We start from the raw sequence: 48,634 nt of genomic DNA, 5'->3' as shown, positions 1-48,634 counted from the left end.
GCGCCCACGATCACGTCGATCTTGGCCAGCTTGTAAGTGCGCGTGGTTACACCTTTCTCCACCACCGAGGCCTGCAGGTAGAACTGCATCCAGGGAGCGATGGTGGCCCCGATCATGGCGGTGACCATGTAGAGGTATCCGGCATCCATGAAGGGCATGCGCGTGGGGCGGGGCACGGTGCTGAACAGCGCCTCCAGCCAATGCGGACGCGAGAGCACCGCGGCTCCGATGTAAGCAATATAGAAAAAGGACGCAATCAGGAAAATCTTCTCCACGCTCTTGTACGTGCCCTTGACGACCAGCAACCACACCAGCACGGCGGCGATGGGGACGGAGACGAACTTGGGGATGTTAAACAGCTCAAGACTGGAAGCGACGCCGGCGAACTCGGCCACGATGTTGCCGAAATTCGTAACCACCAGGGCCAACATCATCAGGAAGGTGATGCGCAGCCCGAACTCCTCGCGAATGAGGTCGCTCAAACCCTTGCCGGTGACCGCGCCCATGCGGGCGGCCATCTCCTGCACCACCACCAGCGCGATGATCATGGGGACGATGGTCCACAGCAGCAGGTAGCCGTAGCGCGCGCCGGCGAACGAGTAGGTGTAGATGCCGCCGGCATCGTTGTCCACGTTGGCGGTGATGAAACCCGGCCCCACCACGGCGAAGAAGAGCAGGATCCGGATCTTCCAGAGTCTGAGCCATCGCATTGGAGCTTCCGTTACTCAAGAGAAGTCACAGAATAAACGCGGCGGGGAGAAGAGGCCACAAGAAAGCGCGCTAAAGTTTGGCGCGCATGAGAGTGATGACGTCGTCGGCGGTGATGACGCCGGTAAGGCTGCCGCTCTTATCCACGACCGGCAGGCTGAGCAGGTTGTACTTGTCGAACAGCTCGAAGATCTCCTTTTCCTTGGCGCCCGCCGGGCACGCGACCGGTTCCACCATCAACTGGCCGAGCTGGGCGTTGGGTGGGGCCAGCACCATGCGCGCCAGGGGGACGACGCCCAGCAGCTTCCTCGCCTGTCCCACCACGTAGATGCCGCTCAGCGTCTCGATGCCGCCCTCATAGTGGCGCAGGAGCTCGATGGCGTCATAGACGCGGGCGGTGCGCGGCATGGCCACGAATTCGGTGGTCATGTGGCCGGCCGCCGTGTCTTCCTCGAACTGCAGGAGCTCGGAGACGTCCTGGCGCTCATAGGGCGCCATCTCCTCGAGGATCACTTCGCTGGTCTCTTCGGGCAGGTCTTTCAGCAGGTTGGCGGCGGCGTCCGGATCCATCTCCTCCACGATGTCGGCGGCCCGGTCGGAGTCCAGCGACTCGACGATGGAAACCTGGAGTTTGGGGTGCACCTCCTCGAGCGCCTCGGCGGCGACTTCCTCGTCCAGGGTCTCGAAGACGGCTTCGCGCTCGGCGGGAGAGAGCTCTTCGACGATATCGGCGATGTCGGCGGGGTGGAGCCGGCCCAGGCGGTCGTGGGAGATCTTCAGCTTCACGCGCCGGGCGGGATCGGTCTCGATCAGATCCACAAAGTCCCAGGGGATGATGCGGGGCGGGATGCGCGCCACCAGTCGCTCCACCAGAAGCGACGGCACCACGCCTCGCAGCAGACGGCGCACCGCCCCACGGGCGCCCACGTCCACTTCCGAGATGCGCAGTACGAGCCCGCCGTTCGAGGGCTTCTGTTCCAGGTCCACGTCATTCACGCGCACCACCTTGCGTCCATGCACGTCGATGATCTGCTGGTCGAGCAGGTCGCGGTCGAGCAGCAGCATGCCTTCGCTCTCAGCGAACGCCGGCCACTGGGCGGAAGGAAGGGCCGCGCGCACGCGTCGGGGCGTGACCGCCGCGATGCCTTCACGCGGCAACAAACGGTCGCCTTCGGAGGTGCGCACCACCAGGCCGTGGATGCGCGCCCGGTCCTCCTGCGGGCAGATGGTCACTTCGCGCACACGTCCGTGCAGGGTGCCGGCGGGTTCTTCCACCGGCACGCCGAGAATCTCCGAAAGCGCCAGAGGTGCCATCGGGCACGATGTTACATGAAATGTAACGGGCCGCAGAGCCTCCGGAACGGGAGGAGCCGAAAAAGGCACGGGCCCGATTCCCGCAACGGCGGCTCATCCATTCGTTGACAACTTCCCGTTCCGAAGGGCAAACTAGCGGATTCCTGTGCAAGCCCTGGGTACGGGTGAGCGGTAGGCTGGAGCGCCTATGGGCGGTTGCGGGCGCCAGACAAGGCAGGTGCGGCAATTCTGGAGAAGACCGACGAGCGCGTCACCTACACGCTAGACTCGACCCTCGACAGCGTGAACACGGCGGAGTTGGCGGCGGCCAGGATAGCCGCCAAGGCCGGGTTCGACGGCGAGAGTTGCGACCGCATCGCCATGGCGGTGCGGGAAGCCACGGTCAACGCGGTGTTGCACGGCAACGCGTACGACCCCAAGAAGAAGGTCACGGTGTCTTATGAGAATACCCGCGGCCGCCTGACCATCCGGGTGGCCGACCAGGGCAAAGGATTGGATGCCAGCAACATCCCCGACCCCCTAAAGCCGGAGAACCTGCTGAAGACGTCGGGCCGGGGGATTTTTTTGATGCGCGCATTCATGGATGAAGTGAATTTCCGGGACTTGAGCCCCGGGACCGAGATCACGCTGGTCAAACAGGTTAGCCCGGGGGAAGGCAAGGAGGAATCCAAGTGAGCATGAAAGCCAGCACGCGGCAGTTGGACGGCATCACGGTGGTGGACTTCAGCGGTCGCATCACGCTGGGCGAAGGCAGCGTGGTGTTGCGCGATACCATCCGCGACCTGCTCAGCAAGGGCAGCAAGAAGATCCTGCTGAACCTAGGCGACGTCACTTATATCGACAGCTCGGGTATCGGCGAGCTGGTCAGCGCCTACACCACGGTGCGCAATGGAGGGGGCGAGCTCAAGCTGCTCAACCTCACCAAGAAGGTCCACGATCTGCTGCAGATCACCAAGCTGTACACCGTCTTTGATATCAAGGACGACGAAGCGACGGCGATCGCCTCCTTCACCAAGTAATCGCTTGCGCGCAGCCGGCCGGCGGATGCCGCCAGCTGCGCGCGGCGCACTCCCACGCTCTGCTCGTCTTCCGCAGGTTCCCTCCGTTCCTCCGCGTTTTCTGCACGCCGGAGCCGGCAAACTCGGCTACACTCTTCCTGGGTCCCCTCGTCTTGACCAGGAGCCGCCGTGCGCTTCGCCCTCCAATTGGTTCTCGCCGTCACCTTCCTGGCGGCTCCGGCCCTTGGCGCGTGCGTTCCCATCGAGCAAGCGCCGGACAAGATCGGCAACGAAACTTGCGTGCAGGGCACCGTAGTCCAGGTGAACCAGGGCAAGAGCGGCACCTGGTTCCTCAACTTTTGTGAGGACTACAGCAAGTGTCCGTTCACGGTGGTGGTGTTTCCCCGCGACCTGCGCAAGGTGGGAGACGTGCGCCAACTCCAGGGCAAGAAGGTAGAGGTCTTCGGGAGGATCAAGAGCTACAAGGGCCGGGCGGAGATCATCCTGAAGGACTCGCGGCAGCTTCGCGGCGAGGCCGCCAAACTTCCTCCGCCGCCCTCCACCTACGACGCCTCGCGCCACGGGCGCTACCGCGCCGGACAGTTCCGCAGCACCCAGCCCCGGCAGACCAAAAGCAAGTCTCAGCGGACCAGCACGGAACTCACCCCTGACAAGCCGCCCGCGGGCGAGGGCGATGCGCAAGCCAGCGACCGCCCGCAATAGAGAAGCCGCTACACCAACCCGCGGCGCAACTCGTCCAGCGAATACTTCGTGTCGCGCCAGATGACGCCGCCGTGCCGCCAGGCGTGAAAGGCAGAGCGCAGCAGGGTGTAAGCAAACAGCAGCCCGGCAACGGGATGCAGCAGGAAGTAGAGCGGGTTGACGCCCAGCGGCGGCGCCATACGGGCGTAGAGCGCGGCAATGGCAGCCACCGCCACCACGTAACCCAGGCGGCTCCAGCCCGTGGCCAAGGGCACTCCCGCGAAAGGACCGATGTTCAGCAGCAGCAGCAGGAAAGCGGCGCCCAGCGTCCGCGGCCATCGGAACAGCATCAAGGCGAACATGTTCTTGGTCAGGTTACGCACCACGCCCATGGCCCCATGCGCCCAGCGAAGCGAGATCAGGCCGGGGCCGATGACATTCCGCTGCGCGAATCCACCCTGTTTGATGAGCTTGCCCAGCTTCATGTCGTCGATCACTTCCAGGCGCAGCGCTTCGTGCGTCCCGATGGCGTCATACGTGCTCCGGCGCACCAGGTTGAAGGCGCCCACGCCCATGTGGTCACGCGTCCTGGGATCGGCCACCTTCCACGGCCGGTGTCCGAAGATGAACAGCGACATGAAGAATGCCGTCATCATGCGTTCCCCCACTGTGTGCAGGTGCACCTCCGGGAAGACGACCAGGTGATCCGCCTTCTCCGCGAGGGAGTAGGCCATGGCGCGACGGAGGGCATCCGGGCGAAAGACCACGTCGGCGTCGGTGAACAGGAGCCAGTCACCCGTGGCCATGGCGGCGGCCTTCCACATGGCATGGTTCTTACCCAGCCATCCGGGGGGCAGCGCGGTGATGTGCAGCGTGCGCAGCCTGCCCGCGGACGCAGTCGCGAGACGATCCAGGATTACGCCGGTGGCGTCGGTCGAGCGGTCATTGACGGCGATCACCTCGTAGTTCTCGTACTCCAGCTCGAGTAGAGATCCCAGAGCCGTCTCCACGTGCTCTTCCTCGTTGCGCGCGGGCACGATGATGGTCACGCGCGGCGCCGGCTCCGGCCGTCGGTCCCACTCCGGCCGGGCGATGTCGGCCACCTGGCGCATGCCCAGACCGATGTCGAGCAGCCGGTGCAGCCACACCAGCCCCAGCAGCCAGCCCAGGACCAAGTGGAAGGTCGCCATCAGAAAGCTCCCTCCAGCCGCGCCCGCCGGGCTTCCGTCTCGTTCACAAAATGCAGCAGTACCAGGCCCACCAGGAAGAAGAAAATGAGCGACAGGATGGCCAGGCGCGAAGATCCCAGCCACTGCTTCACCACCGCGAAGGCCAGCGGTCCCCAGATCGAGGAAAACTTGGAGAAAACGGTGTAAAACCCGAAGAATTCGGCGCTTGCCGATTCCGGAACCATCGAGGCGTAGAACGACCGGCTGAGCGCCTGCGAACCTCCGAGCACGATACCCACGATCATTCCCAGGATGAAGAACTCGGTGGCGGTGGTGATGAAGTAGGCGTAGACCACGACCCCGGTCCAGAGCACGAGTGTGGTCATGATGGTGTGGCGCGTGCCGATGCGTCCGGCCAGGCGGCTGAATACCAGCGCGCCCACCGTGGCCACCCCCTGGATGATCAGCAGCGTGAGCATCAACTTCCACGCCGGAAGTTTCAGCTCCACGGTGCCGTACGTCGTCGCCAGGTTGATCACGGTCTGAATGCCGTCGTTGTAAAGCATGAACGCGACCAGGAAGAGAACCAGGTGCTTGAAGCGGCGCACCTTCATGGTGGTTTTCCAGGTGCGCGAAATGCCCAGAGCAGGATAGGCGACGACTGCGGGCCAGTTCCGGAATCGCTCCGGCAACCGAGCGGTGGCGGGGGCTTCGCGCAGCAGCCGGGCGGTGAACGCCGTGAATCCTGCCCACCACAATCCCGCGGTCACAAACCCGATGCGCACCGCAGTCTCCTGCGAGAGGCCGAGTTTCTCGTGCCCGGCGACCAGCGCCAGTGCGATCCCGAACTGCAAACCGCCGCCCACATAGCCAAAGGCATAACCTTTGCCCGAGACCCAGTCCTGCTTCGCGTCACTCGCGATCTGCGGCAGGAATGCGTCATAGACCACGTTGGCGTTGACGAATCCGATCTGGGCGACAAAGAAGAAGAACATGGTGCGATAGACATCGCCGGTGTGCGTGAAGTACAGCAGCACGGTGAACAGCGCGCCCAGATAGGCAAAGAACAGCAGGAAGCGCTTCTTGGCGGCGGAGAAATCGGCAATCGAGCCCAGCACCGGCGCGCACAGGAAGGCGACGAAGTCGGTCGCTCCCACCAGCAGGCCCCAAAGCGCATCCGCCTCATAGCGCGTGCCGCGAAAGGTGAGGCCGTCCGGTCCCACCACGACACTGGCGAAGTAGATGGGGAGCAGGCCGATGGCGGTCGTGATGTAGGCGCTGTTGGCCCAGTCGTACATGCACCATCCAAAGATGGTGCGGGGGTCATCCTTGCGCGGCGCGGGAGTCGCAGCTTCCGAAGCCATGCGAAGTCAGTGACTATAACACGCGCGTTCGAGAGTCAGCCCCGGTGGCGGCCGCGCGGCCAGCGTGCTTCCACCACCGTGCCGATGCCGCCACGCGGCCGGAATTCGCCGCGCACCACGGCCCACTTGGGCCGCGCCGCTCGGACTACATCCTCCAGCACGCGGTTCACGATGTTCTCCTGGAAGATGCCCAGGTTGCGGTAGGAGAGCAGGTACTCCTTGAGCGATTTCAGCTCCAGGCAGCGGCGGTCGGGAACGTACCGGATGGTGAGCACGCCGAAGTCCGGCAAGCCGGTCTTGGGACAGACGGAGGTGAACTCCGGAATGTCGACCACAATCTCGTAGGACGGGAACTGGTTGGGCCAGGTCTCGATCTCCGGCATGCGGACATCGAGGCCGGCCTTGGCGTGCTCGGCAGTGTAGCGGGGTGTCTTCGGCATGGCTATTTCCCCCACGCCATGCCGTCGGGTTCGTTGCCGGTACTGAAGGTCTGGAGCACTTTGCGCCCGGCGACGTCAATCACCGAAACCAGGTTGGCGTTGGTGTTGGCCACGAAGGCGCGGCGGCCGTCGGGCGTGATAAGAATCCCGACCGGCACGGCGCCTACCAGGACCTCACCGACGCGCTCCCGCGCTTTGGCGTCGAAGACGGCAATGCGGTTCGAGCGCGCATTCGACACCCAGACTTCGCGGCCATCGGGGGTGAACTTCACACGGATGGGCAAGTCGCCGCCGCTGGAGAAGGTGGCGACCACACGGTCGGTGGCCACGTCGATGATGGCGATGTTCCCGGCGCCACGATTGGCCACCCAGACCTCGCGGCCATCGGGAGACACGTCGATGCCTTCAGCGCCCGCGGCAGTGGGTACGGTGGCGACCTTGTCGGAAGCGCGATCGATCACGGTGACGCTGCCCGAGCCAATGTTGGCTACGTACAGCTTCCGTTCGTCGGGCGTGGGCACCACCATATGGCTGACCTGTTGGTTGGTCTTCCATGACTTGAGGATCTTCCCGGTCGAGGCCTCCAGTTCGAGCACAGCCTGGGCGCCTTCACAAGTCACCCACAGGCGGGATCCGTCGCGGCTCACCCAGATGCCGTGCGGTTGGCGGTTTTCGCCCAGATCGTAGGTGGCCTTGACCTTGCGCTCGGTGAGATCGAGCACCGTGATGCTGTTGCCGGGCTCGTTGCGCGGTGGCTCGCCCTGGCGGAATACGCCGAAGCTCCCGTAGTTGGATACATAGAGGTAGCGGCCGTCGGGCGAGGCGGCGGCTTCGTGGGGCCCGCGGCCGGTGGGCAGCTTGGCAAGCACGACGTAGCTCGAGGGATTCACCAGCGCGGCCTCGTGGTCGCTCTTGTTCAGCACGATGAGGACGCTCTCCGCCGCGGCGGGAGGCACCAGGAGCAGCAGGCTGGCCAGCGCCGCTGCCATCTTGCGTAATGTCATCGGTCGGCTCCTTGCGAGTGGAAAGCACACAGCCTACCAGCTTTCGGTTCCAGGCGGCACGCCGGTGAGAATCTGGCGGGCACGCGCGACTGCGGAGGGCATCCAAAGCGCCGAGGGACGGTCACAGACGGCACTGCCCTGATTGGCTATACTGATTGGTAAGACAACTTTCCGCTGGGCATAGCGCTCGGGAGCGTTTTGATTGCACGGTAAACGAATTCAGGTGATGGTGGGCGCAGGCGTGGCCGTGGTCCTGCTCGCGGCCTTCATCTCCTTGCGGCAGACGCGGGTGCCGATCCGCGCCCAGACTCCCGTCCGCAAGGACATCACCAGCACCATCTCCACCAACGGCAAGATCGAGCCGGTGGAGCACTTCGAGGCGCACGCTCCCGCCTCCACTACGGTCAAGCGGGTGCTGGTGCACGAGGGGGACGCGGTCCGGCGCGGACGCTTGCTGCTCGAGCTCGACGACGCCGAGACCCGCGCGGAAGTGGCCCGCACCCTGGCGCAACTGCGCAGCGCCGAAGCCGACCTGGCGGCCATCCGCAAGGGCGGCACGCGCGAGGAAGTGCTGACCAACGAATCCGAACTGGTCAAAGCGCGCGCCGAACTCGATGACGCGCAACGGAACCTGGAAGCGATGCGCAAGCTGCTGGAGCGCCAGGCCGCGTCGCCGGCAGAGGTGGAAGCGGCGGAGAACCGCGCCAAGCGCGCCCAGGCCCAAGTGACGCTGGTCGAACAGAAGCTGGGTAGCCGCTTCTCGCAACCGGAAGTCGCCCGCACCCAGGCCCGCGCGAACGAAGCGCGGGCCGCGTACCAGGCGGCGCTGAATGTCCTGCGCCAGGTCAACGTGGTGGCGCCGCGTGACGGCACCGTCTACTACCTGCCGGTCCGGCCCGGCCAATATGTGAACTCCGGCGACCTGCTGGTGCAGGTGGGCGACCTGCGCCGGGTGCAGGTGCGGGCCTTCGTAGACGAGCCCGAGATCGGGCGGCTGGCCCGTGGCCACAAGGTGATGCTGACCTGGGACGCGTTACCCGGCCGCAACTGGCAGGGGACGGTGACCCGTGTGCCTTCCACGGTCGTGGTGCGGGGCACGCGCACGGTGGGTGAGGTGGTGTGCGAAGTGGACAATCAGGACCTCACGCTCTTACCCAATGTGAACGTCAACGTCACGGTAATCACGGCGCAGCACGGGGGCGTACTCACCGTGCCCCGTGAGGCCGTTCACGTGGAAGATGGCAAGCGTTTTGTGTTCGAGGTGGCAGGCGGACAACTGAAACGGCGCGAAGTCGAGGTGGGCATCTCCAGCCTCACCGACGCTGAAATCATACGCGGCCTCGACGAGAAAACGATGGTAGCGCTGGGCGCCGCCGATTCCGCCGTGCTGCGCGATGGCCAGCCGGTGCGCGTCGAGCCCTAGCCCTGAATCACTTCTCCTGACCGTACTTGCCAGCGAGACGTGTAAGCTGCGCGGCTACGGCCTCCGCGACCGTACTGGGCGCCCGATCGAGGATGATATCCAAGGCGGCATGAAGTTGCTCCGCCGCCTCATCCGTAGTCCGACCGCCGACGCGGGATGACTTCCGCACCGGTCCGGCGTACCACGAAGCGGCACCCTGCCGCCTGCCCACACCGGCCCCCACTGGCACGCTTTCGAAGAGACTCTTCAGCACCTCCTGGCTCAACCCGGCCTGCTCCAGGAAATACCAGCAATCCTCCACTCGGCCGTGTTCCGCGGCGAGTATCCCCAAGGCTATCCACGCCTCAGCCGGTGGAGGATGGCGCCCGCGCTCCCAGCGCGAGATCGCCATCTGGGAAACGCCCAGATAGCGGCCGAAGCGGGTGCCGCTCCACCCGACGTGCTCCCGCAGGCTCCGGATCCTTTGCCCCCACCCGGTTTCAGACAATCGCGTGATTCCCGCCGATGCTCTTGACATTATAACTATAGAGACTAAACTCTAACGTTATGCAGTCCGCTCGCTGTCGCGCCACCATAACACGGCGCTCGACCGATACGCGCCCCGCGCAATCTGTTGTTTCGTGTCGAGCATTGCACGAGACCGGGCGACCTGCACGAAACCATCGAGAGTGCATATCGTGATTCTCCTGGGACCGTCCGATGCGGTCGAACTGCTCTCACGGCGGGTACGCTACCAAGCCGTACTCCTGAGAGACGGCTCCTGGTTCTGCGTTGCGGACCTGGTCGAGGACAATCTTCGGCTGCAGATCGAAGAAGTTCCAGGTGTTGAGATCCTCCCTCATCCGGGCCGCGGTCATGCCGTTCCGGCCGAGATTTTGACCCGGCTCCTGAATGCCGGGGTCGACGTGGAGCCCGGTGACGAGGCCGGTGACCTCTGCGAGAAAGTCGCGCGCGCATATGGCATGCCTAGTCTGCTGGCGCCGCTGGACTAGGGCCTGGCGCCTGCTGCTGCGCAACGCGTCAACCGCTCAAAGGCAGGCCTCGTCGTCACGGTTTCCTCCGGTGTCCGCGGGTGTCGTTTACAATCCATCCCTGTCCACGAAATCCTGCAGATTCCAAGGTGATCTATGCGAGAGCTGAAACGATTTGGCCTGATCCTCTGGCTGGCGTTCTTCGCGAATCCTGCTTTGGCCGAGCCGGTTCCCTTTCGGCGAGCGCTGGAGTTGGCGGTGCGCAACAGCGGCACCATGGCCATCGCCAACGCCGATCAGGTCCGCGCCGAACACGAGTACCTGGCCACGCGCAACGTCTACCTGCCCCAGCTGGTGGTGGGCTCGGGGCTGGCAGCGACCTCCGGCTTTCCCCTGAGCGTCGAAGGGTCCGCGCCTTCCATTCTCCGGGTGGTTTCCTCCCAGTTTCTCTACAACGCCGCCCAAAGAGAATTCGTGCGCGCCGCCAAGAGCGAGTGGTCCGCGGCCAGCCGCAAGAACGAGGACCGCAAGAACGAGGTGCTGTTGGAGACAGCCCTGGTCTACCTGGAACTGGACAAGCTGAGCAGCGAACTGGCTACGCTGCGGCAGCAGGAAAAAGCGGCCGAGCGCATCGAGCAGATCACCGGGGAACGTGTCGCCGTGGGCGTGGATAGCGAAGTGGAACGCACGCGGGCGAAGCTGGCCACCGCGCGCGTGCGCATGCGCCTGGCTGAAGCGCAGGGAGCCATCGATGTGCTCCGTTTGCGCTTGAGCCAACTCACCGGGCTGCCCCCGGATGCTCTGGAGACCGACGCCGAATCCGTCCCCAATCTTCCGGAAGTGCACCAGGAAGAAAACCTGACCGGGCGAGCACTGGAAAACAATCCGCTGGTGAAGATCGCGGACGAACAGGCCGCGGCCCAGCAATTCCGCGCCAGGGGGGAACGCCGGGCGCTGTATCCCAGCTTCAACCTGGTGGCCCAGTACGCCATGCTGGCACGCTTCAACAATTACGACGACTTCTTCAACCGATTTCAGCGGCACAACGGCACCTTCGGCGTCTCCATCCGCTTCCCTTTCCTCGATTTCACGCAGCGGGCGAGGGCCGAGGCGGCGGATTCAGAATCGGTGATGGCGCAAAAGCGGGCCGAGGGCGTGCGCCAGCAGGTGTCGAGCGAGGCTCTGCGCCTGCAGCGCGCGGTCCGCGAAGCGGCTGCGGCCCAGGAAGTGGCGCGGCTGGAGTACCAGTTGGCGCGCTCCGAAGTGGACGCCGTACAGGGACGCATCGAGGCCGGCACCGCTTCCCTGCGCGACGAGCAGAATGCCCGGCTCAGCGAGGCTGAACGCTACCGCGCCTTCCTCGACGCCAGCTTCGCGCTGGAGAAGGCACAGCTTGAGTTGCTCAAGACCACGGGCCAGTTGGAGGCCTGGGCGACCAAGTAGGTCTAGCCGAACAGTCGCATGAAGCCCGTCGGCGGAAGGTCGGGCACCAAGAGGCGCGCTGGCTGCCCGGCTGCGCGCGCGACTTCTTCCGCGGCGCGGTAGCCGCTGCGCACTGCGCCTTCCATGGTGGCGGGCCAGCCGGTGGCGGTCCAGTCGCCGGCCAGGAAGACGCGCGGCCACACGGTCGCCGCTCCAGGGCGATAGTCGTCCGAACCGGGCAGCGCGGAGTACGTCGCATGCACTTCCTTGATGACCGTGGACTTCACGAGGCGCGCCTCCGCGGCTTTGGGAAAAAACTCCTTCAGCTCAGCGAGGGCCAGTTCCAGGATCTCGTTGCGCGGCTTTTCCACCAGCGACTTCGATGAGCTGACGACCAGTTCCAGGTAGCTACCGTTCCCTTCCCCGGCGCGGCGCTCGAGGATGCGCGACTTGTGGAACATCCACTGGATGGTGCGATCGAGCAGCACGGCGTGGTCGAGGTCGGTGACCTCGCGGTCGAACCAAAGGTGGATGCCGGTGATGGGCGAGGTCTCAAAGCGCCCGAGCTGCGCGCGCAGGGGCTCGGCCTCAGGCTGCGCCGGCAGCAGGCGCGCCGCCACGTCGAAGGGCACTGCCAGCACGGCGAAATCGGTGCGCAAGTCGCCCACCGAAGACCGCAGCAAAACGCTATCGGCCTGCGGCTCGAATGACTCCGCGGTCGAGCGCAGGCGCACCTGCCCGCCTCGCGCCTCCAGATACGCGATTCCGGCCGCGTAGAGTTCGGTCAGTGGCGCGGTGGGCACACCCATCTGTCCCGCCGCCGCCGACTTGAGGAACGACTCGCGAAACACCTGCGCCGCGTAAGGGACGCACATGCGGTCCAGGTCTTCGTTGAGCGCGCTGACCAGGACGACCTTCCAGAAGCGGTCGATGGCGCGCTGTGTCTGTCCATGGCGCCGCAGCCAGCCGAGAAAGGGCTCGCCGGAATCAGGGGGAACCGAGGACAGGAAGTGCAACATGGCGCGGCCGATGGCCAGCTTGTCTGCCAGGCCGAGCGAGGCGGCGCTCAGAAACGACGGCACCGCGTGCAAGGGAGCCGGCAGCCACGAAGGCCCGAGCACGGTTTGGCGTCCGCCGGGCTCCAGGAAAGTGAGCCGGTCGTACCAGCGAATCTTCTGCTCGACGCCGGTGCGTCGGTAGAAATCGAGGAGGTTGGTACAGCAGGCGAGCACCACGTGCTGGCAGTTATCCACTACTTCGCCGGTGCCCGGATGCTCGTAGGAAGAGGCGCGGCCGCCGAGATACGGACGGCGCTCGAGGAGGCTGACGCGGAACCCGACGTCAGCCAGGGCACAGGCGGCGGAGAGGCCCGCGAGGCCGCCCCCGACTACGGCCACAGTCCTGGCGGAAGTGGTCATCCGGTGAGGCGACGCAGGAATCCCCGCGTGAGCACACCCAATTTTTCGGCAAACGAGAGCCCCACCCGCTGGCGGAAGACATCGAAGTTACGCTGCGCCATCTTCTCCAGCAGGCGGCGATAGATGCTGACCAAGACCCAGAGCGCGGGCTGACTGTCCTCGTCGATCAGCGGAAGCAGTTCGTCGGCGGCGGCATAAAGCTCGCGAGCGCGGCCGGCCTCGAATTCGAGCACAGGTTTGAGGCGCGCCGGATCGAAGCCGTTGTTGACCCCTGCGGCCAGCTCTTCGGGCGAACAGCCGAAGCGGGCCAGGTCCTCCACCGGCAGGTAGATGCGGCCCAGGGCGGCGTCCTCGCGCACGTCGCGCAGGATGTTGGTGAGCTGGAAGGCCATGCCGGTGCGCACCGCGAGCGGTTCGGCAGCCGGATCGCGGTACCCGAAAATGCGGATGGTGACCAGGCCCACGACCGAAGCGACGTGGTAGCAGTAGCGGGAGAGATCGTCGAAGGACTGATAGCGGATAGTGGGTGCTCCGGCAGCCGGGGTCGCTTCCCCAATATCCATCTCGGTGCCGGTGATGAGCTGGTCGAGCAGCTCCACCGGGATCTGAAAGCGCAGCTGAGCGTCGCCCAGGGCGAACAGCACGGGGTCGTCGGTGGAGTGGCCCTCGGCCACGTGGTGCATGTGCTCACGCCATTCCTCCAGGCGGGCGCGCTTCTCTGCCGGAGAAAGTGCCGGGTGGTCGGCGATATCGTCGGCGCGACGCATGAAAGCGTAGACGGCGGCGAGCGCGTCCCGCTTCTCGCGTGGCAGTACCAGGAACGCGAAATAGAAATTGCGCGCGGCCGAACGGGTGATGCCGCGGCACACGGCGTAGGCGTGCACGAGTTGGCCGCTCATCGCAGCTTCCTCACCGCCGCCTGCATCAGGAGCTTGAGCTTGCGTGGACGGGAGATCACGGGGCGGGCGCTCAGCACGTCGTAACCCCGGCGCTTGATGGCATCCAGGATCTCCTGGCCGCCGCGGGTAAAGAGCTCGACGTCGAGCGCGAGATCGCGGTCCACCGTCCCGGCCAAAGGCAGGCCCCGCGCGAACCACTGGCGGGCCCGCTCCACTTGGAAGCGCATCAGGTCCAGGAAGGCAGGCGTGGGGCGATGAAGGCAGAGGTCCCCCTCGCTCACGCCGAAGCGAACCATGTCCTCGCCGGGCAGGTAGATGCGCCCCTTGGCGTAGTCCACGGTTACGTCCTGCCAGAAGTTGGCAAGCTGCAGGGCGGTGCAGGTGAAATCGGAAAGCTGCTGGCGCTCCGGGTCGCGGTAGCCGCAGACGAACAACACCAGGCGGCCTACGGGATTCGCCGAATAGCGGCAATAACCCAGCAGTTCCTCGAAGGTGGCATAGCGCGCCACCGTCTGGTCCTGACGAAAAGCCTTGAGCAGGTCGGCGAAGGGCTGGCGAGGAATGTCGCAGGCCCGCACCGTTTCCGCCAGGGCCACGAACACAGGATGGCGGGGCGCGCCGGCGTAGCAGGCGTCGAGCTCGGCCTCCCACTCGTCGAGTAGCTGGAGCGCGGCCTCGGGGTCACCGACCTCATCACCCAAGTCGTCGGAGATGCGGCAGTAGGCGTAGACGCTATAGAAATGTGGCCGCAGGCGCTCCGGCAGGAACCAGGTAGCGACGTGAAAGTTCTCGTAGTGGGAGCGGGCCAGACGCCGACAGTAGGCACGGGCTTCGTCGAGCGAGGGGGTATGCTGCGGGATCGCGTACTCTGCCGGCAACGCAGCCCAGCCGCGTGCGGAGGCGGGAAGGACCCCCGCCACCCGGCCGGGACTGGAACTGGCGGTGGAGGACATCGATTTAGTCTCCGCAAGCAGCCGGCGGCCCGCTAGTGTCCGGGGATGATCGCGGTCTTGATATCACCGTTGCGGTTGAGCATGTGCCGCAACACCTGATGCAGACGCGAGAGCGGCGCTTCGCTGGTGACGTAGTCGCTGCTCTTGATCTTCTTCTCGGTGATGAGAGCGAAAGCGCGGCGCACGGCCTCGGGCGTGTGATGGAACGTGGCCTTGAGCGTGACTTCGGCATAGTGCAGCCGGTTGGTGTCGAGCTGCACCTTGGTGCCGGAAGCGCAGCCACCGAAGAAATTCACGGTGCCGCCCTTCCGTACCATGTCCACAGCCCACTCCCACGCCTGCGGACGTCCCACGGCCTCGATGACCACGTCCGCGCCACGGCGATCCGGGCTGAGGGCGCGCACCGCTTCCACCGGATCGGCCACGGAAGTGACCTGAATGGTCTCATCGGCGCCAAAACGTTTGGCTGCCTGCACCTGGGAATCGCGCTTCACGACGGCGATGACGTTGCAACCGGTGAGCTTGGCCACCTGCACGAACATCAGGCCAATAGGACCGCCCCCGATGACGGCCACGGTGTCGCCGATTTCGACCCCGGTCTCATGCAACCCGCGCAACACACAGGCCAGAGGCTCGACCATCGCCGCTTCCACGAAACTGACATTGGGCGGGATGGTGAGCGTGTTGGACTCCACAATGCGGCGAGGAATCTTGATGTACTCCGCGTACGCGCCGTTGTTGAACAGCAGGTTCTCGCAGAGGTTCTCCTGGTGCTTGGAGCAATAGAAGCACATCTGGCAGGGGGCGGAGTTGAGCGCGACCACCCGCATGCCCTTGCAGAAGTGCTTCACGCCCCCACCGACCTCTTCCACCACGCCCGCCAGCTCATGCCCGAACAATGCCGGAGGCACGATCATGCGCGCATGATAGCCGCGTTGATACACCTTCAGGTCGGTGCCGCAGGTAAGAGCGACCTGCACCTTGATGAGAAGCTCGCCCTCCTCGACATGGGGGATGGGCACACGTTCGATCTTCACGTCCTCTTTGCCGTAGAGGACGGCTGCTGTCATCTTTCCGCTCAAGGCTTTCTTCCTTCCCAAAGCTGCCCTGGTTGAATGACCACTTTCATGGAATCGGGTCCGGGATGGGCAGCCAATTCAAGCGCCGCGACCGCTTGCGGGAGCGGGAAGCGGTGCGTGATGAGCCGCTCCAGATCCATCTCCCGACTGAATACAAAACGCACCGATTTCTCCTGCAGGTCGATCGAGGCGCTGTAGGAGCCCAACAACGACTTTTCGTCTACACACACCGATGAAGGATCGAGCGCGGCCTCGCCGCGCACGGTCTGCGCGAACAAGAGCACCCGTCCACCCGGCCTCGTGGCGTCCAAGGCGGGCTGAATCAGCCCGTTACCGGCCGCGGCCACAATCACCGCATCGGCGCCACGGCCCTCGGTGCGACGACGAACTTCCGCGGCCAGGTCGGCCTGCGATGCGTCGAGCGCCAGTTGTATCCCGAAGCCTGAGGCTATTGTAAGCCTTTGGCGGTACAAATCGGAAGTTATAACCTGAGCCCCCGCCCGGCCGGCCAGAACAGCCAGAATGATGCCGATGGGCCCCTGCCCCAGAACCAGCACCGTCTCGCCGGGGACCAGTCCCAGGGTCTCGATTCCCTTCATGCAGGTGTTCACCGGCTCGACAAAGGAGGCCTGCTCGAAAGAAGTGCCGTCCGGGATGCGCACCACGCCCTTGCGCACGATCCAGTCCATCACCCGGACATACTCGGCAAAGCCGCCGCCGGCCGGCTCGAATCCGGCCGTCGTGCCCACCTTTTTGTACACCGGGCATTGCGCGAACACCTTGAGACGGCAGTAATAGCACTCACGGCAAGGGATGTGGTGGAAGGCCATCGCCCGGTCGCCGACCTTGAAGGCGGTGACGCCTGCACCCACCGCCGCTACGACTCCCGAAGTCTCGTGGCCGAAGATGCGGGGCGCGGAATGAGAGCCGGTGGAGATTTTCTTCAGGTCGGTGCCGCAAATGCCGCAAGTGTGCACCCGAAGAAGCAGTTCCCCGGGGCCGATCTCAGGCACCGGCACGGTCTCCACGCGGACGTCGTTGACCCCGCGGTACACCGCCGCCTGCATGGTGGCGGGAATGGCGGCGATCTGAGGCTGCGTCTCGGTCTGCGTTGCGACCGTCATCGTCTCCTTCCCTACCTATTCTCTCTCCAAAAAGGTTATGCCGACCGCGCTCTTCCCCGAACAAAGCTTTCAAAACCTTCGTCGGTGAGCAAGAGTTCCAGTTGCCGGCAAAGCGCGCGTGCGGCCCGTTCCGAGTCTCGTGCCAGTCGTCGCACCATGGGCCAGAGGTGCGGGCGTATGGCCAGGTGGGCGACAAATCGAGTCGCCTGGAAACGTCCTGCGCGATCCACAAAGCGGCCCACCGGCGGCAAATCCGAATCCAATTCATCCGAAATAGCTTTCACCGCGAGGAAACCGACGGCGCGTTGCTGAGCCAGCGCCGCCACGGCCACCGCCTCCATGTCTACGGCTTCTGCCCCGAAGCGGGCGCCGAACTGGCGCTTCTCCCGCGACTGCACGACTTGGCGACTGCTTACCAACGTGCCGCGGCCGCCGAGCGTGTTGAATCGTTCGCCGGATTCGGCTCCTACCACCAGCGCGGGACAAAGCACATCCGCGACTCTTCCTTCCGGCTGCAGCGCCCCCGCGAATCCTGCGGAAACCAGCACCTGGGCGCCGCTCTTCGCGAGCGCGGCGTCGGCAGCCATGAGGGCGGCATCCTGTCCGATGCCACTGCAAACCACCAGGGCGCTCTCCCTTTCAAAGAACGAGGCCTTACTTTTCCAGCCGTCCCGAACCAAAGGGACAGATTTCCGCGACCAGCCATCGATCAAGGGCCGGACCTCTCGCTCCAGCGCTGCAACGATAACAATCCTAGGCACGAACGTACCCGTGCGCCTGAAACCACTCCACGGCGCGGCGCAGAGCGTCGTCGGGTGGCGTCACCTTCCAGCCCAGCTCGCGTTCTGCTCTCGCCGAAGTGACGAACATTTTCTTGCGGCCCATGCGGACGGCCTCCAGCGGCGCCCGCGGCTCGCGGCCCAGCAATACGCCGGAGAACAGCGTATCCATCGCGCCGAATGCGAACGCTACGGCGTAGGGCAAGCGCACGCTCGGAGCCGCGAGGCCGGTGAGCGCCGCCAGCTTGTCCAGTACCTGCTTTAGCGTCAGGTTCTCACCGCCCAGGATGTAGCGCCGGCCGGGCCGCGCTTTTTCCGCCGCCATCACGTGCCCCCGCGCTACCTCCGCCACATCGACCAGGTTCAAACCCGTATCCAGGTACGCCGGAAACCGGCGATTCAGAAAATCCACCACGATCTTGCCGGTGGGCGTGGGTTTGATGTCGCCCTCGCCGACAGGCGTGGTGGGATTCACAATCACCACGTCCTGTCCCGCGCGCGCGGCTTCCAGCGCCACCTCTTCGGCCAGGAACTTCGAACGCTTGTAGTGGCCGATCATATCCGCGATTCGAACGGGTGACTCTTCGTCGCCCGAAGTACCGTCAGGGGGAAAGCCCATGGTCGCAACGCTGGAGGTGTACACGACGCGCCGAACGCCCGCCCGCCCTGCAGCCGCCAGGAGCGACCGCGTGCCCTCGACGTTGGCCTCGTACAGCTCTTCCGGGCGCCGCACCCACAACCGGTAATCCGCGGCGACATGAAACGCCAGTTCGCACCCCTGGAGCCCACGGCGCAAGGACTCCGGGTCACGCAGATCGCCGACAATCCGCTCCGCCGGCAGACCCTCAATGTTGTCCGTCCGGCTGGCCGACCGCAGCAGCAGCCGCAATTCTGCGCCCGAACCGGCCAGCATGCGGGCGAGATGGCTGCCGACGAACCCGGTCGCGCCTGTTACGAAGACCTTCACTGTGAATCTGGTGGGCGAGAAAGCCAGTCATGCCCATCAACCGAAGAATGACCAGGCGAACATCTTCCAGGTATCGCCGAAGCGGGCATCCTTACCGGTGGCCGCACTGGCCTCGTAGCCGCAGTGCACCAGGCAGTTCTCGCAGCGGGGATCACGACCATAGCCATATTTCTCCCACGGCGTCTCTTGGATCAGGTCGCTGAAGTTGGCATGGTGCGCGTCCGTCATCAGGTAACAGGGCCCCTTCCACCCCTTGGTGTTGTAGGTGGGATTGCCCCAGGCGGTGCACATGAGGTCGCGGTCGCCAGCCAGGAACTCGGCGTAGACCGGCGAAGTGTTCAGCGGGAACCGTTTGGCCAGGCGCTTGATCTCCCGGAACTTGTCGCGGATGCGGGCACGGTCCAGGAAAATCTCCTTGGTCTGGACGGCGCTGTACGAGTATCCCGGCGAGATCATGTGGCCGTCCACGCCCAGCGCTTCCAGGTACTCGAACAGGGCCTCGATCTCGTTCATATCGGTTTCCATGTAGACGGTGGTGTTGGTACAGACCTGGAAACCGTGCTCCTTGGCGCAGCGGATACCGTCGACGGCGGCGTCAAAGACGCCTTCGCGCTCCACGGCAATGTCGTGCGAGCGCCGCATGCCATCCAGGTGCACGTTGAAGAAGAAGCGCTTCGAGGGCTTGAACTCGTGGATGCGCTTGCGGATGAACATACCGTTCGTGCATAGGTAAATGTGCTTCTTGCGCGCCAACAGCTCCTCGACCAGCTTGGCAAGGTCCTTGTAGATCATGGGCTCGCCGCCACAGATGGAAACGATGGGCGCGCCGCACTCATCCGCCGCAGCCAGGCACTGTTCCACCGGCACCACCTCGCGGATCGTGCTCTCGTACTCGCGGATGCGGCCGCATCCCGTACAGGTGAGGTTGCAGGCATGGAGCGGCTCCAGCATCATCACCAGGGGGAAGCGTTCCTCACCCTTCAGCTTCTTGCTGATGATGTACTTCGACAAGTCGTACTGCAGTGCCAACGGAAAACGCATTCGGCCTCTCTCGCTCCTGGTTACTTTTTCGATCCTCGGTTGCGCGAACTTCTAACTGGCACTCTTCCTCTGGGACGCGATCTGCTGCGCATACGTGGTCAGTGCCAGCAACGGGAAATACTGCCGGTACAGGTGATACGCCAGATAGAACACGCGCGGGAATCCGGTCCCGGTGTAATGTTTCTCGTCCCAGGAGCCGTCCTTTCTCTGGCCGCGCAGCAGGCACGCGATGCCGCGATGGACAGAATCGCTGGAATGGTCCCCGGCGGCCATCAATCCAAGCACGCCCCAGGCGGTCTGCGAAGGCGTGCTGGGCCCGACCCCGCGGGCTGTGGGGTCGTCATAAGATCCGCAGGTTTCGCCCCAGCCGCCGTCGGGATTCTGCACACTGCGCAGCCATTGAGCGGCGCTCTGGATCCAGGGCTGCGCCATGTCCTCGCCAATAGCTTCCAGCCCGCGCAGCACCTGCATGGTGCCATAAACATAGTTCACGCCCCAGCGGCCGAACCAGGAACCGTCGGGTTCCTGTTCCCGCCGGATAAACGCGAGGGCGCGTTGAACCTGACGGTCCTGGTGGGTGACACCGTAGGCAGCCAGTGCCTCCAGCACGCGCCCGGTGATGTCCACCGTAGCCGGGTCGAGCATGGCGTTGTGGTCGGCAAAGGGCACGTACTGGAAGACCATGCGGTCGTTATCCTTGTCGAACGACGCCCAGCCGCCGTTGCGGCACTGCATGGCCCGCACCCAGTCGAGGGCGCGCTCCACCGACTCATGCTGGTAGCGGCCGTTGGGATGGTTCACACGTCCCAGCGCCAGCGCCACCATGGCGGTATCGTCCACATCGGGGTAGAACTCGTTGTTGAACTCGAAGTACCAGCCTGCGGGCTGGGCCTTTGGACACTTCACCGCCCAGTCGCCCCGGTGCGTGACCTGTTTCTTGAGCATCCAGTCGGCGGCGGCCTGCAAACGCGGATCTCCGGGCGAGACACCGCTCTCTCCCAGCGCGAAGACGGCATAGGCCGTGTCCCAGACCGGCGATTTGCAAGGCTGCATGCGCAGCGTGTCTTCCTCTTCGATGTGCAAGGCCTCGAATTCGTCCAGGGCGCGGATCAGCTGCGGATCATCGAGGGAATAACCCAGGCAGCGGAGTGCGATGATCGAGTTCATGATCCCCGGGAAGATGGCGCCCAATCCGTCGCTCATCTCCAGCCGCTCCAGCATCCACTTCTCCGCCCGCCGAATGGCGAGCGAGCGCAGCGGTCGAACGTGCACGCGTTCGAACCAGTGCGTCATGCGATCCAGGAACAGGAAGAAGTTGCGCCAGCTCAGAATCTTCGATGCCCAGCGCAGATGCAGGTTGGCGTGCTCGCGCCCTCCGACGAACAACTCCTCCACGCCCATCTCGCGCGGGATCTTCTTGAACGGCTTCTTGGCGTAGGCGATGGAGAGCGGTACCAGGATGGCCCGCGACCAGGAGGAAATCTCGTAGAGGTTGAACCAGAACCAGCGCGGGAACAGCACGATCTCCGGCGGAATGGCGGGCACGGCGAAGTAGTCGTACTGTCCGAAGAAGCAGAGGTAGATCTTGGTGAAGGTGTTGACTTCGGTAACTCCGCCGAGCTCAAGGATGATCTTCCGGGCCCGCTCCAGCGCGGGGTGGTCGGCGCGGTAGCCGGCCAGTTTCAGCCCGAAATAAGCTTTGACCGAGGCGCTGACGTTGGACGGGCCGCCGTGGTAGATACTCCAGCCGCCATCCGCGTTTTGGTGTTCGAGTATGTAGCGTGCCGCTTTGGCGATGCGCCCGGGATTGCCCGTTCCCAGCAGGGCGTGCAGCAGGATGTAGTCGGACTCGAGGGTGGTATCCGCCTCGAGTTCGCCACACCAGTAGCCCTCCTCGTGCTGAATAGAGAACAGGAACTTTCGGGCCGCGTCGCGGGCCGCAGCCACCCGGCTGAGGATGTCGTCCAGCTTGGCTTGGGTCGGGGCTCCGGGCGCCGGAGGGCGCCCGGCAGACTGCGAGTTTTCCATGCTGCTCATTTTGCGGCCGCGGCAGAGGGAGCGGCCGCGATCGCCTGCACGATCTCCGGAGGCAGGCCAAAGCGCACGTTCTCCGGCATGACTTCCACTTCCTGCACGTTGGTGAACCCGGCGCTGGCCAGGAAGGTGACCACTTCTTCCACCAGGCACTCCGGAGCCGACGCGCCGGCCGTCAGGGCCAGGTTCTTCACACCGTCCAGCCATTCTGGCTGGATGGCGCGATAGTTCTCGATAAGGTGGGCACGAGCGCCCAGCAGCCCGGCGACCTCCACCAGGCGGTTCGAGTTCGAGCTGTTATCCGACCCTACCACCAGCAGCAAGTCGGCATCGCCGGCGACGTGCTTCACCGCGAGCTGCCGGTTCTCCGTGGCATAGCAGATGTCCTGCGCCGCCGGGCCCTTGATCTTGGGGAACTTGCGCTCCAAGGCTTCAATGATGCCGCGGGTCTCATCCAGGCTGAGCGTGGTCTGGGTGATGTAGGCGACGCGGTTCGGGTCTGGCACCGTGAGCGCCTCGACTTCCTCCGGCGTGCTCACCACTTCCGTCACCAGCGGAGCCTCGCCCAGCGTCCCGATCACTTCATCATGGTCACGGTGGCCGATGAGGATAATCGAGTAGCCTTCGGTGGCATACTTGACCGCCTCGACGTGCACCTTGGTGACCAGCGGGCAGGTGGCGTCGATCACCCGCAGACGGCGGCGCTCGCTGGCTTCCCGCACCTCGGGCGAGACACCGTGGGCGCTGTAAATGACGCGCTCGCCGTCAGGGACTTCCTCCACGCTGTCAACGAAGATGGCGCCCTTGGCGGCCAAATCCTCCACCACGTAGCGGTTGTGGACAATCTCCTTGCGCACGTAGATGGGCGGGCCGAAGGTATCGAGCGCAATACGCACGATGTCGATGGCCCGGACTACACCGGCGCAGAAACCGCGTGGCTTCAGCAGGAGCAGCGTCTTTTCCGCCTGAGCGACCGTCATCGAGTTCTCAACCAGTATAAGCGGGCCGGGAGCATTCCGGAAGTTTGAGGATAACTCCGCGGGCACCGGTATCCCCACTGTAAACCACACGAGCAGCAGGAATTAGCATCCGATGGGATGCCCCGAAGGGCGAATGGATTCAGGGGTTGGCCTTGAGCAACTGCTGGGCGTGGCGGCGGGAGGTTTCGGTCAGCCGGGCGCCGCTCAGCATGCGCGCCAGCTCCTCGGTACGCTCGGCCTCGGAGAGGCGCCGGATGTGGGTGCGGGTGCGCCCGCCGGCCTCCAGCTTCTCCACCACATAGTGATGGTCGGCGAAGGCGGCGATCTGCGGTAGGTGGGTGATGCACAGCACCTGGTTGCCGCGGGCCAGCGCCTTCAGCTTGCGGCCAACCGCCTCCGCCGCCCGGCCACCGATGCCGGTGTCGATCTCGTCGAAGATGAGGGTCCTGTGTGCGATCTCCAACTCTCGGTTCCTGGTTGTCGCTTTCTTCGAACCAGGCTCTCTGCTGGTTTCTACCGTAGCCTTGAGGGCCAGCATCACACGGGAAAGTTCTCCCCCCGAGGCGATTCTCTCCACCGGGCCCAGCGGCTCGCCCGGGTTGGCGGCGAACAGGTAATCGACCTGGTCGAAGCCGCCGGCAGTCCAATGGGCTTCCTCCGCATGGGGCTGGAGCGCAACCTGAAAACGCGCTTTCATGGCCAACTCGTTCAATTCAGCTTCCACCTGCTTCTCCAGGCGGCGAGCCGCTTCTGTGCGCATTCCCGAAATCTTCTCGGCCGCGCCCTGGTAGGCCCGCGCGGCCTCGCCCAGTTGCTGACGCAGCCGCCGCAAGAGGTCGTCGCGATTCTCGACCTCGTCGAGCTTGCGGGCGACATCGGCGCCGAAGGCGATGACCGCGTCTACCGTGTCTCCGTACTTGCGTTTCAGACGGTCGAGCAAGGCCAGGCGGTCTTCGACCTCAGCCAGGCGCGCGGGAGAGGCCTGGATGCGTTCGGCGAAGTCGCGCAACTTGACGCCTGAGTCCTCGGCGGCAATGCGCGCGCTTTCCAGCGCCGCCAAGTCCTCACGGAAGGTGCCTTCGTCGTATCCCGCCAGCTCTTCGACGCGGCGCGCCGCCGCGCGCAGCGATGCCGCTGCCGATCCCTCTCCCTCGTAGAGGAGCTCGTAGGCGTGCCAAGCTGCCGCGCGTACCTTTTCCGCATCTGCCAGCAGACGCTTCTCTGCCTCCAGACGGCGGTCTTCACCCGGCTCCAGCTTTGCCGATTCAATCTCCTTCTTCTGAAAACTCCACAAATCCACCAGTCGCAGCCGGTCCTGCTCGTTGCGGTCGAGCTCGGCGATACGCTCGTGCAGCGACTTCCAGCGCCGGAAAGCTTCCGAAACCGCCGTGGAGTCGATGCTCGCGAAGCTGTCGAGCAGGCGGAGCCGCTCGCCGGCGTCAAACGCCAGGATGGATTCGTTCTGGGCGTGTACGGTGGCGAGGTGCGCGGCAAGCAGACGGAGCACGGCAAGCGTGGCTGGTTGGTTGTTGACGAAGGCGCGTCCCTTGCCGGAAGCTGCGATTTCCCGGCGAACGATGATCTCGCCGGCTGTGGCATCGATTCCGTTGGCGTCGAGCACCCCGGCGACCGCGGCGGCTTCCACCTCGAAGACGGCGCTCACGGTGGCACGCTCGGAACCATGGCGCACGAGATCGCTCGAAGCCTTCTCCCCCAAGAGCAGCGCCAGAGCGTCAATGAGGATGGACTTGCCGGCGCCGGTCTCGCCGGTCAACAGATTCAGTCCGCGACCGAACTCGACTTCGACATGCTCGATGAGAGCGTAATTTTCGACGCGCAGTTCGACCAGCACCGGGGTGGACCCTGGATCTGCGCGCAGGATAGCACGGAAGTCCGCGGCGAAATTCCACAGCCCTAGTCGGCCGTCAGAGAAGTTTCCGTCTTCGCGGGAGGTTGCACCAAGGATTCGGCGAGGCGCTGGCGCTGTTCGCGGCTCCAATCGCAGAGCAGGCGCACGTCGGCGTCAGTGAGCCGAGCCTCAGGGTGCATCCAGCGATAGGAGCGCAGGGGCATGCCGTCCTCGGAAATCTCCTCGCAGATCTCATCGAGGATCTTGTCGGCCTTCTTGAGGTCATAGGCGGCCCACTCGGAGAGATTCAGATGACTGCGGCCGTGATTGACGTCGTCAATCACCAGCCAGGAGACAGGCGCCACGTAGCTGTACCACGGCCAGCGCGTCTGGTTGGAGTGGCAGTCGCGGCAGGCGCGTTCGAACACCGCCGAGACCTCCGCCGGCACGGCGAGGTGCGCATGGACCGCGCGCGCAGGATCTCTCGCGGGATTGGTGCGCTCGGGCCGGATCATCTGCGCAGCGGCGAACAGGAATCCCAGAACCATCAAGGCGCGGGGCAGCAGTTTCTTCATTTAGAGGGGCCGGCTCCGATACATCGAGTATGCGGCCGCGGGGCAGAAAATCCGCGCGGGCGTAACCCAAGTGTAAAGCCCGGGCGAAGGCAGTGTCGACGGCCTGCATTAACGCGTGGATCCTTCTGTGCGTCCGAGTTCCGTTGACCCTATCGAAGCCCTATGCTACGGTGCGGAACGTGGGAAATGTTTTGGCGTCCTTATCTCTCTTATCTTTTCCGGCGGTCGTGGTGGGCGGTGAGATCGTCAACCTGATTGCCGCCAGCGGGCCGGTGGCCAAGGCGGTGCTGGTCATCCTGCTCATCTTCAGCATCTTCTCCTGGGCGATCATGATCTCCAAGTGGAGCCTGTTCAGCCGGGCGCGGGTGCAGAGCGCGCGCTTCGTGAAGGCATTCCGCCGGGTGGCGCGTCTCTCCGACATGGCGGCCCTGGCCGAGCAGTTTCGTCCCAGCCCGCTGGTGGCGGTGTTCGAGTACGGCTACCACGAGTACCAGCGGCAGGTCGGAAATCCGTCGGGTGGGGCGCGAAACATCGTCGCCATCCAACGCGCCACGCAGATTGCCGCATCGGAGGAATTGACGCGGTTGGAGCGCCGCCTGCCGTGGCTGGCGACCACCGGGGCGGTGACGCCGTTCATCGGGCTGTTCGGAACGGTCTGGGGCATCATTGATGCCTTCCACTCGCTGGGCACCTCGGGCGCGGCCACGCTACGGGCAGTAGCGCCGGGAATCTCGGAGGCGCTGATCGCCACCGCCGCCGGGCTGTTTGCCGCCATCCCGGCGGTGATTGGCTATAACCAGTTGACGCACTCCATTCGCGAGTTCGCAGCGCGCATGGACGACTTCGCGCTGGAGTTCTTGAACGCGGCCGAACGCCCGCCGGCCGAACCACGAGGCTGAGGTATGGCATTCACGAACGCCCAGGGACGCACCCAGAGCTCGCTCTCCGACATCAACGTCACCCCGTTCGTGGATGTGGTGCTGGTCCTGCTGATCATCTTCATGATCACGGCGCCGGTGCTGCAGTCCGGCGTGGAGGTGTCGGTGCCCAAGACGCGCACCGTGAAGGAGATCTCCGAAGAACGCCTGGTGATCTCCATCGACCGCAAACAGCGGGTGTATTTTGGCAACGATGCCATCAACATCAACCAGGTCGGCGCGCGGCTGCGCGAGCGCGTGCGCGACCCGGAGCGCCAGTCCATTTACGTGCGTGCCGATGAGAATGTGCCGTTCGGGGCGTTTGCCACCGTGATGGATGCGGTGAAGCAGGCCGGAATCACCAATGTCAGCATCGTTACCGAGCCCTTGAAGGAATCCGCCAAGTAACCATGGCCGTGAGCGCCGACATCTATCTGGAACGCGATCCGTGGGAGAGGTCCGTGGCCCTGTCGGTGGCCCTGCACGGATTCTTTTTCGGCGGCATGCTGCTCTATGCCGCCCTCTTCGGCGGATTCCACGGAGAGAACTGGGGCGGCGCCGGTGGTGGTGGAGCGCTCAGCGCTACTCTGGTGAGCAACGTCCCCATCCCGCGGCCCCCGGCGGAAACCGAGCAGGTGCTGGCCAATGAATCCGCCGGCCTTTCGGAGTCGCTGCCTCGTGAGAAGGAACAGGAACCGGAGGCCGTGCCCATCCCCGAGCCCAACGCGCGCGAAAAGCCGGTGAAACCGAAGCCGGTCGCGCCGCCGCAGTCCAACGTGATTCCCTTTGGTAAGGGCGGGCCGGTGAGCGGTCCTTACGGCGTCTTTGAGGCGCGCGGCGCCAAAGGCGGGTTCGGCTTCACCGGTCCGGGCGGTGATTTCGGCTCGCGCTACGCCTGGTACGTGGACGTGGTGCGCCGCAAGGTGTCCGAGAACTGGCTGAAGTACGAAGTGGACCCGTCCATCGGCTCGGCGCGCCGGGTGTACGTGACTTTCGACATCCTGCGCAGCGGCCAGCCCGCCAATATCGAGGTCGAGCAGTCCAGCGGCGTGCCGTCGCTCGATCAATCGGCCTTGCGTGCACTGAAGCGCATTGACACCTTCGGGCCGCTACCGCCTGATTACTCAGGCTCAAAGGTTTCGGTGGAGTTCTGGTTTGACTACAGGAGATAACAGTCTCGCACCAAATGCCGTACGCCGAAGAAAAACTGGCCGAACACTTCGACCCATGATGAAACGTACTCTTCTCATTCTTTGCCTGATTCCTGCGTTCGTCGCTCCGGCTCGACCCTACCAGGACTGGATTCGCACCGGCACCGGGCTGGGCGTGGAACGAGTCCGGCTCGCCGTCCCGGACTTCCAGCCGGGCCCGGGTGGCTCCAGCGGTGACGCCCTGCGCAAGGTTTTCAATGAAACGTTGTGGAACGATCTTTCGAACGCGGGAATCTTCGACGTCGTCTCGCGCAGCTTCTACCCGCTGGCCGTGCCGGGGGCCCCGGCGCAGATGCGGGCGGAAGCCTGGAGCAATCCCCCACCCAGCGCCGGCATGGTGGCATTCGGCAACTTCGGAACCTCGGGCGAAGATGCCCAGATGCAGGGCTGGCTCTACGACGTCAAGAATCCCGCGTCTCCCCTGGTGCTGGGCAAGCAGTACAGCGAGAAGGCGACGGAAGAGAACGCGCGCCGCATGGCGCATCGCTTCGCCAACGAGATCATCCTGCGGCTGGGCGGCGGCGTGCCCGGGGTCGCGGAGAGCCGCATCGTCTTCATCAGCAATCGCACCGGAAACAAAGAGGTGTGGATGATGGACTACGACGGCGCCGGCCAGCAGCCGCTCACCAAGCTGGGTTCCATCGCGCTCTCGCCCAGAATCTCACCCGACGGTTCGCGCGTGGTGTTCACCTCTTACGCGCGCGGTGCGGTGGACCTGGCCATGTACTCTCTGGAACTCGGCCGCGTGGTCAGCTTTCCTCGCTTTGCGGGCACCAACATTTCTCCGGCCTGGTCACCCGACGGCAGCAAGATCGCGTTCTCGTCCTCCATGCGCGGTGATCCCGAGATTTTCGTCGTCGATTCGAGTGGCGCCAACCCCAAGCGCCTCACCGCGTACCAGGGTCCCGACCTTGCGCCGACATGGAACCCCAAGACGGGCGCGCAGCTTGCCTTTGTCAGCGGGCGCACCGGACTGCCGCAGATCTACATCATGGACGCCGACGGCACCAATCTGCAGCGCATCACCGACCAGGGTTATGCTGTCTCGCCCTCCTGGTCCCCCAACGGGCAACTGCTGGCGTTCTCCTGGAATCGCAAGTACGGACCCGGCGCGCCCGGCGGACAGGACATCTATATAATGGACATTGCCAGCCGGCAGTGGGTGCAACTGACGCACAATGCCGGCAATAACGACTTTCCGTCCTGGTCGCCCGACGGGCGGCATATCGTGTTTCAGTCCACACGCTCGGGACGGACGCAGATCTGGAGCATGCTGGCGGATGGAACCGAGGCCCGCCAGTTGACCTCTGCGGGCCAGAACTCGCAACCCAACTGGAGTTTCAAGTAGTGCATCGAACTGCATGCAGCCAATTCTTTTTCGAAGGAGGCTACGTTGAGACGGAACACGAGGCAGTGGTGGATCATCGCATCCCTGGCGGTCCTGCTGGCGCTGGGCGGATGCAAGAAACGAACTGAAGCCCCACCGCCGCCGGCCGCGACTCCTCCGCCGCCGACCGCGCCCACGGCTTCCATTTCCGCCAGCCCGACCAGCATCCAGCGCGGACAGGCGGCCACGCTCACGTGGCAGACCACCGACGCCGATAGCGCGGTCATCTCCGGCATTGGATCGGTGGCGCCCAGCGGCTCGCAGGCCGTGACACCGGAAACCTCGACCACGTACAGCCTGACGGCGAAGGGTCCCGGCGGTGAAGCCAGCGACTCGGTGCGGATCACGGTGGCGGAACCCACCGCGGCCGGGCCCTCGGAGAGCGAAGTGGAACTCTTCGCGCGCAACGTCCAGGACGTCTACTTCGACTATGACCGCTCCGACATCCGGCCGGACGGCCAACGCACGCTCGAGGCCGGCGCGCGCTTTCTGGCGCAGCATCCCGGCATTCGCTTCGTGGTGGAAGGACACTGCGATGAGCGCGGCTCCACCGAGTACAACCTCGCCCTGGGCGACCGTCGCGCCAACGCCGTGCGTGAGGCGCTGATACGGCTGGGTGTGAGCGCCGACCGCATTCGCACCATCAGCTTCGGCAAAGAAAAGCCGTTCTGCACCCAGTCCAACGAAGTTTGCTGGCAGCAGAACCGCCGCGGTCACTTCGTGTATCAGAGGTAGTTTCTAAGCGGCCGGGAGCGACCCTCCCGGCCGCTGCATTTATAAGCCGGCCGGGCGCTGGTCGCACCGGCTCGTGGCAATCATTCGAGGCATGCCCATGACCGAACGCAGTCCCCGCATTCTCATGGTCCTTGCGGCGCTGGCTCTGGCTGCGCCCGCACAGGCCCAAAGCACCAAGGATCGCCTGATTCGCCTGCAAACCCAGGTGGAAGCGCTGCAGCAGCAGATGACGGCCATGCAGCAGCGCTTCGACGAACGCATGGGCGTGATGCGCACCCTGACCGAGCAGAGCACCGACAACATCACCAAGATGTCGGCGGCGGTCACCCGGCTGGAAAAGACGCTGACCGAGCAAAGTACGCAGCAGAGCGAGCGCACCGAGCAGGTTTCCCAGCAGGTGCAGGCTTTGCATGACTCCCTCGACGAGCTGAAGGCGCGCGTGGGCAAGGTAGCGGAACAACTGGACGCCATGGAGCAGGCGCGCGCCAACATCGGGGTTGCGCCGGCCACTCCCCCGGCCGATGCCCCGCCGCCCGACGTGCTTTACAACAACGCGCTGCGCGATTACACCGCCGGGCGCCTGGACCTGGCTTCGCAGCAGTTCACCGATTACATGCGCTTCTATCCGACCACGGAACTGGCCGGCAACGCGCAGTTCTACCTGGCCGACATCGACTACCGGCAGGGCAACTACCAGCGCGCCATCGAAGGGTACGACTTCGTCCTCGACAAGTATCCCGGAGGCAACAAGACGCGCGCCGCGATGCTCAAGAAGGGATTCGCCTTGGTGGAACTGGGACAGAAAGACGCCGGCGTCACGGCACTGCGCGAGCTCATCAAGCGCTATCCCCGTTCGGTCGAGGCCACCTCGGCGCGCGACCGACTGCGCAAGCTGGGCGTCGCGGCGCGGTAGCTGTCCGCCGGACTAGGGAACCCACGTAAAGCCGGTCAGAGGGTTGCCATAGAAGGCATCCGTCTTCCACGCCAGCTTGTTCCACACCCCGTCCGGCGTTCCAGTGAACTTGACCGGGACAATCACCTTGTCGCTGCCGAGCTTGTTGGCCGCGGCGATGCCGTTGTCGACGATCTTTCCCTCCTCATCGACGGTGAACTTCAGTGAACGCGCCAAGCGGCCGCCGGCCAGGATTCTCAGCTCGTACTCGCCCGGGTTTCCACTGAGGAGGTGCGGCTTCCCGGTCTCACCCGGCAGAGGCGTCTTTTGCTGGCCTGTCTTGTCCCAGGCGAACACGCTGTAGAAGGTGCAGGTTACCCGCGTCCACTCGCCTTGCTGAGGCACGCTTTCGTCTACGGTCCGTGCGGTTTCGAGAGTTTTCTGGCTGCCGCAGCTCGGACTGCCCATCTGGTCCCCGTCCAGGAAGATCAAGCCCACCTCTTTCCCCTGATAGAGCAAATGGGGCCCGATCGAGGAAAAGGGTTTGCGTGGTTCACCGGGCCCGCTGGAAAAATCGCCACGCGCCCAAAAAGTCACCTCCAATCGAGGCAGCTTCGGATCGTCGGAGGACAGGTAGACATAACCGATAGGCAGGGTCCAATCGTGGTCCACGTAATAGACGAACTTGTTGACCGCCTTGGGGCCGCGTTCGTTGGAACGGGACTTCGTCACCTTGGCCTTGCCCGTGAAGAGGGTTTTGACTCCCGCTTCGCTCAGCGGGTTGCGCAGTTTGATAGCGAAGCTGACCGGTCCGACGTAGGTGACGCTCTTGGCCTCGGGAATATCGTCCCGGCCGCCGCACTCGGTTTCCATCGAGCGCCCTTCCGGAGTTTCTCGCGTCTCGCAGTCGAATTTCACCCACGCTCCACGGCCGGGCAGCGTAACTTCCACGAAAAGCTGATCGCCGCTCTCGATGGGCCCGTGCACCCGGAACTCGGCTTTCGGGAGCCAGCTCCACACGTCGTAGTTCCCGCGATACTCGGCGACCGTGTAGGCGGTGAAGAGCAACGAGTCTTTTTGAATGGCCGGCCCTTCCTGGGCCAGCGCCGGTTGACCTGCTGCCGCCAGGAGCATGAGTAACGCCAGCAGGAGCAGACGAACCCTCCAACATCTAATGTTGTCTTTCATGTGCACCTCGCCGGTTCTGGGAGTGAATCTGTTGAATCAGGCCGTTTCTACCTCCGGCTTCCTGCTCTCTATGGCGGGGCCGTGAAGCCGGTTAAGGGATTGCCGTAGAAGGCGCCGGTCTTCCATGCCAGCCGGTCCCATACGCCGTCCTGGTTCCCGATCACCTTGACGGGCACGATAGTGGCGTTTTCGCCCAGCTGGTTGGCGGAGGCGATGCCATTGTCAAAGCTGCCGTCGGCCGCCACGGTGAACTTGATGGATCGGGCCAGCTCTCCCTTGTAGACCATCTTGATCTCGTATTCGCCCGGGTGAGAACTCAGCTCATGCAACGGCGCGTCCTCGCTTATGTGCTGCGGGTCCGGCTTCTTACCGTACACATAGCGAAAATCGCAGGTGACGCGTGCCCAGTTATACTTCGTCCTCGTGTCGGCCCCGTAGGTATCAGCAGTACAACCCTTTTCCTTCGCCACCTCCTTGCCTTGATAAAACAAGTGAAACGCATTCGGATTGGGATCGCTGGCGCGAAGCCAGATTCTTGCGAAGAAACGCGGCGGGAAGAAGTCCGGGACACCCGGGCCGGGCGCGAGGTAGATCAAGCCGATGGGGATGTGCCAATCGAAATCCGTGTAATACAGGAAGCTTCCGGCAGCGCTTGAAAACGGCGGAGTGACCTTGCCTACCTTGGCCTTGCCGGTGAATAGGGTCGTGTCTGTCCCCATCACTTCGTTGCGCAGCCGGATCTTGAACTCGATCAAGCCGGTGTAGAAGACGCCTTTATCCTGCGCAATATTGGCGCCGCCACACTCCTTCACCTCCCACCAATAGCCGGCCAGGGTTGTGCCGGTCGTGCAATCGAACGTTTTCCAGGGTTTCCTGATGCCGGGGGCCGAGACTTCCACGTACAGTTGGCTGCCCGCGGCGATGGGGCCGTTGACCCGGAACGAAATCTGAGGCCACCATCTAAGGACATAGTCCGGGCAACTGCTGCAGGTGCTGGTGAAAGGCATGAACCGAATGGAATCTTTGACGATGGTGGGCTCGTCCTGGGCCAGGGCGGGTTGGATCGCGGTCAACGCGGCAAGAAGCAGGAGCCCTGCGACTCGGCAGAACCTGAAGCTAGGCTTCATGGGGCACCTCGGCGGGAAGGCACGAATGATACCGCAGGCGGGCCTACCAGGGCGAAAATCCTGCTACTTCTTCTCGTCGCCCAGGTCGAGCGTGCGCAGGCAGTACTTGATCTCCTGGGCGAATTCGGTGACCCGCATACCGCCCTTGACCATCAGCTTGCAGGAAAGGGCGACGTGGCTGGGGGTGCCCTCGCCGTGGTCATAGGTGACGCGGCAGTACTGGCAGTCCTCGTTCCAGCAGAAGCGGCCGTAGGGAATGGTCTCGGGCGCCAGGAACTGAAACACGCGCAGCAGCATGTTGCCGTCGGGCACGGTGAACTCCTTGCCCTTGATCTGGATCTTGACCATCCGCTCGTAGGGGCGGAACAGCGGACCAGGCGTGCTCATAGGCGTGGACAGCGATTCTACCCGGCGGGAGGCAACCGCGCAAAAGCCGGCCGGGAGAAAGACGAGGGGCAGCCGGCCACGGTCCAAGGAGGCGGAACGGCTGCCCTCGAGAACCTCACGGACCGGCGCCAGGGCACGATTCAGCGACGTGACCGGAGGTCCAACTCACCCGGCATCAGACTTCCCACTGCCTTCATCGAATCTGAACCCAGCCGGAGGCCGAAAGTTGCGCTTGCCTTGTGGCGCTTGCCCGTCTGGGAGCACACTAGCTCCGAGGACGCGTGGCGGGAGCTACTCATGCAGAAGAACCGGCGCAAGGCAAAGCAAAGAAAACGCAGGGACAGCGATTTGGCGAAGGGAGCAACGGAAGCCGAGCGCCCGGGAGAGCGGCTTCCGGTTTCACTCACCGGCCAACTCGGACACCGCGGCGTTGACCCGTTGGCCAAGGAATACGATACGGACTTCCCCGAGCCCGGCGAGAGCCCCGAACACTCCGGTCAGGCGGTTCCGCCCAAAAACAACAAGCGGACAGCCTGAGGCTGGGCAGGACTTCCCTTCACTCGCTCAGGATTCAGCCTGGGGACTCGCCGGAGCTCAACCGGCAAGACCGGCTCAACGCAGCTCTTCCATCACCTCATCGAGCGCCTGGCGCGGTGGGCGGACCACTGACTCCGGCAGGGTCGCCAGAGGAGCTTCGGTGATGTGCAGCAATTCGAGGAAGTTGGGCTTGTCGGGAGCCACGTAGAAGACACCGGTCAATACCTCGCCCTTATCGTGTGCCTCCAACAGCGTGCGGATGGCTTCGATCTTGTTGGTGGGATCGTACTCGTCGTGCAGCTTGCGCAGGCGCAGGTGCGATCCGTCGTGCATGGTCACCTCAATGGTCGTGCCGGGATCGTACTGAACGTCGATCTCCTCGAAAAACGGAACGAAGCTGACGTCGTGCACCGGCTCGTCGTGTTCTTTCACGTACTTGTACGACTTGGTAGAGCCTTCGTGGTCGTTGAAGGTAACGCAGGGCGAGATCACGTCCAGCATGGCCGTACCGTTGTGGGCGATCGCGGCCTTGAGCATGGCGAGCAGTTGTCGCTTGTCGCCGGAGAAAGAACGGCCCACGAACGTGGCTCCCAGTTCGATGGCCATGGCGCAGGTATCGATGGCGGGCAGGTCGTTGACCACACCGGTCTTGAGCTTGGAACCCAAATCGGCGGTGGCGGAAAACTGGCCCTTGGTGAGCCCGTACACGCCATTGTCCTCGATGATGTAGATGATGGGCATGTTGCGGCGCATGAGGTGGACGAACTGGCCCATACCGATGGAGGCCGTGTCGCCGTCGCCGCTGACGCCGATGCCGCGAAGCGTCCGGTTGGCCAGCAGGGCGCCCGTAGCCACAGCCGGCATGCGCCCGTGCACGGCGTTGAAAGAATGCGAGCGGCTCAAGAAGTAGGCCGGGCTCTTGGAGGAGCAGCCGATGCCCGAGAACTTGGCCACGGTTTCCGGCTTGACGCCCATTTCATAGAGGGCGTCGATGATGCGCTCGGAGATGGCGTTGTGGCCGCAGCCGGCGCACAGCGTGGTCTTGCCGCCCTTGTACTCGATCACGGTCAGGCCGATGCGGTTGGTCTTCTCGGCCACCGGTGTGGGTGCGGTGCCCATGTCTACTTGCCCTCCTGGGAAACAATCTCGTCGGTGACGGAACGGGCATCGATGGGCAGCCCGTTGTAGTGGCGCACGCTCCGAAGGCGCGGCGCCAGGGTGGGGTCGAGGTCGATGCGCAGCAGGTCGCGCACCTGCGCGTCACGGTTCTGCTCGACTACATACACGCGCTCGTGCCGGCGGACGAAGTCTTCCACCTGAGCGGTGAAGGGATACGCGCGCAGGCGCAGGTAATCGGTCTCCAGCTTGTACTCGTCGCGCAGCTGGTCACGGCTCTCGACGATGGCCCAGTGCGTGGTCCCGAACGCGATGATGCCCACCTTAGCCTTGCCGTCGCCCGCGATTTCCGGTTGGGGCACGTGGCGCTTGGCGACCTCCAGCTTCTTGCGCAACCGGTCCATGTTGTTCTGGTAGTCGTCGGGACGCTCGCTGTACTGGGCCTTCTCATTGTGGCCGCTGCCGCGCGTGAAGTAACTGGCCTTGGGGTGGTCGGTACCGGGAAGGGTGCGCCAGCCGACCGCGTCGCCATCCACATCCTTGTAACGCGCGAAGCTACCCAAGCGCTCGAGATCCTGCTGGCTGAGAACCTTGCCGCGCTGGATGGGCTTCTCCGGGTAGGTGAACGCATCGGCCATCCAGTTGTTCATGCCCAGGTCGAGGTCGGTCATGACGAAGATGGGGGTCTGGAAGTGCTCGGCCAGTTCGAAGGCATCGCCCATCATGCTGAAGCACTCCTCGACCGAAGACGGGATGACCATGATGTGGCGCGTGTCTCCGTGGGAGAGCATGGCGCAGAAGCTCATGTCCCCCTGCATGGTGCGCGTGGGCAGGCCGGTGGAGGGGCCGACGCGCTGCACGTCCACGATGACGCCGGGAACTTCGGCGTAATAGCCCAGGCCGGTGAACTCCGCCATCAGGGAGATGCCGGGGCCCGAGGTCGAAGTCATGGAGCGCGCGCCCGCCCACCCCGCGCCGATCACCATGCCCACCGCGGCCAGCTCGTCCTCCGCCTGCACGATGGCGAAGGTGGCCTTGCCGTCAGGGCCGATGCGGTAGCGCTTCATGTAGTCGATCAACTGCTCGCAAAGCGAGGACGAGGGCGTGATGGGATACCAGGTGACCACGGTGACGCCGGCGAACATCGCGCCCAGCGCGCAAGCGGCGTTGCCCTCGATGATGATCTTGCCCTGGGTCTTGTTCATGGGCGCCACGTGGTACGGGTCGGCCTTGGGGAACGTGGCCTTAGCGTAGTCGTAGCCGGCCTGGACCGCTCCCCAGTTCAGGTCGGCGGCCTTGACCTTCTTCTTGAACTGCTTGCGCAGCGCCTTTTCGATCTGCCCCATGTCGATGTCCAACAGTTGGGCACCTACACCTACATAGAGCATGTTCTTCACCAGCTTGCGCAGCTTGGCTTCCGGGCAGACGGGCACCACCAGCTTGTCGAACGGGGCCGCATAGAAGGTGAGGTCGCTGCGCAGGCGCGACAGGTTCAGGTGCTCGTCATACAGCACGGCCGCGCCCGGTGAGAGCGACATCACGTCTTCCTGCGCCGTCTCCGGGTTCATGGCAATAAGGAAGTCGATTTCCTTCTTGCGCGCAATGTACCCGTGCTTGTTGGCGCGGATGGTGAACCAGGTGGGCAGGCCGGCGATGTTGGAGGGAAACAGGTTCTTGCCTGAGACCGGCACACCCATCTGAAAGATGGAGCGCAACAGAACCATGTTGGCGGTCTGCGAGCCCGAGCCGTTCACCGTCGCGACCTGCAGGCTGAAGTCGTTGACTATGCGCTTATCGCCGGAGCGGGTGGGAGCTTCCTGGACGGCTACATCCCCAATGGCCATGCGTGACTATCCCTTTCAGAATCAACAAGCTGAATTTTTATTATACGGCACCCCGCCGGGCTGTCGCACGGCCGCACAACAGCCTGTGACGACGCTAGGATTCGGTGAAGAATTGCGCCATTCGGCGGAACTTCTGATAGCGACTCTCCAGCAACTCCGCAGGCGGCATCTCCAGCACGGTCTTGAAGTGGCGCCACAGCGCGGTATCCAGCAGCACCGCCGCATCCTCGTGGTTGGTGTGCGCCCCGCCCTCGGGCTCGGGAACAATCTCGTCCACGCACTCCAATTCCATCAAGTCGCGCGCGGTGATGCGCAGGGCCTGGGCTGCCAGGTCTTTCTTCGCGGCGTCGCGCCACATGATGGAAGCGCAACCTTCGGGCGAGATCACCGAATAGATGGCGTTCTCCAGCATGAGCACGCGGTCGGCGACGGCGATGGCCAGCGCGCCTCCCGAACCGCCCTCCCCCGTGATGACAGCCAGTATCGGCACCTCGATGCGCGCCATCTCGCGCAGGTTGCGGGCGATGGCCTCGGCCTGGCCTCGTTCTTCCGCCCCCAGGCCGGGATAGGCGCCGGGTGTGTCGATCAGGGTAATGATGGGCCGGCCGAACTTTTCTGCCAGCTTCATCAAGCGCAACGCTTTGCGATAGCCCTCGGGATTCGCCTGGCCGAAGTTGCGATAGAGGCGCTGCTTGGTGTCACGACCCTTCTGGTGCCCGATGACCATGACTTCGTTGCCATGAAAGCGAGCCAGGCCGCAGACCAGCGCCGGATCGTCGCCAAAGACGCGGTCCCCGTGCAGCTCGCACCAGTCCGTGAAGACGCGCTCCACGTAATCGAGGGTGTAGGGACGTTGCGAATGCCGGGCCAGCTCGGTCTTCTGCCATGCCAGGTGGGTATAGAACTGTTCCCGCAGCGCCGCCACCTGCTCGTGCAGGTCTTCAAGCTGGCGCCGGGCCTCCTGGTTCGAGCCGGCCACGGACCGCAAGCGCTCGATCTGCTTCTCGATATCCTCGAGCTCGCGTTGCGCCTTGGTGGTGGGTTCCATAGGGACGGTAGCCCCTGGTCAGCGGCCAGGGCCGAAAGACTCTCTGCGATTCAGTCAATTACGCGGACGCTGCCGCGGCCGCAGAGCTCCTCAACGCGGGCGATGAAGGTCCGGTCGGGAAGAACATTATAGCCTTCCGCCTCCATGACCACCATGAAATCCCCTTCCCGTTCCACGTCGAACAAGACCCGGGCTTCGCCGCGCCGTTCGCGGCAGATGTTGTGCAGGGCGTCGATGGTGTCCTCGGTGGCCACATCGAGCGGGATGCGAATGCGCAGGGAGCGGGGCAGCTTGGGCTGGGCTTCCTCGAGCGGCGTGATCTCGCTGATCAGCAGGCGCGGCGATGCTCCTTCCTCCACCCGCACCCCGCCGCGCACCAGCACCGGGACATCCAGCTTCAGACGCTCATGCAGCCGGCGGTAGGCTTCCGGGAAAACCAGAATGTCGACCGAGCCCGCCATGTCCTCCAGCGTGCCCTGCGCATACAGCTCGCCCTTGCGCGACCGCTGCACACGGATATTCGCCAGTATGCCGCCGGCCAGGACCTCGTCGCGCCCGGTGCTTTGTTTGAGGCCGGCGATGCCGTCGGTGTCGAGCGCGCGGAAATCGGCCAGCTTGCCGCGGTACTTCTCGAGCGGGTGTCCGGTGAGAAAGAAGCCGACGACTTCTTTCTCGCCGGCCAGGCGCTGATGCTCGTCCCAATCGGGAACGTCGGGCAGGCGATCAGCGGCAGGCTCGCCCGGCTCTTCAAACACGCCGAACAGGCCGTGCTGGCCGGCTTCCGCGTCTCGCTGTGCCTTCTGCCCGCGCTCGATGGCGCGGTCGAGCGCCTCCATGAGCTGGGCACGACGGCCGAGTGAATCCAGGGCGCCGCTCTTGATCAGCGACTCCAGCACCCGCTTGTTCATCAGCCGAAGGTCCACGTTCTCGCAGAACTCGAACAGCGATCGGAAACGCCCCAGCTTCTGGCGGGCCGCGAGGATGGAATCAATGGCGCTGTGGCCCACATTCTTCACGGCGGCCAGGCCGAAGCGGATGGCCTCACCGTGCGGGGTGAAGTTGGCGTCGCTCACGTTGATATCCGGCGGCTCCACGGGAATGCCCATTTCGCGGCACTCGTTGATGTACTTCACCACCTTGTCGGTGTTGCCGGTCTCCGAGGTCAGCAACGCCGCCATGAACTCCACCGGGTAGTGCGTCTTCAGATAGGCGGTGTGGTAGGCGAGCAAGGCGTAGGCGGCGGAATGCGACTTGTTGAAGCCGTATCCGGCGAACTGCTCCATGAGGTCGAAGATCTTCGCCACCTTCCGCTCCGGAAAACCGCGCTGCACGGCTCCGGTGATGAACTTGTCGCGCTGCGCGGCCATCTCTTCGGGTTTCTTCTTGCCCATGGCGCGGCGCAGCAAGTCGGCCTCGCCGAGCGAGTAGCCCGCCAGCCGATTGGCGATCTGCATCACCTGTTCCTGGTAGACGATCACCCCCAGGGTCTCTTTCAAGATCTCTTCCAGCTCCGGCAATTCGTAGTGGATGGCGCGACGACCGTGCTTGCGTTCGATAAAGTCATCGATCATGCCTCCCTGGATGGGGCCGGGGCGGTACAACGCGTTGAGCGCCGTCAGGTCTTCGACGGAAGTGGGCCGGTAGCGCCGCAGCACGTCGCGCATTCCGTGCGACTCGAATTGGAACACGCCCGAAGTCAAGGCGCGATGGAAGACCCTCTCATAGGTCTCGCGGTCATCGAGGGGCTCGGCGTCGAGGTCGAGCGGCCGGCCGCGGGTCTGCGCAATCAGCCGCAGAGCGTCGTCGATGATGGTGAGGGTCGTGAGCCCGAGGAAGTCCATCTTCAGCAGGCCCATCTTTTCCACCGCATTCATATCGAACGCGGTGACGATCTCCTCGTTCTTGGTGCGGTGCAGCGGCACCAGATCGATGAGCGGCTGCGGCGAAATCACCACGCCCGCGGCGTGCACTCCCGCGTTGCGCACCATGCCTTCGAGCTTGCGCGCAGTGTCGATCAGTTCGCGTACTCGCGGGTCGTCCTGGTAGGCGGCTTGCAACTGGGGGGAATCCCGCAACGCCTGCTCCAGGGTGATGTTGATCTGTGCCGGCACCAACTTGGCGATGCGGTCCACTTCGGGATAAGGCATGTCCATGGCGCGCCCCACGTCTTTGATGGCGGCCTTGGCGGCCAAGGTACCGAAGGTGATGATCTGGGCCACGTTCTCGCGCCCGTAACGCTGCGTCACGTAGTCGATGACCTCGCCGCGCCGGTTCATGCAGAAGTCGATGTCGATATCCGGCATGGACACGCGTTCTGGGTTCAGGAAGCGCTCGAACAGCAGCCCGTTCTGCAGCGGATCGATGTCGGTGATTCCCAGCGAATAGGAGACCAGCGACCCCGCCGCCGAGCCGCGCCCCGGACCCACCGGGATATGATTCTCGCGGGCGTACCGCACGAAGTCCCAGACGATGAGGAAGTAACCGGAAAAGCGCATCTGCCGAATGATGTCGATCTCGTGGGACAGCCGCTGCTCGTACTCACTCAGCGGACTGCGCAGCCGCCCCTGCCGCTCCAGTTCCCTCACAACCTCCCTCCGCCGCGCGAACCCCTGGCGCGTGACGTGCTCAAAATAACTGTCGAGCGTGAACCCGTCCGGCACCTCAAAGTGCGGGAACGGGTTGGCTACCTTCTCCAGCTTCACATGGCAACGCTCGGCGATGGCCAGCGTGCGCGCCAGCGTTTGGGGCGCCTCCTGGAAGAGGCTCAGCATCTCCTCGTAGCTCTTTAGGTAGAACTGCTTGGTTGCGAAGCGCAGCCGGTTGGGGTCCTGGATGGACTTGCCGGTTTGGATGCAGATGAGCACATCCTGCGCGTGGGCGTCGTCCTCGCAGAGATAGTGGCTGTCGTTGGTCGCGACCAGCGGAACGCCCGTGTCTTTTTCCAGACGGAACAGTTCGGGATGAATCTGGCGTTCGGCCGGTAGGCCCTGGTGGTCCTGGATTTCCAGGAAGAAGTTTTCCTTGCCGAACACGTCGCGGTAGAAACCCACGGCTTCCCGGGCCGCCTCATACTTTCCCGCCACCAGCAGTTCCGGGATCTCTCCCTTCAGGCAGCCGGAGAGGCAGATGAGGCCCCGGGCATGCTCGGCCAGGAACTTCTTGCTGACGCGCGGCTTGTAATAGAAGCCGTGCAGCGAAGCTTCGGATGTGATCTTGACCAGGTTGCGATAACCCTCGTCATTCTCCGCCAGCACCAGCAGATGGTTGTAGCTGCTGTCGCCCTCGGACACCCGGTGGTCTTCCTTCTTGGAAATGTACAGCTCACAGCCCAGGATGGGCCGAATCCCCTGGGCGCGGGCGGCGTTGTAGAAATGCACTGCCGCGAACATGTTGCCGTGGTCGGTAACGGCCACGGCCGGCATGCCGTGACCTCTCACCACCGAAACCAGCTTCTCCACTTCACAGGCGCCGTCGAGCAGCGAGTAATCGGTGTGCAGATGAAGATGGACGAACTGAGACATGCTGGGCTTCGGTCCATTGTAGCTAGAACCAGCTACCTGGAACATGCCGCAGATTGGTGCAGTACGACCTAGCTAGTGTTTCTTCTTCTTTTTTGCGGGCTTTGGCCTCGCGAACTTGCGCGCCGGCTCCTGCGGTCGTGCCTTCTTGACCGCCGCTTTGGGTGCGGCCGGCTTCTTGCCCTTCACCTTTTCGGGCGGCTTCTTCGCCGCAGGAGCGGCCGCTGGGACAGGCTTGACGGGTTCCGGTTCGCCCTTCTTGCGCTTCTTGGCCGGCGGGGCTGGAGGCGGCGGCGGGGGCGGCGCGTAGGGCTTGAGGAACCGCACAATCTCTCCGTGGGAACGCAAGCGGCCATCCAGCAGGAGGTGGAACGCCTCCTCCGTCAGTTTGGGATACTCAGCAAGCGCCGGCGTAATGTGCATCTCCGCCATCTCCGGGAACGGCAACCGCTGCTTGAGCTGACGCCACTTGCCGAAGAAATTGCGAATCTTCTGCCGCACGGACTGGGCGCGTGCCGTGACCTCAAGGAACAGGATCGTCTCTGGCGCCGCCTCGCTCAGCAATCTCCAGGTCTTGGAGGCGGTCGCTGCCTCCTTGCCGCTCAGGCGCGTCGCCAACGCCTTCGCCTCGTCGTGCAGCCGGTTCCATTTCTCCACCAGCGTTCGCCGCGGAATCAGCTTCTGCAGCGCGGTGATGTCCCGGTCTGCCAGGCGGCGGGTAAGGAAATACATGCTGGCCGCCGACGCCTCCGGCACGAAGCCGTGTTGGACCATCAGCTCGCGCGTGCGCTGCATCTTCGCCAGCGAATCCGCATCGGCCTTGCCCACCGTCCAATGTGGACTCAATACTTTGAGCCAACCTTCCTTCTCCAGCGCCCGCAGGATGACCAGCGGGTTTTCTTCGTAGGCCAGTTGCTCGATCTCCTGGCCTACCGCGCGCGGCAGGATGTTGTCGATGTAGCGGTTCTCCTTGGCGGCGTCGTAGCGGGCCTGGGTACGCTCTTCGATCATCCAATGGAAACGAGCGGCAAAGCGCGTCGCGCGAATGAGTCGCGAAGGCTCCTCCAAAAAGGAATAGCTGTGCAGGATGCGCAGCAGCTTGGCCTCGATATCGGCCACGCCGTTGGCAGGATCCAGCAGCAGCCCGCGCGAGCCTTCGTTGAGCGAAAGGGCGATGGCGTTCACGGTGAAGTCGCGGCGCCGGAGATCTTCGACGATAGAGGCCGCAGCGACCTCCGGAGGCTTACCCTGCTTGTCGTACTTCTCCGCGCGCGCCATGGCAATCTCTGCACGCACGTTGCCCGGCAATTGCACCAGCAGGGCGCGGAGCTCCTCATCCACGCGCTCGATCACAGCCCCGGCCTTCTCCAGGTCGCGCTGCAGACGCAGGGCGTTTCCCTGCACGGTGAAGTCCAGGTCACGGATGGTGAATCCGCTGATGAGGTCGCGAATGGAGCCGCCGGTGAGATAGACATTCATCTCGTGGGCGCGCGCGGCTTGCTGGACCAAGGCCACGCCGCGCTGCTGATCCGGCGTCAGCCGGGTCTCCATGGTGTAGATGTAATCGGCCATCGGGCTCGACCCTGGTCGCCTGTTTTGAACAGCAAAAAGGGCCGCCCCGGAAGCCGGGCTGAGCCCTTCAGAATCGACTGTAAGTGACTTCGCGCAAAAGACTTAGCTGTGTTTCGCCGGACCGCGCAAGCACCCAATCATAGCACAAGGTTAACCGTTTGGCTACTGAAGGCTCAGGAAGCGAACAGCGAGGCGCTCCGAAGGTGCGACAATTAGGAGGGTCGCCGCCGAAGGAAACCCCTTCCGTGGCGCCCGCTTCGAGCCATGCCGTCGACGCACAAGAAAGTCGTAGTCTGCAAACTGGACCGCGACTCCATCCAGGGCTTCGTGAATCCTACCGGTTTCGTCTCCGGCGGGAAGCTGGAAATGCTGAATACTGCCGGGCAGGTGGTGACACTCGACCTGGCAGACGTCAAGGGTGTGTATTTCGTGCGCGATTTCGCCGATCCCACTGCGGTGGCCACGCGCAAGACTTTCGCCACCCGCCCACGCGCCGAAGGACTCTGGGTGCGCATGCGCTTCCGCGACAATGAGGTCATGGAAGGCTTGATGCCGAATGACCTCATGCAGGCGAGCCCGGAGGGATACCTGGTAACGCCTCCGGATACGCGCTCCAATACCCAGCGCATCTTCGTGCCTCGCACCGCCCTGTTGGAAATGTCTGTGCTCGCGGTGATTGGCGCGCGCACGGCGGCGCGCCGGCGAGCCGCTGCCGCCGACGCACGCCAAGTTTCCATGTTCTCCGAGTAGCGCTGAGCCTTCCGTTCCTCTGACCCTTGCCCTGCCGTCTGCTGCCAAACGGTACAATCACGACCGAGCTACTGCGCCAGCCAGGCGCGCGGACAAAGTGCGATGAGACTCTCTGAGATTGCAAGCAAACTGGGCATCAGCCTCACGGATGCGGAAGCGGGCCAGATGGAAATCACCGGGGTCGCGGGCATCGAAGATGCCGGGCACGGACAAATCACGTTCGTCGCCAACCCCAAGTACGCCGCTGCCGCAAGAACCACCAGCGCTTCAGCGATCATTGTGGCGGAAGACTTCCCGGCCCTCGACAAGCCGACGCTGCGGACCAAGAATCCGTATCTGGCGTTCGCGCACGCCCTCGAACTTTTCTATCAACCGCCGCGCTACGCTCCTGGCACGCACCCCACCGCCGTCGTCCATCCTTCTGCGCGCATCGGCAAGAACGCGTCCATCGGACCCTACGTCGTGATCGACTCGGATGTAGAACTCGGGGACGACGCCGTCCTGCTGGCGCATGTCGTCGTGTATCAGGGCGCGCGGATCGGCCGGAACTTTTTTGCCCACGCGCACGCGGTGGTGCGCGAGCACTGCCGCCTGGGCGACAACGTCATCCTGCAGAACGGCGCCGTGGTGGGCGCGGATGGTTTCGGCTTCGCCAAGGACGATGCCGGGCACTGGCAGAAAATCGTGCAGTCCGGCCCGGCCGTGCTGGAAGATGATGTCGAAGTGCAGGCCAACGCCTGCATCGACCGCGCCAGCGTCGGCGAGAGCCGTGTCGCTCGCGGCGCGAAGATCGACAACCTGGTGCAGGTCGGTCACGGTTCCCGGGTGGGCGAAGATACGCTGCTCTGCGCGCAGGTCGGCCTGGCCGGTTCGACCGACGTGGGTAAGAACGTCATCCTCGCCGGACAGGTCGGGGTGGCCGGTCACTGTCGCATCGGAGACGGCGTCGTGGCCACCGCACAGAGTGGCATCCCCAACGACGTGGACGACGGCAAGACAATCAGCGGCTATCCCGCCATCGAGAACAAGCAGTGGTTGCGTTCCGTAGCTGTGTTCAACCGCCTGCCGGACCTGGTCAAGACGCTGCGAGAACTGGAGCAGAGGCTCGCAGCGCAGGACTGAGGCGGAAAGCCTTCAGCGCCGCTCCGGAGGCAGGGGCTCAGCCATCTTCTGGCGCACCGCCTCCGTCAGGGCCTCGCGCGTCGCGAAGTTCTTCGCCTCGATGGGTTCATGGAAGATCAGCGTGGCGGTACCGGCTCGGATGGCCAGACTCCCTTTAGGCATGATTTCGAAGGTCCCCAGAATGGTCATGGGCACGATCGCCACCCCGGTCTCCACGGCCAGGTAGAACGGCCCTTTCTTCAACGGCAGCAGCTTCCCATCCCGCGATCTTGTGCCTTCGGGAAAGATGGTCATGTGGATGCCCTTGCGCAACACCTCGGCCGCGGCCTGCAGGCTGGCGATGGCGGCTTCGCGGTTGGAGCGGTCCACCGGCACCAGCGAGCCCATACGCATGGCTCGGGAAAGCAGCGGGATGCGAAACAGCTCTTTCTTCACCAGCACCGACGTCCTCCCCGGAATCAGCGGTACTACGATCGGCGGGTCTACATTCGACACGTGATTGCACATGAAGATGTAAGGCCGGTTTGGCTCCAGCCGGTCAAGCCCGATCACCTCGACCCGGATGCCCGCCAGCTTCATCCCCAGAAACGCTGCCCGCGTGCCCATCCAGTAGAGAAAGTCGACCTTGCCGGTGAGGAACGTCCACGGGAAGCCGATCACGGCGATCAGCGGAGCCACCAGGGCATAGAAGCCGAAGGCGATCAGGCTGCGCAGCATGGTGGCGCTAAGGCGTGGAAGCGACGGCTTCTTCCGGTTGGCTGGCCAGCCAGGCGGCACGTCGCGCGCGTTGTTGGGGAGTGGCCGAGGGCAGATCGATGATCGCGAACGACTCCTGCTCGCGGCCTCCCAGTTTGATCTTCACTTCCCGCGAGCCCTTGCGGCCTGTCACGCGCAGGCGCAGGGTTTCGCCGATCTTCATGCCCGCCAGCTGGTTTTCGAAGTCGTTACTCAACGGCTTGCCGTTGACGGTCAGGATCGTGTCTCCCGGAGTCAGGCCCGCTCGCTCCGCCTCGCTTCCCGGATCCACCGAAACCACCACCGAAGGCTGGTCGAAGTTACGCACCGTCAGGAATCCCGGATTCACCACTGTGGTCTTGCTGCGCTCCAGCTTCAAGCCCACGGTGCCCAGCAATTCGTTATAGGGCAGTTCTTCGGCTGCGGCCACGTAGTCGCGGAAGAATTGCGAGAAGTCTGAGCCCGTCACCGCCTCGGCCGCCCGCTGCACGCCCGCCGAATCCGGATAGTAGCGCGCCTCATTGGCGTAGTTGCGATTCATCCACTGCAGCACATCGCGCAGTGACTTCCTGCCGCCCGAGCGCTCGCGCACTGCCAGATCGAGCAACACTCCCAGGATTCGCCCCTTGTTGTAGTAATTCACGCTGCGTTCCGGCGTGCGATATTGGGGGTACTTGTCGAACCAGGTGTCCAGGCTAGCCTCCTCCACCGGTTGCACCCGGTGCGCGGGCCGCAGCTCCAGCGTGCGGATCTCCTTGGTCAGCTCATCCAGGTACTGCCGCTCGCTCATCAGGCCGGCGTGCAACAGCAGGAGATCGGCCACGGTCGAGGTCACACCCTCGGCAAACCACAGCGACACGGTGAAGTTCTCCCGGGTGTAGTCGATGGGTTCCAGGGACTGCGGGCGGAGCCGTTTGACGTTCCACAGGTGAAAGAATTCGTGGGCGGTCGCGGCCGTAAACTCCAGCGGGTTCTCGCGCAGGTAGTCGGCGCTCACGTCGATCGCGGTCGAGTAGGCGTGCTCCATTCCTCCTCCGCCGTGTCCCCGCGGAAAATGGTAGAGAAACAGGTACGAGGTGAAGGGCCGGTCGTCCATCCACCACACCCCGGCCGTCACGATTTGCCGTACCCAGCCCTTGATCTGGTCCAGGTCGTAGTCGGCCGGATTGGCGTCCACCACGATCCGGTAAGTCGCGCCGCCCTCTTCAAAAGAAACTTCACGGAAATTTCCAATCTCAACCGGCCCGTCTACCAGGCGGTCATAGTTCCGGGCAGTGTAGACGCCGGAGCGAAGCACGGGCAGCGCCGTGGCGATGCGCCATCCCGCGGGCACGTCGGTAAAGGTCACGGTCATGGGCGCGTCACGCGAGTCCAGCGGGTACATCAGAACCATGGCCAGGTTCAGGAAGACGTGCGTGCCGTTGGCATGGAAGCCGAACGGGCCGGGAAGCTCGGCCAGGATTTCGTACTCGAGGTCGGCGCCGCTCTCCGCCCGGCTCACTCGCCAGGTGGTCTTGTCGAGCTTGCGCACCGGCAGCGACTGCCCTGCGGCGTTCTTCGCCGTCACCCGCCGCACGTACTGCGCGAAATCTCGTACCTGATAGAGGGCGTTCCAGACCGGCAACTGAACGTCGCGCTCCGCCGACGTGCCGGCCACGTGGAGTCGCACCTTCAGCAGATGCTGGCGCGCATTCGCCAGCGAGATGGTGTAGTCCACGGGCGGTGCGGCGGCGGCCGTCGCCACCGCGACCCAGACCCACAGGATGAGGAAGCCGGTGCGTCGCATCAGGCGCTGGAGGAAACCGCGGAAAGGTTCTTGAGCCGCTGGGGAAGCTTTTCGTAGATGCCGCCGAAACCGCCATTGGAAAGAATGGCTACGACATCTCCCGGTCGCAGTTCCGGCGCCACCGCCGTCGCGATGGTATCGGCATCGGCCAGATTCTGCGCGCCGGTTCCGCGGCGTCCAAGCTCTGTCAACACCTTGGCGAGGTCGAGCCGCTCCGCTTCCGGGATAACCTCCGGGCGGAAGATGTCCGCAATCACCACCCGGTCCGCCAGCGCCAGGCTTTCCACCAGCCGCTCGGCGAACACGTTGCGGCGCAGGGTGTTGGAACGCGGCTCGAACAGGACCCACAACCGCCGACCGGGATAGCGCATTCGCAGCGCCTGCAACGTGCCGGCAATGGCCGTGGGGTGATGTGCGAAGTCTTCCACAAAGGTCACGCCGTTCACTTCGCCTCGCACCTCCAGGCGGCGTTTCACACCCTTGAACTCGCGCAACGCCTTGCCGATGGTTGCCGGTGGAACGTCATATTCCGCCGCCACCGCGGCCGCAGCAGTGGCGTTCAGCACGTTGTACTCACCGGCCAAGGGAAATTCGAACTCAGCCCAGGGCTGCCCTTCGCGCATCACCGACCATCGCGTGCACGCCGGCTCATAGCGGATGTCCGTCGCCCGCCAGTGTGAGCCTTCGCGGAACCCGTAGCGTTCCACCCTGCACAGGGCCCGGCTTACGCAATCGCTCACGTTGGTATCGGCATCGAAGGCGACAATTTCCCCTCGCCGGGGCACCAGGTTCACCAGCCGTCGGAAGGCCGTCTTGACCGCTTCCAGGTCGCTATAGATATCGGCGTGGTCGAATTCCACCGAGGTCAGCACCGCAGCATCGGGAAAGTAGTGCAGGAACTTGGGACCCTTGTCGAAGAACGCGGTATCGTACTCGTCGCCCTCCAGGATGAAGTGCTTCCCCGGCTTGAGCGCGAAACTGGAGGCGAAGTTTTCCGCTACTCCGCCCACCAGGAAGGAAGGATTGTGCCCGGCCGCCTGGAAGATCCAGGCCAGCATCGCCGTGGTGGTGGTCTTGCCGTGCGTGCCCGCCACCACGATCGACTCCCGACCCCGCAGGAAGAATTCGTAGAGTACCTGCGGCATGGAGCGCAGGGGGATGCGCTGGTCGAGCACGTATTCCAGTTCCGGGTTGCCACGGGAAATGGCGTTGCCCACTACCACCAGGTCCGGCCGCGGCTGCAAATTGCTTTCCGCGTACGGTTGCTGGACAGGGATGGAGAGCGCCGCCAGCATCTCGGACATCGGCGGATACACCGCCGCGTCGGAGCCGGTCACTCGCAGGCCGCGCTGTTTCAGCAAGCCGGCAAGCGACGCCATGGCCGTGCCGCAAATCCCGATCAGATGGATGTGCTGCTGCTCGCTCATGACTTGACGCTGGGTGCAGCCACCGGCGCAGGTGTGGTGGCGGCTTCCATGACCGTGAGCCGCACTTCCTGCTTCACTTCCAGCCGCACTCGCACGCCGAAGGGCAGCGTGATGTTGCCTTG

General features: G+C 64.1%; 44 protein-coding genes. 14 read left to right on the top strand and 30 right to left on the bottom strand.

Features of this window, described 5'->3' with window-relative positions; genetic code table 11:
- A partial coding sequence (locus tag VLE48_13315; GenBank protein ID HSA93987.1) for an Nramp family divalent metal transporter occupies positions 1-710 on the bottom strand: 710 nt, incomplete at its 3' end.
- A gap of 70 nt (positions 711-780) precedes the next feature.
- On the bottom strand, positions 781-2,022 hold the full coding sequence (locus VLE48_13310; protein ID HSA93986.1) for a CBS domain-containing protein: 1,242 nt from the start codon (positions 2,020-2,022) through the stop codon (positions 781-783).
- A 195-nt stretch (positions 2,023-2,217) separates the two neighbouring features.
- Here VLE48_13310 and VLE48_13305 point away from each other — a divergent pair, with 195 nt between their 5' ends.
- From VLE48_13305 to VLE48_13295, 3 genes are all read left to right on the top strand, one after another.
- Positions 2,218-2,697 carry an ATP-binding protein gene (locus VLE48_13305; protein HSA93985.1) on the top strand — a complete coding sequence of 160 codons (480 nt, stop codon included), beginning with the start codon at positions 2,218-2,220 and terminating at the stop codon, positions 2,695-2,697.
- Between the two features lie 2 nt (positions 2,698-2,699).
- A complete protein-coding gene (locus tag VLE48_13300) occupies positions 2,700-3,041 on the top strand; it encodes an STAS domain-containing protein (protein HSA93984.1) in 342 nt (113 codons plus the stop codon).
- 168 nt (positions 3,042-3,209) lie between these two features.
- Positions 3,210-3,743 (top strand): hypothetical protein, encoded by a 534-nt coding sequence (locus VLE48_13295; GenBank protein HSA93983.1) that lies wholly within the window; start codon positions 3,210-3,212, stop codon positions 3,741-3,743.
- Positions 3,744-3,751: 8 nt separating this feature from the next.
- On the opposite strand, the gene VLE48_13290 is transcribed toward VLE48_13295, so the two are convergent.
- From VLE48_13290 to VLE48_13275, 4 genes are read right to left on the bottom strand one after another with little or no spacing between them, the layout of a single operon-like run.
- Complete coding sequence (locus VLE48_13290; protein ID HSA93982.1) at positions 3,752-4,912, bottom strand: glycosyltransferase family 2 protein; 1,161 nt, start codon at positions 4,910-4,912, stop codon at positions 3,752-3,754.
- Positions 4,912-6,255 carry an MFS transporter gene (locus tag VLE48_13285; protein ID HSA93981.1) on the bottom strand — a complete coding sequence of 448 codons (1,344 nt, stop codon included), beginning with the start codon at positions 6,253-6,255 and terminating at the stop codon, positions 4,912-4,914. The genes VLE48_13290 and VLE48_13285 overlap by 1 nt, the downstream gene beginning before the upstream one ends.
- Before the next feature lie 35 nt (positions 6,256-6,290).
- Complete coding sequence (queF, locus tag VLE48_13280) at positions 6,291-6,695, bottom strand: preQ(1) synthase (protein HSA93980.1); 405 nt, start codon at positions 6,693-6,695, stop codon at positions 6,291-6,293.
- A gap of 2 nt (positions 6,696-6,697) precedes the next feature.
- Positions 6,698-7,699: a beta-propeller fold lactonase family protein gene (locus VLE48_13275; GenBank protein ID HSA93979.1), complete on the bottom strand. Its 1,002-nt coding sequence runs from the start codon at positions 7,697-7,699 to the stop codon at positions 6,698-6,700.
- A gap of 202 nt (positions 7,700-7,901) precedes the next feature.
- Between VLE48_13275 and VLE48_13270 the strand changes: the two genes are divergently transcribed.
- The gene (locus tag VLE48_13270; protein HSA93978.1) at positions 7,902-9,122 is read left to right on the top strand and encodes an efflux RND transporter periplasmic adaptor subunit; all 1,221 of its coding nucleotides are present in this window, start codon (positions 7,902-7,904) and stop codon (positions 9,120-9,122) included.
- A gap of 7 nt (positions 9,123-9,129) precedes the next feature.
- Here VLE48_13270 and VLE48_13265 read toward each other — a convergent pair whose 3' ends face one another.
- Positions 9,130-9,609, bottom strand: a complete 480-nt coding sequence (locus tag VLE48_13265) for a helix-turn-helix transcriptional regulator (protein ID HSA93977.1) — start codon at positions 9,607-9,609, stop codon at positions 9,130-9,132.
- A gap of 181 nt (positions 9,610-9,790) precedes the next feature.
- Between VLE48_13265 and VLE48_13260 the strand changes: the two genes are divergently transcribed.
- Both VLE48_13260 and VLE48_13255 read left to right on the top strand, forming a co-directional pair.
- Positions 9,791-10,114 (top strand): hypothetical protein, encoded by a 324-nt coding sequence (locus VLE48_13260; GenBank protein HSA93976.1) that lies wholly within the window; start codon positions 9,791-9,793, stop codon positions 10,112-10,114.
- Between the two features lie 135 nt (positions 10,115-10,249).
- Positions 10,250-11,536 (top strand): TolC family protein, encoded by a 1,287-nt coding sequence (locus tag VLE48_13255; GenBank protein ID HSA93975.1) that lies wholly within the window; start codon positions 10,250-10,252, stop codon positions 11,534-11,536.
- A gap of 2 nt (positions 11,537-11,538) precedes the next feature.
- On the opposite strand, the gene hpnE is transcribed toward VLE48_13255, so the two are convergent.
- The 12 genes from hpnE to VLE48_13195 form a co-directional block, all read right to left on the bottom strand.
- On the bottom strand, positions 11,539-12,933 hold the full coding sequence (hpnE, locus tag VLE48_13250; GenBank protein ID HSA93974.1) for a hydroxysqualene dehydroxylase HpnE: 1,395 nt from the start codon (positions 12,931-12,933) through the stop codon (positions 11,539-11,541).
- On the bottom strand, positions 12,930-13,832 hold the full coding sequence (locus tag VLE48_13245; GenBank protein ID HSA93973.1) for a phytoene/squalene synthase family protein: 903 nt from the start codon (positions 13,830-13,832) through the stop codon (positions 12,930-12,932). The genes hpnE and VLE48_13245 overlap by 4 nt, the downstream gene beginning before the upstream one ends.
- Positions 13,829-14,785, bottom strand: coding sequence for a squalene synthase HpnC (hpnC, locus tag VLE48_13240; GenBank protein HSA93972.1), 957 nt, complete (start codon positions 14,783-14,785; stop codon positions 13,829-13,831). Before hpnC ends, VLE48_13245 begins: the two co-directional genes overlap by 4 nt.
- A gap of 32 nt (positions 14,786-14,817) precedes the next feature.
- Entirely contained in the window at positions 14,818-15,855 is a 1,038-nt protein-coding gene (locus VLE48_13235) for a zinc-binding dehydrogenase (protein ID HSA93971.1), read from the bottom strand.
- Between the two features lie 8 nt (positions 15,856-15,863).
- Positions 15,864-16,988: a zinc-dependent dehydrogenase gene (locus tag VLE48_13230; protein ID HSA93970.1), complete on the bottom strand. Its 1,125-nt coding sequence runs from the start codon at positions 16,986-16,988 to the stop codon at positions 15,864-15,866.
- Between the two features lie 35 nt (positions 16,989-17,023).
- Positions 17,024-17,749: a hypothetical protein gene (locus tag VLE48_13225; GenBank protein ID HSA93969.1), complete on the bottom strand. Its 726-nt coding sequence runs from the start codon at positions 17,747-17,749 to the stop codon at positions 17,024-17,026.
- Positions 17,742-18,734, bottom strand: coding sequence for a hopanoid-associated sugar epimerase (gene hpnA / locus VLE48_13220; protein HSA93968.1), 993 nt, complete (start codon positions 18,732-18,734; stop codon positions 17,742-17,744). Before hpnA ends, VLE48_13225 begins: the two co-directional genes overlap by 8 nt.
- A 36-nt stretch (positions 18,735-18,770) precedes the next feature.
- Positions 18,771-19,775, bottom strand: a complete 1,005-nt coding sequence (gene hpnH, locus VLE48_13215; protein HSA93967.1) for an adenosyl-hopene transferase HpnH — start codon at positions 19,773-19,775, stop codon at positions 18,771-18,773.
- Positions 19,776-19,826: 51 nt separating this feature from the next.
- Positions 19,827-21,803, bottom strand: coding sequence for a squalene--hopene cyclase (gene shc / locus VLE48_13210; GenBank protein ID HSA93966.1), 1,977 nt, complete (start codon positions 21,801-21,803; stop codon positions 19,827-19,829).
- Positions 21,804-21,808: 5 nt separating this feature from the next.
- Complete coding sequence (gene ispH, locus VLE48_13205; GenBank protein HSA93965.1) at positions 21,809-22,789, bottom strand: 4-hydroxy-3-methylbut-2-enyl diphosphate reductase; 981 nt, start codon at positions 22,787-22,789, stop codon at positions 21,809-21,811.
- 139 nt (positions 22,790-22,928) lie between these two features.
- Entirely contained in the window at positions 22,929-24,641 is a 1,713-nt protein-coding gene (gene recN, locus VLE48_13200; GenBank protein ID HSA93964.1) for a DNA repair protein RecN, read from the bottom strand.
- Between the two features lie 62 nt (positions 24,642-24,703).
- Complete coding sequence (locus tag VLE48_13195; GenBank protein HSA93963.1) at positions 24,704-25,213, bottom strand: heme-binding domain-containing protein; 510 nt, start codon at positions 25,211-25,213, stop codon at positions 24,704-24,706.
- A gap of 230 nt (positions 25,214-25,443) precedes the next feature.
- Between VLE48_13195 and tolQ the strand changes: the two genes are divergently transcribed.
- The 6 genes from tolQ (at position 25,444) to VLE48_13165 (ending at position 30,376) form a co-directional block, all read left to right on the top strand.
- Complete coding sequence (tolQ, locus tag VLE48_13190; GenBank protein ID HSA93962.1) at positions 25,444-26,112, top strand: protein TolQ; 669 nt, start codon at positions 25,444-25,446, stop codon at positions 26,110-26,112.
- Positions 26,113-26,115: 3 nt separating this feature from the next.
- Positions 26,116-26,538: a biopolymer transporter ExbD gene (locus VLE48_13185; protein ID HSA93961.1), complete on the top strand. Its 423-nt coding sequence runs from the start codon at positions 26,116-26,118 to the stop codon at positions 26,536-26,538.
- Positions 26,539-26,540: 2 nt separating this feature from the next.
- Complete coding sequence (locus VLE48_13180) at positions 26,541-27,302, top strand: TonB family protein (GenBank protein ID HSA93960.1); 762 nt, start codon at positions 26,541-26,543, stop codon at positions 27,300-27,302.
- 55 nt (positions 27,303-27,357) lie between these two features.
- On the top strand, positions 27,358-28,689 hold the full coding sequence (gene tolB / locus VLE48_13175; protein ID HSA93959.1) for a Tol-Pal system beta propeller repeat protein TolB: 1,332 nt from the start codon (positions 27,358-27,360) through the stop codon (positions 28,687-28,689).
- A 45-nt stretch (positions 28,690-28,734) separates the two neighbouring features.
- Positions 28,735-29,463 carry a peptidoglycan-associated lipoprotein Pal gene (pal, locus tag VLE48_13170; protein HSA93958.1) on the top strand — a complete coding sequence of 243 codons (729 nt, stop codon included), beginning with the start codon at positions 28,735-28,737 and terminating at the stop codon, positions 29,461-29,463.
- 97 nt (positions 29,464-29,560) lie between these two features.
- A complete protein-coding gene (locus tag VLE48_13165) occupies positions 29,561-30,376 on the top strand; it encodes a tetratricopeptide repeat protein (GenBank protein ID HSA93957.1) in 816 nt (271 codons plus the stop codon).
- A 12-nt stretch (positions 30,377-30,388) separates the two neighbouring features.
- Here VLE48_13165 and VLE48_13160 read toward each other — a convergent pair whose 3' ends face one another.
- The 8 genes from VLE48_13160 to VLE48_13125 form a co-directional block, all read right to left on the bottom strand.
- Positions 30,389-31,543 (bottom strand): hypothetical protein, encoded by a 1,155-nt coding sequence (locus VLE48_13160; protein HSA93956.1) that lies wholly within the window; start codon positions 31,541-31,543, stop codon positions 30,389-30,391.
- 68 nt (positions 31,544-31,611) lie between these two features.
- The gene (locus VLE48_13155; protein HSA93955.1) at positions 31,612-32,670 is read right to left on the bottom strand and encodes a hypothetical protein; all 1,059 of its coding nucleotides are present in this window, start codon (positions 32,668-32,670) and stop codon (positions 31,612-31,614) included.
- A gap of 63 nt (positions 32,671-32,733) precedes the next feature.
- On the bottom strand, positions 32,734-33,057 hold the full coding sequence (locus VLE48_13150; protein ID HSA93954.1) for a 2Fe-2S iron-sulfur cluster-binding protein: 324 nt from the start codon (positions 33,055-33,057) through the stop codon (positions 32,734-32,736).
- Positions 33,058-33,669: 612 nt separating this feature from the next.
- On the bottom strand, positions 33,670-34,713 hold the full coding sequence (locus VLE48_13145; protein HSA93953.1) for a 2-oxoacid:ferredoxin oxidoreductase subunit beta: 1,044 nt from the start codon (positions 34,711-34,713) through the stop codon (positions 33,670-33,672).
- Between the two features lie 2 nt (positions 34,714-34,715).
- The gene (locus tag VLE48_13140; protein HSA93952.1) at positions 34,716-36,554 is read right to left on the bottom strand and encodes a 2-oxoacid:acceptor oxidoreductase subunit alpha; all 1,839 of its coding nucleotides are present in this window, start codon (positions 36,552-36,554) and stop codon (positions 34,716-34,718) included.
- Positions 36,555-36,648: 94 nt separating this feature from the next.
- Positions 36,649-37,602, bottom strand: coding sequence for an acetyl-CoA carboxylase carboxyltransferase subunit alpha (locus VLE48_13135; protein ID HSA93951.1), 954 nt, complete (start codon positions 37,600-37,602; stop codon positions 36,649-36,651).
- 50 nt (positions 37,603-37,652) lie between these two features.
- Positions 37,653-41,123, bottom strand: coding sequence for a DNA polymerase III subunit alpha (dnaE, locus tag VLE48_13130; protein ID HSA93950.1), 3,471 nt, complete (start codon positions 41,121-41,123; stop codon positions 37,653-37,655).
- Between the two features lie 72 nt (positions 41,124-41,195).
- Positions 41,196-42,692: a hypothetical protein gene (locus tag VLE48_13125; protein ID HSA93949.1), complete on the bottom strand. Its 1,497-nt coding sequence runs from the start codon at positions 42,690-42,692 to the stop codon at positions 41,196-41,198.
- Between the two features lie 264 nt (positions 42,693-42,956).
- Between VLE48_13125 and VLE48_13120 the strand changes: the two genes are divergently transcribed.
- Positions 42,957-43,442: a hypothetical protein gene (locus tag VLE48_13120; protein HSA93948.1), complete on the top strand. Its 486-nt coding sequence runs from the start codon at positions 42,957-42,959 to the stop codon at positions 43,440-43,442.
- A gap of 102 nt (positions 43,443-43,544) precedes the next feature.
- Positions 43,545-44,564, top strand: a complete 1,020-nt coding sequence (gene lpxD, locus VLE48_13115) for a UDP-3-O-(3-hydroxymyristoyl)glucosamine N-acyltransferase (protein ID HSA93947.1) — start codon at positions 43,545-43,547, stop codon at positions 44,562-44,564.
- Between the two features lie 12 nt (positions 44,565-44,576).
- Here the strand turns inward: lpxD and VLE48_13110 are convergent, their stop codons facing one another.
- The 3 genes from VLE48_13110 to mpl are packed head-to-tail and all read right to left on the bottom strand — an operon-like array spanning position 44,577 to position 48,512.
- On the bottom strand, positions 44,577-45,281 hold the full coding sequence (locus VLE48_13110) for a lysophospholipid acyltransferase family protein (GenBank protein ID HSA93946.1): 705 nt from the start codon (positions 45,279-45,281) through the stop codon (positions 44,577-44,579).
- A 7-nt stretch (positions 45,282-45,288) separates the two neighbouring features.
- A complete protein-coding gene (locus tag VLE48_13105; protein HSA93945.1) occupies positions 45,289-47,085 on the bottom strand; it encodes a PDZ domain-containing protein in 1,797 nt (598 codons plus the stop codon).
- Positions 47,085-48,512, bottom strand: a complete 1,428-nt coding sequence (gene mpl, locus VLE48_13100; GenBank protein HSA93944.1) for a UDP-N-acetylmuramate:L-alanyl-gamma-D-glutamyl-meso-diaminopimelate ligase — start codon at positions 48,510-48,512, stop codon at positions 47,085-47,087. The genes VLE48_13105 and mpl overlap by 1 nt, the downstream gene beginning before the upstream one ends.
- Positions 48,513-48,634 lie beyond the last annotated feature (122 nt).

The sequence above is a fragment of the Terriglobales bacterium genome (assembly GCA_035454605.1).
In the GTDB taxonomy this organism is placed as follows: domain Bacteria; phylum Acidobacteriota; class Terriglobia; order Terriglobales; family Acidobacteriaceae; genus DATMAB01.
This window is presented reverse-complemented; position numbering and strand designations above follow the sequence as displayed.

What these genes read in the sequence shown, in the direction of transcription:
- VLE48_13150 (HSA93954.1), bottom strand. Translation starts at nt 33,057, where the DNA reads ATGAGCACGCCTGGTCCGCTGTTCCGCCCCTACGAGCGGATGGTCAAG.
- VLE48_13140 (HSA93952.1), bottom strand. Translation starts at nt 36,554, where the DNA reads ATGGCCATTGGGGATGTAGCCGTCCAGGAAGCTCCCACCCGCTCCGGC.
- VLE48_13235 (HSA93971.1), bottom strand. Translation starts at nt 15,855, where the DNA reads ATGACAGCAGCCGTCCTCTACGGCAAAGAGGACGTGAAGATCGAACGT.
- VLE48_13155 (HSA93955.1), bottom strand. Translation starts at nt 32,670, where the DNA reads ATGAAGCCTAGCTTCAGGTTCTGCCGAGTCGCAGGGCTCCTGCTTCTT.
- shc (HSA93966.1), bottom strand. Translation starts at nt 21,803, where the DNA reads ATGGAAAACTCGCAGTCTGCCGGGCGCCCTCCGGCGCCCGGAGCCCCG.
- VLE48_13165 (HSA93957.1), top strand. Translation starts at nt 29,561, where the DNA reads ATGACCGAACGCAGTCCCCGCATTCTCATGGTCCTTGCGGCGCTGGCT.
- VLE48_13290 (HSA93982.1), bottom strand. Translation starts at nt 4,912, where the DNA reads ATGGCGACCTTCCACTTGGTCCTGGGCTGGCTGCTGGGGCTGGTGTGG.
- VLE48_13180 (HSA93960.1), top strand. Translation starts at nt 26,541, where the DNA reads ATGGCCGTGAGCGCCGACATCTATCTGGAACGCGATCCGTGGGAGAGG.
- mpl (HSA93944.1), bottom strand. Translation starts at nt 48,512, where the DNA reads ATGAGCGAGCAGCAGCACATCCATCTGATCGGGATTTGCGGCACGGCC.
- VLE48_13300 (HSA93984.1), top strand. Translation starts at nt 2,700, where the DNA reads ATGAAAGCCAGCACGCGGCAGTTGGACGGCATCACGGTGGTGGACTTC.
- VLE48_13285 (HSA93981.1), bottom strand. Translation starts at nt 6,255, where the DNA reads ATGGCTTCGGAAGCTGCGACTCCCGCGCCGCGCAAGGATGACCCCCGC.
- VLE48_13310 (HSA93986.1), bottom strand. Translation starts at nt 2,022, where the DNA reads ATGGCACCTCTGGCGCTTTCGGAGATTCTCGGCGTGCCGGTGGAAGAA.
- VLE48_13195 (HSA93963.1), bottom strand. Translation starts at nt 25,213, where the DNA reads ATGAAGAAACTGCTGCCCCGCGCCTTGATGGTTCTGGGATTCCTGTTC.
- VLE48_13120 (HSA93948.1), top strand. Translation starts at nt 42,957, where the DNA reads ATGCCGTCGACGCACAAGAAAGTCGTAGTCTGCAAACTGGACCGCGAC.
- queF (HSA93980.1), bottom strand. Translation starts at nt 6,695, where the DNA reads ATGCCGAAGACACCCCGCTACACTGCCGAGCACGCCAAGGCCGGCCTC.
- ispH (HSA93965.1), bottom strand. Translation starts at nt 22,789, where the DNA reads ATGACGGTCGCTCAGGCGGAAAAGACGCTGCTCCTGCTGAAGCCACGC.
- VLE48_13255 (HSA93975.1), top strand. Translation starts at nt 10,250, where the DNA reads ATGCGAGAGCTGAAACGATTTGGCCTGATCCTCTGGCTGGCGTTCTTC.
- VLE48_13105 (HSA93945.1), bottom strand. Translation starts at nt 47,085, where the DNA reads ATGCGACGCACCGGCTTCCTCATCCTGTGGGTCTGGGTCGCGGTGGCG.
- hpnE (HSA93974.1), bottom strand. Translation starts at nt 12,933, where the DNA reads ATGACCACTTCCGCCAGGACTGTGGCCGTAGTCGGGGGCGGCCTCGCG.
- VLE48_13135 (HSA93951.1), bottom strand. Translation starts at nt 37,602, where the DNA reads ATGGAACCCACCACCAAGGCGCAACGCGAGCTCGAGGATATCGAGAAG.
- VLE48_13145 (HSA93953.1), bottom strand. Translation starts at nt 34,713, where the DNA reads ATGGGCACCGCACCCACACCGGTGGCCGAGAAGACCAACCGCATCGGC.
- tolB (HSA93959.1), top strand. Translation starts at nt 27,358, where the DNA reads ATGATGAAACGTACTCTTCTCATTCTTTGCCTGATTCCTGCGTTCGTC.
- VLE48_13185 (HSA93961.1), top strand. Translation starts at nt 26,116, where the DNA reads ATGGCATTCACGAACGCCCAGGGACGCACCCAGAGCTCGCTCTCCGAC.
- VLE48_13125 (HSA93949.1), bottom strand. Translation starts at nt 42,692, where the DNA reads ATGGCCGATTACATCTACACCATGGAGACCCGGCTGACGCCGGATCAG.
- lpxD (HSA93947.1), top strand. Translation starts at nt 43,545, where the DNA reads ATGAGACTCTCTGAGATTGCAAGCAAACTGGGCATCAGCCTCACGGAT.
- dnaE (HSA93950.1), bottom strand. Translation starts at nt 41,123, where the DNA reads ATGTCTCAGTTCGTCCATCTTCATCTGCACACCGATTACTCGCTGCTC.
- VLE48_13230 (HSA93970.1), bottom strand. Translation starts at nt 16,988, where the DNA reads ATGACGGTCGCAACGCAGACCGAGACGCAGCCTCAGATCGCCGCCATT.
- VLE48_13245 (HSA93973.1), bottom strand. Translation starts at nt 13,832, where the DNA reads ATGAGCGGCCAACTCGTGCACGCCTACGCCGTGTGCCGCGGCATCACC.
- hpnC (HSA93972.1), bottom strand. Translation starts at nt 14,785, where the DNA reads ATGTCCTCCACCGCCAGTTCCAGTCCCGGCCGGGTGGCGGGGGTCCTT.
- VLE48_13160 (HSA93956.1), bottom strand. Translation starts at nt 31,543, where the DNA reads ATGAAAGACAACATTAGATGTTGGAGGGTTCGTCTGCTCCTGCTGGCG.
- VLE48_13110 (HSA93946.1), bottom strand. Translation starts at nt 45,281, where the DNA reads ATGCTGCGCAGCCTGATCGCCTTCGGCTTCTATGCCCTGGTGGCTCCG.
- hpnH (HSA93967.1), bottom strand. Translation starts at nt 19,775, where the DNA reads ATGCGTTTTCCGTTGGCACTGCAGTACGACTTGTCGAAGTACATCATC.
- VLE48_13275 (HSA93979.1), bottom strand. Translation starts at nt 7,699, where the DNA reads ATGACATTACGCAAGATGGCAGCGGCGCTGGCCAGCCTGCTGCTCCTG.